Genomic DNA, 57,671 nt, shown 5'->3' with positions numbered 1-57,671 from the left:
AGGTAATTTTCATATAGTTTGGTTTTATATCTTTTGAAATTGCTTTCTCATTGTTAAAGCATGACAGGCAAATTCCAATTCCTTTATGTATAGATTAAAAAGTATAATTAACATTTAGCTGAAAAATGGTTCCGTTAAATCCAAACTGATTAACCTCCCAGGGATATCTGAACCTTCCTCCAAGATCCGTCACCACATCTCCTTTGCTGTCTATTACATCCGGGTAAATATTAAATAAATTATTTACAACTCCGGAAACTTTAAGGTCGTTCGTAATTTTATAGGTTAAAACAATGTCTGTAACTACCTTACCGGAGAATGTCTGATCTTTGGTTGGATCAGTGGCATGCTGCCATGTAACCGAACCAAAATACGTATTATTAAGGTTAAAATTAAACTTTGAAATGTCATACGAAAGACTCAGAATCGTTTTAGTTTTTGGTCTTGCAGAGATGATTCTGGATTGTTCTTTTCGATCAAAAAAGTTTTCTGAATAACCATTTTGAGCCAAAATAGGTGGAACGGCAATATTATCTACTATTTTAGTTTCGTTATAATTGAAAGCAGCAATAATTCCCAGTTTTCCTTTGCCAATAGCGGAAGTATAATAATTAGCTACAAAATCTACCCCTTCAGTCACTGTATTTACAGCATTGGTGAAAAACTTCAGGGAGGTTATTTTATTATTGTTTAATATTACTTCCACAGGGTTTGTCAGATCCGGACTTCCCGGAGCACCGGTTTTGTACCCAATATCTCCTGAGAAAAGTACGCGGTCTTTAATTTTTATTCTATAATAATCTGCTGTAATAGTAAGGTTTTTAAAAGGTTTTAAGGCAAATCCTCCTGTAATGTTAAAGGCTTTTTCAGCATTTAATTTAGGTACCCCAAGGTCAGATCTTATAATTTGAGAGTCGTTATTAAAAGTACCCTGATTAGCTACCGTATTCCCTGTAATTTTAGTTTGAACATTGGAATAATAAATCTGGTGTAATGAAGGGGCACGGAATCCTGTAGAAACAGATCCACGGAAAACCAATTTATCATCTAGCAACTTATACCTTGCATTTCCCTTCCAGGAAACATTATTTCCGAAATCACTGAAATTTTCATACCTCACCGTTCCTCCGACTAATAAGTTTTTTGTAACATCCCATTCCGCATTCAAATAAGCTCCGATATTCTGACGGTTTTTATTGACTTCATTTTGAGGCTGCAGTCCCGGAAATGATTCTGCACCACTTCCTATATAAGACGCTTCTTCTCCTGCCCTTGCCTGATAATTTTCATTACGCACTTCAGCTCCGGCTCCTAAAACAAGCGCACCAAAATCCCGGCTGATATCTACGTTTCCTATAATATTACTGAACTGGTGCCCACCTGCTTTAAAATAAGTTGGGGAATTTGCACCTAAAGAAGTATTAATGGTATTTGCTACAGCATAATCTACGGCATTAGAACCAAAGGTTGCACTCCCATCAAAATTCCATTTTCCAAACATACCTTTCCATCCGGAAGTTAAATTATAATCGTAAACATCTGTTTTAAATTCCGGTTGAAATCCGTTGTAAGCCTGTCCTTTTGGAGTTAATAAACCAAAATCTGAAGTTACCCAATACGGTGTTCTATATAAAGCAAAGCTGGTCCCACTTCTGTAGGTTGTCCCCCCAAAAGCATAAAATTTGCCCGTTTCACCTGTTGGCAACTCAAAATTGACAAACATATTGCCCACTTTGGTCTCCGGCTGCCCTATAATCATTCCTAAACCGGGATTGGCCTGAGTCCAGGCATTATCCACACCAAAAAGTTCATCTTTTGTAACAGAACCTGCGCGGTTCGTTTTATTTTGAGAGGAAAATCCGAAGGTAAGATTCAGACTTCCGGTTTTTGCTACTTTGATTCCTGTATTAAAATCTGCTCCGATATTAAAACCGTCTCCTTTTGAAGTAATACCTGAAAAAAGATTGACGGTGCTTTTTCCAACACTGTTCTTAAGAATAATATTAATAACTCCTGCAATAGCATCAGATCCGTACTGTGCAGATGCTCCATCCCTCAATACCTCTACGTTTTGCAAGGCTGCTGAAGGAATACTTTTCAGATCTGTTCCTACTTCACCTTTTCCCGGGGTATCATTTACGTAAATTAAAGCACTTTGATTTTTTCTTTTACCATTCACCAACACTAATGTTCTGGAAGGTCCTAATCCTCTTAAATCTGCAGGATCAAAGTGAGCTGTTGCATCAGAAACGGTTTGTTGTGATGAATTGAAAGAGGGAACGGCATAGGTTAAAGCTTTATCAAAAGTAACCTGCCCTGTGGATTTTAATTGTACGGCGGAAATATTATCAATAGGAATCGCTGAGGTAATGATGGTTCTGGGCTTGGTTCTACCCGTGGTAACTACCACTTCATCTATTTTATTTTGTTTTATGCTGTCCTGAGCATATCCCATTGCACCAGCTCCGCTTAATACTAATGCATAGATTTTTCCATTAAATAAACTATTTTTCATGTCAATTGTTAATTATTCAATAAATCTAATAAAAAAATCAACATTAAACATAAAAACAAAACATATAATAACAATTTGATTTCATATTTGCGAAAATTATACCATTTCACAAAAACAACAATTGTTCTACAAAACATAAATTGATTTATTAATAACATGAAAAAAAATAAATCAATAACACCAAATTTGTATAAAAAAATAAATTAGTTATTATCAGAAATAAACATGAATTTATTCGTTCCGATAAGTAGTTTTCAACGGATTGAGGTTGCTTCGCCTATGGCTCGCAATGACTGGAAATGAATGGGAATAAAAAATGGCCGGGAGAAACCGGCCATATCCAAATTATTTATTTACCTCTACGTATTGTATGATGGTCTGATTTTTTGGGTTGTAGATAATAGTACTACTGGTAGGAAATCTTTTCAGTTTATAATACTGAATATTTTTATCGGATTTAATATCTTCCAGAATACGGGTATCAAAAGTATTGTCAGGAAGAAATTTCGATATAAAACTTATTTTATCAATGATATTCTGGCCATCGATCTTGCGGGCAGTTTTATCTGATTTGCTTTCATCAGAAGTAGGCTGGCTTTCTAAAAACGGAAGCAATACGGCAATATCAGCTTTATATTTAAAAATATATCCTTCAGGTCTTCCGGGAATATTGATTTTCTTTCCTTTTTCTTCAGAAACAATAGATGCTCCAGTACCTGGGAAAACAGTATTAAACTTAACATCCTCAGAATTGGTCAAAGAATTGATAGACTCATTGACTGTCTTCTTTACTGTTTCTTCTACAACCTGTTGTGTCTTTTGCTGTACGGTTTCAGTTGTTTTCTGAACCGTCTGATCTATTTTTTCTTCTATCTTATTGCATGATACTAATAAAAAAGCAGTAATAACAGGCAAAATATACTTCTTCATAATTCTAATAATGGCGATTTTTTTATTAATATACTTTTCTTCTAACGCAAAAGTAGGGATCAATATTTTAAGAAAGAAAAAATATTTTTTTATTATCCGAAATCCTACTGACAAACTGTTGTCATAACCCTCTCTTACCTTTGTATCAACAACAAACAAAACAAATACATTATGACAACTACAGCAACAGCCACTAAACAATTCATGACTTCTGAACAGCTATTAGAAGACTGGCAGGGACACAGAAATCTTACAAGAAGAGTGATTGAATCTTTTCCTGAAAAAGAATTATTTGAATTTTCTGTAGGCGGAATGAGACCATTTGCAAAACTGGCAGTAGAACTGATCAGCATTGGCGGGCCTGCTTTAAAAGGAATTGTGGAAGGAAATATAGAAGCTTACAGTGAAGAAGCTTTTAATCCAACAACTAAAGAAGAAATTTTGAAAAAATGGGATGAAGAAACAGAAGTAATCAACCATTATTTCAATCAGATTTCTGAAGAGCGTTTCCAGGAGACATTCAATTTATTCGGACAATACGAATTTCCGGTATATCAGAACATTCTTTATTTTGTAGATAATGAAGTTCATCACCGTGGACAAGGTTATGTTTATCTGAGAGCTTTAGGTATTGAGCCTCCTTTCTTCTGGGAGAGATTTTAATTTCAATAAAAGTGAAGAGGTAAAATTGCAAAAAGGCGGAAATCATAAAAATACATCTGCAATGTCATTTTCTAACAGTGATTTTCTCCATTTCAACAACTTATATCATTTTTTGCGACTAAACAAATTTAGCTTTTTTGCGATTTTACCCTTGGCTTATTAACCATTTCATTTATTTGCCTCAATTAAGTCTTTAAACCTCAACAGCTGTCTTGTTGGGGTTTATTATTGATGTCTTTCAACCATTTTTACAAGCAGTTCATTCAAACGGACACGAAGACTTTCCGGTTCCAAAACGGTAGCATAATCTGCAAAAGTGATCAGCCAGCGGGGAAATCCGTCACTGATCCATTCTGTTTCAAAAGTAAGCTCCATACCTTGCTCGGTTTCTACTTCCTCTATCAGTCCATAGTATTTTTTAGAATTTACCAGGTGATTCATTATCTTTTTGTCGACCAGAAGTTTAGCCTTAACCTTATTTCCATTTGATTTTTTACGGTAATCATTCACTTGTCCATATTCCTGAAGGAAAGGATTCTGTGTTTTTGAGATTTCCAGAATTCTGTCAATACGAAACTGTCTGAAATCTTTTCTCAGGGTACAGTATGCCATGATGTACCAGATATTAAATTCGAAAAACATCCCGACTGTTTCAATCGTTCTGTTATTCACTCTTCCATCTACCGTCTTATATTTGATATTGAGCTGGGTTTTCTCCGCGATACTTTCCAGAATAATAGGAATTACGTTTTTCAGTGAATCTCCAGAATCTGTATGAAAGCTGAAAACATCAATCTGCTTTTCAATATTTTTAATCAGGTTTTTATCAGAATATTTCAATACTGAACGAACCTTTTCCATGGCTGCCTGATAGTGATTTCCTAAACTTTGGTGGGAAAATTTCTGCATCAGTTTTTCAGCAGTAATGAAACTTAACACTTCTTCTTTGGTAAACATAATGGGAGGAAGTTTGTAACCATCCATTAAAGAATACCCATTTCCCGCTTCTCCAACAATAGGAATACCCGCATTTTCCAGGGTTTTCACATCACGATAAATGGTTCTGATGCTTACATCGAATTTTTCAGCCAGATCCTGAGCCCGTACAATTGATTTAGACTGTAACTGGGTAAGAATGGCCGTTACCCGATCGAGTTTTTTTAGATAGTGATCGTTCATGATGGAACAAAGCTAAAATTCTTTTTTCATAATTAGCGAAACCAAAAGTAAAAAAAAATAATTGCTATGTCCGCCTATTTTCTATCGAAGAAATCACTCAATTAAAGACAATTTAAAGACCGTTTAAATGTCACTTTTTTTTGTACCCAAAATGTCAATATAATTTTACTGTATGAATCATATAGAAAAATTAATTATAGAGTACTTACAGGCAGGATTAACTCAGCAAGAAGTATCCGAACGGTTTAAAAATGACGGCATTAACCCTAACAGTTTAAGTTCAATTGAAAAGCAAATCAATAAAATCAAAGAATTTTATGAAGCAAAAACACTGTTTCACTTGACTTGCATTCTATATAATAAAAAAGTTTTAGTAAATATGGATTCCCGTAAGTGTGATTAAAAAAAATATCATATAATTGTATTGTTAATTAATTAAAACACAGAATTTTATGAAAAAAGTAATTTTATTAGCAGCTTTTGGAGTTGCAGGACTTGTAAGTGCTAAATCAGCAGACTTTAAAATTTCTTCAATTAAAACTGAGAAGGCTAAAGAAATTAAAAAAGCTTTTGATCTTTGCGGAGTCAATGTTACATTTTATGACAGTGAAGGGAATGTAACGGGTTCACAATGGTATGTTACAGATGCACCCTCACTTTCATCTTGCCAAGCTTTTCAAGCGATGGTTAAGTGGAATCTTGTAAGAGCTGGATTTAGTCTATCGGCAAATTAGATTTGTATGACTTTAAAAAAAAATTATTTTACGATATTTTTCGTAATGTTTTTTTTACATGGGCTTGCTCAGCAAGTCCATGTAAAATATTATCATGTTAGATCACCAATTGCGACCTTATATGAAGACCTATACATAAAAGATAATGATGTAATATCAGTTCAGGATTCAATAGTTAACTTTAATAGCAACGGCACTATGTCTGCGGTCAAAACAGGTGGTAGGCCTTTGACTAAAAATTATTTTATTTCAAAGCTTAAAGACAATGAAAAATCAAGAGATTTTTTCTTTACTGGCCTTGACAGAGATACAAAATATTTTATTCATGATAATGTCTCCAAACCTATTTGGAAAATTGATGAAAGTAAAACAAAAAAAATTCTTGGATATAATTGCATAAAAGCAACGACTAATTTTAGAGGTTCAGAGCTTACGGCCTATTTTACAAAAGAATTACCATATTCTGCCGGACCTTTTAAATTCTTTGGTTTGCCCGGAATAATATTAGATATCAGGGAGGATAACAAAAATTTTAATATTTGGAAAGCTGAAAAAGTAGAATTAGCTGTTGATTCAAAAATAAATTTTACTCCAAAATTAAATAACTATCCTAAAATAACAATGAAAGAATTTGTTGAGTTGAAGGATGGAACTCAAAACAATGAAATGAAGGATCTATTAAGTAGAATGCCGGCTGGTACAAGAGTTCAAAGTGAATCAAAAGGAAGAGCAGGCCTCGAAAAGAGATTTGAATTTGAACAAATGTATGCTCATTAAAATAAAAAAAAGCACCCAAAGGTGCTTTTTTTACTAAACATTTAAAGTAAATTTAACATCTTCACCTGCTATTAATTGTTTTGTAGCGTCGGTATTATTCTCGTAAATATGTACATTCTCTCCATCGCAGCCTGATAATGATTTCCCAGACTTTGGTGGGAAAATTTCTGCATCAGTTTTTCAGCAGTAATGAAACTTAACACTTCTTCTTTGGTAAACATAATGGGAGGAAGTTTGTAACCATCCATTAAAGAATACCCATTTCCCGCTTCTCCAACAATAGGAATACCCGCATTTTCCAGGGTTTTCACATCACGATAAATGGTTCTGATGCTTACATCGAATTTTTCAGCCAGATCTTGTGCCCTCACAACAGGTTTCGACTGTAATTGGGTAAGAATAGCTGTTACCCTATCGAGTTTTTTTAGATAGTGATCGTTCATGATGTAACAAAGCTAAAATTCTTTTTTGAGAAATAAGAAGGCTTTTTTTATTAATTTTATTTTTCACCAAACCGTCGCTTTTTTATGCTTCACACTCATTTTGTTCAGTCTATTGAAAAAGTTTTACAACCGGAACAGGCAGTCATAGACGGTCTTGTTTCCCACTTGGAAACCAAAATTTACAGAAAAGGAGATTTTCTGTTAAAAGCAGATGAAACCTGCAGGTATTTTTATTTTATTGAAAAAGGATTGGTAAAGCTTTTTTTTGATAATGGAGATAAAGATTTTATCATGACCTTTTTTACGGAAAACGCTTTTTTCGCAGAAATGAGCGGTTTTCTTACGGGACAGCCGTCAAAATATATGATTGTTGCTCTGGAACCGACTGAGGTTCTTCGTATACACAAAGATGTGATTGAAGGATTATGTAAAAAATACCATACTGCAGAAACCCTTTTCAGTAAACTCTATTCCAAAGCTCCTGTGAATATGATGGGAAGAATCAGTGAGATGCTGGAAGACGATGGAAAAAAGCGCTATCATAATTTCCTGAAGCAAAGACCGGATCTTATCCAACGCATCAGCCTTGGAGATATGGCAGATTATATTGGCATCACTCAGGTTTCTTTAAGCAGAATCAGAGCGCAAAAACTTTAAGGGAATGGATGATGGAGGCTGGAAGAAGGAAGTTACTGAAGGTTGGATATTTATAATCTAGTCAATAGTAACCTCCAACACCCCACTCCCATCCTCCCGCTTCAAAATTCTTTCCTTTTAAAATTTATCATTTGTAAAAAAAATCAGGAAAATTACCTTCTACATTTGTCACATAATTAATCAAAAACAAATATTATGTCACAAAGAATCAACGCATTTGCGATCGGAAACAAGGCTGTAAATGCACTTCACAACATGGGTTTTCAGGTACAGAACTCATCATTGGACAATTCATTTCTGGAACTGATGTACTTCCGTGTTTCACAGATGAACGGATGCGCTTTTTGCCTGGATATGCACTCTAAAGAATTACTAGCCAAAGGTGAAACGGAGCAGAGAATATTTCTGGTAAGTGCCTGGAGAGAATGTTCATTTTATACGGATAAAGAAAAGGCCGGACTTTTATGGGCAGAGACTTTAACTGCTTTAAACGGGAAAGAAGTGAATGATGAAATGTATTCAAAGGTAAGTCATCACTTCTCTGAAACTGAAATGGTAGATTTAACCATGGCCGTGATTGCTATCAATAGCTACAACAGAATTAATATTGCTTTCGGAGCAGATGTAGGAGTTTATCAGGTCCCTGAAAAAGCCCAGTAAATAATCATGATAAAAATGTAAAAACTCAGCCTATCCCGCTGAGTTTTTTTATTTAATTTTCTTTAAAAGTATTTACCAGTTTATCGAGATTCAGGCTGCGGGCTGAGGCATCAAAAATCTCACGGTACGTTCCTTCTTTATTGTAAAGCTCATCATGAGTTCCGTTTTCCACCACTCTTCCTTTTTTCATGACATAAATGGTATCTGAATCCAGAATCTGTGAAAGGGAATGGGAAATAATGATCACCGTTCTTCCTTCTTTAATTGCATCCAAAGAGTTCTTGATCTGCTCGGTAGCAATAGCATCCAGGCTGGCTGTCGGTTCATCCAAAAAGATGATTGGAGGATTTTTAAGAAACAGTCTTGCAATGGCAATCCTTTGTTGTTGTCCCCCTGAAAGTTGGGTAGCATCATGCTGATATTTTTCCGGAAGATCCATAATCTGTTCATGCAGATAAGCTTTTTTTGCCGCTTCTTCAATTTCCTCAAAGCTGGCATTCATATCTCCATATCTGATATTATCTTCTATACTTCCCTGAAAGATATGATTTCTCTGAAGTACCAGCCCAAGATCACTTCTCAGAAAAGTATTGTCAAATTCATTCAGATTTACTCCATCCAAAAGAATTTCTCCGGAATCCGGAAGATAAAATTTACATAAAAGATTGATAACCGTTGATTTTCCTGCTCCACTCAATCCTACCAAAGCCGTAGTTTTTCCGTTTTCAATTTTCATGGAAACATTATGTAAAGCTTTTGTACCGTTAGGATAGGTGAAATCAACATTTTTCAATTCAAAAGTTCCATTAATTTCTTTTTCTACAAAACTTCCGTTTGATTCGGTTTCATTATCTGCATTCAGAATATCGAAGTATCCTTCGGCATAAATCATAGCATCGTTCATATCATCATAAATCCTATGAAGCTGTCTGATAGGCGCTGAAACATTGTTAAAAAGCATAATATGAAGCATGATTGCTCCAATGGTCATTTGCTGATCAAGCACCAGATAAACGGTTAAAAGGATAATCAAAACAACCCCAAATTGTTCAATGAAAGTCTTTAATCCATCATAAATAAAATTGGTTCTCCTTGTGATCATCTGACTTTCCATCAACTCCATCTGAAGGTCGTATTGCTTTTTTCCTTCAAATTTTTCGCGGACAAAACTTTTAATGACCATAATTGAATTAATCAGGTTCAAAAGTCCTGATGTTTTTCTTTCTCTTTGATTCCGAAGCTGACGTCTCACTCCGCCCAGCTTTTTGGCCTGCAGGGAGCTGATGTAGAAATAAATCGGAACAATAATCGTAGAAACCAATCCCACATATACATTCTGCATATACATAATGATGAGGGCAATAATGGCATTGGAAAAAAGAGGGAGGATATCAATAAAAAAGTTCTGAACCAATCTGGTAAGACTTTCTATCCCACGATCGATCCTGATCTGTAATTTTCCGGACTCATGGTTTTCATCATTAAAATAAGCAACTCTATAAGTCAGAATTTTATCAATGGCTGATTGTGCCAGCACAGAACTCACATTGATTCTGATTTTTTCTCCATAAAATTTCTGTCCAAAGTTGATAAAGATGTTTAACAGTTCTTTTCCCAGTAAAATAATGGAAATGATAACGAGAATATGAATTCCCTCTGACATCGGATGCGGAAGATGGGTAAGTTTAGTCACCTCATCTACGGTATATTTCAAAACAATCGGGTTCACCTGTGCAGCAAGAGCTCCCAGAAAAGTAAGAAACAGTGTTCCGTAAATCATGGGACGATAAGGTCTGATAAATGGAACAAGTTGTTTATAGATTCCGAATAAGGTAACGGTTCTGTTAAAAGGTTTAGCCATAGAAATCATTTTAAATGAAAAACGTACCGCTTTCAAAAGAAAAAGGTACGTTTTTATTATTATTTTCAGCTTACATTTCCTGTTTATCTGAAATTTATTTGATTCCCAGAAATTTTTTAAGCGATGGATCTGTAGCTTTTATGTTATTTACTTCTACATTTTTATTCGAGATTAATGCCAGCCAGTATCCTTCGATATTCTTAAACAAATACAAAGTAGACGAAACCGGATTTCCCACCCCACACATAGGCCATGAACCTTCATATATGGCAAGAAGCTCTGCTTTTTCACTTTTAATAACCCTGTGGTTATTTGTATATATATAATCTTTATCTGCAAGGAAGGTATTAAATAACCTTACTGAACCGCTATCTATCCCCTCAATAGGAATTAGCCCATCTCCAAAAGAATACAGGTATACATTGTTTTTATCTCTATAATAGCCGTATGTTCCTTTAATTTTTTCAAATGTTTTAGAATCTGCAGAGGTTTCTTCATTGTTCCAGTAAATCTTATCATTTGCTTGTCCCAAAAACATACTATAAATATTTTTAAACTGCACCGTCTCATTAATTTTTATCAGATCCTTTTCCCTTTTTTTTGTCATATCAATCTGCCCCTGGGTCAGGTTTTCAAAAAGACCAGTATTTTTATTGTAAGCCTGATCTTTATAGAAAATATATTCATCCATCTTATCACTGATAAAAACATTGCTGTTATCAGGAGGAGTAGAATAATGGAATGGAATTTTTTTTAAAGAATATGTACGGGTGTTGGTATTATAGTTTCTTTCATATACTCCATTTTTATCATAATATAGTATTTGCTTATCTATAACCCCAAAGCTTGGAATATCCAATTGAGCTTCATCCAGCAAAGAATGATGTATAAAAACCTTTTTACCATCAGTAATCCAGGCTTCCTGATGACGGCCATTCCCTATTTTCAAATGATCTGCGTCTGAAATATCAATAGGAAGGACTTTTCCGCCACAATAAATGTGATTTTTATCTTTAAAATAAGGACCGTCCAAATGAACAAACGTAGCTACATCAGCATCTTTTACTACATCATTATATTCATACACATGATCTTTGTCTTTTGAAAGCCCCTCTGAAATACCAATAAACGATGATGGATCTGCCTCAGAAAAAATACTATTTTTATAATACACATGGTTTTTATCTTTGGAATAAATTGTTCCCAACTGAATAAAAGAGTCCACATCACTTTCCGGAATGGGTTATTTGAAACTACCGCTTTTCACAAGAGTATTCTTCATCTTATGGAAATGAGGGCTGAGGTACTGCAACGGTTCACCTTCAAAAAGGAGTTTTTCTCCTCTTTCATAGATTCCCTTTTCATCATAGCACTGTTCATTTTCCAGAAGCACAACCGTATGAATATCTATAGGAGTTACTTTATCATAATAATATACCTTGTTATTAAATTGATAATATCCGTTGTGAGAATAGTTTCCTTGAGAATCTTTAAGAGGTATGAATTCTGAAGCTTTAAGATGTTTAAGCTCCGTTGTATTTTTATAAATCACTTTTTGAGTCCGCCAGAAAGGACCATCGTTACTGAATCCAATATATTGATACCCTAATGTATCTGTTTTTACAAAATTACCTTTGACAAAAATTCCCTCTTTATTTTTGGCCATGAACCCCGGATCACTTCTTTGAGAAACCGAAAATGATTTTGTATCAGCCTTGATTACTTTTCTTATAGTTCTATTTTCTTGAAAAATAATAGTATTATCGTTCACCAAATAAACATCAGATGCCAGTCTGGGATTATCCTGAACAGCTAAAACCGGATTAATCACCGGGTCTTTTACAGCATTAACTTTCTGAGCATTTGCTTTTATTGAAAAGACACAACAAAAAGAGAATAGAAAATACTTCATACTGCCAACTTATGTTATGGCAATAAATATAGCAATTTCTACAGTTTCATATCTATTTGGAAATTCCAGAAAACCCAATTACCTACCCTTCATACATATAAGTAGTAAGATAATGCAGTTCTTTTCTGCTGGCTTCTTTAGATTCTGCTTCTGCCTGTTCTAAAGAATATTGAGAATTGATTTCTTTTTTCTGGAAAACAAATGAGTTATTGACATTCTTATCTATAACATCATCAAAGATATGTTTAATTTCAGGGTTGGCTAATGAAGCAAAACTTATATCTTTAAAATCATACATCAGTCTCAGATCATCAAACTGACTGAAATTTTCATTAACAAATCCCTGCAGCTGTGGTTTTGAATCAAAGTTACCTGCCCAGATATTGTAAGCATATTTCTTCTTTTTAGGTTTATCTAAAATACTTTGATACACGAAGTTTTCACCCAGATAAGCTTCTCTTACCTGCGGGTCATTGGCAAGATCTTCCGGAAGTCCTTCTTTCAGAATCTTTCCTTCAAACATGATATAGGTTTTATTGGTAATTGCTAACGTCTGCTGTACGTTGTGGTCGGTAATCAGAATTCCGATATTTTTATCTACAAGACTTCTTACAATCTTTTGAATATCTTCCACGGCAATCGGGTCTACCCCTGCGAAAGGCTCATCCAGAAGAATAAAATTCGGACTTGTTGCAAGACAGCGTGCAATTTCGGTTCTACGTCTTTCCCCTCCGGAAAGAAGATCTCCTCTGTTTTTACGGACATGCTGCAAAGAAAACTCTTCAATCAGTTCATCACATTTGATCTGCTGTTCACGCTTAGAAAGCTTAGTCAGCTGCAATACTCCCATAATATTTTCTTCCACAGACAATTTTCTGAAAACCGAAGCTTCCTGCGCCAGATACCCGATTCCTTTTTGGGCTCTTCGGTACATGGCATCGGTAGTAATCTCCTGTTTGTCTAAGAAAATTTTTCCTGAAGTAGGCTTAACCAACCCTACAATCATATAAAACGATGTGGTTTTCCCTGCTCCATTCGGACCCAGCAAACCAACAATTTCTCCCTGTTGAACCTGTACAGAAACGCCTTTTACAACTTTTTTAGGACCGTATTCCTTGATTAAGTTTTCTCCTCGTAAAATCATAGGGCAAATATATCAAAAATATAAACTTCACTTACAGGTTAATATCAACTTGTTTACGTTAAATGCAAACTTATTCATTTACAACCTATTGTAACTTTTCATCATTTTAATCTACTCATCGTAAAACATATCAATCAATTATAAATATTAAGAAATGGAAAATTACGGGTATACAAAAACAGAAAATGTACACAACCAGCAAAGCAGTGTTCCTTACCGTTCAGAAAAGAAAATCCCTGCAGCTATATTGGGAATTCTTGTGGGGTGGCTGGCTTTAAATAAATTTTATCTGGGCTATACGAAGGAGGGAGTTATTCAGCTGGTTCTGAATGTGGTTACCTTTGGTGCAGCTTCAATTATTCCTTTTATTGAGGGAATTCTCTATCTTTTTATGAGTGATAAACAATTCGATGATACGTATGTCTATGGGAAAAAAGGATGGTTGTAAAAAATTATCATCACCTCATTAGAAATAAAAAGAGACTACCGATTGAGTAGTCTCTTTTTTATATGGATGAATTTAATCATTATTTATTTAAAAGAATAGCTGCTTCTTTTGCAAAATAAGTGAAAATCATATCTGCTCCCGCTCTTTTGAAACAGGTCAAGCTTTCAATGATCGTTTTGTCATTATCCAGCCATCCGTTTTGGGCAGCTGCTTTTACCATTGCATATTCTCCGCTTACATTGTATACTGCAATTGGAAGATCGATGGCTTCACGTACTTTGGAAACGATATCCAGGTAAGGAAGTCCCGGTTTAATCATAATCACATCTGCTCCTTCATCTATATCTTTAAATACTTCATTCACGGCTTCGCGTGAGTTGTGGAAATCCATCTGATATGTTTTTTTATCTTTCGGAATTTCCATATCATCTTTCGGAGCACTGTCTAAAGCACTTCTGAAAGGACCGTAGAAAGAACTTGCATATTTGGCAGCATAGCTTACAATTCCTACATCTGTAAATCCGCTTTCTTCCAAAGCTTCACGAATGACCATTACTCTGCCATCCATCATATCACTTGGTGCTACAAGATCTGCTCCTGCTTCTGCATGAGATACTGACATTCTTGCCAGCGCATCATTGGTAGCATCATTTAAAACTTTTCCGTTTTCAATGATTCCGTCGTGTCCGTAGATTGAATAAGGATCTAAGGCTACATCCGGCATCACAATCATTCCCGGAACGGCATCTTTGATTGCTTTGATGGTGTTCTGCATCAATCCGTCTTTGTTCCAGGCTTCTTTTCCTGTATTGTCTTTCAGATGTTCTGACACTTTCATGTACAAATTGACAGCTTTTACTCCCAAAGAAAATAATTCCTTACATTCCTTCACTGTTAAATCTATACTGCGCCTAAAAATTCCCGGCATAGACGGGATTGCCTCCTGCTTGTTTTCGCCCTCCATTACGAAGATCGGCATTACAAAATCATCAGTTGTAAGCACATTTTCTCTTACCAAACTTCTGATAGATTCATTAACTCTAAGTCTTCTATTTCTTGAATGTATCATTTTGGAATACTTTTTGAATAAGTTTCTACAAATTTAATATAAGTTCTGCAAAAAACTATTGTACGAAATTGTAGAATTTATTACATTTGTTATATATATTCGAGAAATTATAAATTTGATGAAAAAACTTTTACTTTTATTTCTATTTGTAGGCACTTTTGTTGGATTTTCCAACAATTTCAAAGCTCAGCTTAGAGAGCCGGATTCCATCACTCAAAAAGCAGATGATGGTGTATTGCTTGCCTATCCAAATCCTGCAAAGGATTTCCTTATCATTAAGGCAAAAGATTCTTCTTTAAGAATCAAAAGCGTGACTTTTTATTCAATTTTGGGTATGCAGGTTGCTAGTTATACCGTAAATATGAATTCCGGAGAGATTAATATTGAAAAATTAAAGCCCGGAAAATATATGATCCGATATATTTTAAGTGACAACACACAGAAAGTTACTCAAATCGTGAAACAATAAATTAAAATCCTGATAATCATCAGGATTTTTTCTTTTTACATTAATTCTGTTTTAATATTTCCGTAACTTTCGGGACTTTTTCATACTAATAGTAAAAAGAACAACTTAATGTTAAAAGCTGAACATATTAAAAAGACCTATAATGCAGGAAAAAAGGTCGCCCTGGATGATTTCAGCATCCATGTTCCAAAAGGCAGTATTTATGGCCTTTTAGGTCCTAACGGAGCCGGAAAAACTTCTTTTATCCGTATCATTAACCAAATTACTCAGGCAGATTCTGGAGAAATCCATATCAATGGCCAAAAGCTTAATCCAAGTCATATTAAAGATATTGGCTATATGCCTGAAGAAAGAGGACTGTACAAAAACATGACTGTTGGTGACCAGATTCTATATTTCGGGGAACTGAAGGGAATGAAGAAAAGTGATGCCCTTAACGAAGCCAAAAAGTGGTTTGAAAAGCTGAACATCGATCAATGGTGGAAGAAAAAGCTTTCGGAGCTTTCTAAGGGAATGGCACAAAAAATCCAGTTTGTAGTAACCGTTCTCCACAGACCACATCTTTTAATTCTTGATGAGCCGTTTTCAGGTTTTGATCCAGTGAATGCCAACTTAATTAAAGATCAGATCATTGACCTTAAAAATAACGGAACAACCATCATTCTTTCTACCCACAGAATGGAAAGTGTAGAGGAAATGTGTGATTATGTTGCTTTGATCAACAATTCAAAGAAAATTATTGACGGAAGGGTTTTTGATGTAAGAGAAAAATTTAAGAAAAATATTTTTGGGATTACGCTTTCTGAAGTAAGCAATGATCAGTTTGAAAATTTCAAAAACAAATATGAGATCTTCAACCTATCCCATGAAAATAATCTTGTTTCTTTTGACCTGAAAAATGAGGAGAGCCAGAATAATGTTCTTCTTGATCTGGTACAGGTAGGTAAAGTGAGATCATTCGACGAAAGAATTCCTAGTATGAATGAAGTGTTTATTAATGCTGTAAGTAACCATTCTTAATTTTATGAATAATATTTTTTTAATTACCAAAAGAGAGTTTCTTACACAGGTTAAGAAAAAGTCTTTCATCATATTGACCCTGCTTGCCCCTGTCATGATTATTGCTTTCGGAGCTGTCATCGGACTCATGTTTAAAGCGAATGAATCACATAGTATTATAGAAGTGGTTGATAAGAGCGGATTGTTTACCAATCAGCTTAAATCTAATGATAAATTAAATTACGTTTTTGTTTCTGCGGCTGATGAAAAGTCCAAGATTAACAATTTAAAAGGAAATGAATCTCTGGACGGCATTCTGATTCTTCCGCCGTTGAAAAATGAGAATTTTGATGGCCTTGAAAAGGAAACCCGACTCATTATCAACAGTAAAATAGGGTTTGATACCAAACAACAAATTGTATCTGATATCAGCAATGTTGTTCGAAAAGAAAAAATAAAGCAACTGGGTATTCAGGAAACTCAATTGAATGATCTTGATAAAAACTTTACCCTAAAAACCATTAACGTTACGGATAATAATAAAGAAGATTCTGATCTTGCTTTTGGGGTGAAATCCGGATTAAGTATGGTCCTGATGTATGTTACTTTTATGTTCATTATTATTTATGGGGTAAGAGTAATGAGAAGTGTGCTTGAAGAGAAAAATAACCGTGTAGTAGAGATCATTATTTCTTCCGTAAAACCTTTTGAACTGATGATGGGTAAAATTCTGGGAGTAACCATGGTTGCACTGACCCAGTTTCTGATCTGGATTACCATGTCTGTTATCGGTGCATTGGTACTTAATACAGGGTTCTCTCCTCTTCAGAAGAATATTCCTGGTGGAAATGAAGAGATTGCAAGCAAACTGGATATGGGACAGCTTGCGACTCAGATTTCACACAGTTTACTGGAGCTGAATTTTCCGTTAATCATTTTTGTATTCATCGTATTTTTCCTTTTAGGATATATTTTCTATAGTTCTATTTATGCAGCCATTGGTTCTGCGGTGGATAACGAAACAGAGACCCAGCAATTTACTTTATTTGCTATTTTACCATTAACATTAGGAATGTATGGGAGTTTCACATTGATGAATAATCCGGAAGGTCCTTTAGGCTTCTGGCTATCCATCATCCCGTTTACTTCACCGGTTGCTATGATTGCCCGAATTCCGTTTGGAGTTCCTGCATGGCAGATTGCATTGTCGATTACATTATTACTGGTAACTACCATTTTTATGATCTTCCTAGCCGGAAAAATCTACCGTGTAGGTATTTTGATGTACGGAAATAAAGCTACGTTAAAAGAGCTTTGGAAATGGATAAGAGGATAAGAAATAAAAAACTATTAATAAAAAAATCCCGGAAACTGAGTTTCCGGGATTTTTTATATTCTGAAATATTCTATTTGAATATATAGCTTAAAGTAAGTGCGATTACCTGTTCTGATTTTTTCTTATCAGTACCCTTAGTTTCTTTAGCGAGACCAGGATAGGTATCACTTAGACCTAAGTCGTATTTTAATGCTACTTCAAGTTGTCTTTTGTAGCTATATCCTACTCCCAGTCCAAGTCCCCAGTTAAAGCTCTTCGCCTTACCATTAACGCCTGCCGGCTGGTTAGGATCGGTAACATCCGGGTCATAATAAGGTCTGCTTACCGGAGCGTCTTTTACGTTCTGATTCAGCAAGAAATTAAATCTAGGTCCTATTAATCCAAAGAATTCTGATTCTGCTTCAGAAAAATATCCTTTGAAATAAAGAGGCACACTCAGGTAGTTATTAGCATATAATGCGTCATAACCGTTTACCCCTTTAGCATCTTTATCTTTTCCTGTTTCTCCTGCACCATAGTACAGTACTTCAGGTTGAATAAAGAATTGGTTTGCCTTTCCTACGGGAATCAATGCCAAAGCTCCAGCTTGGAAAGTATATCTTGGGCCTGAAGGGTTGTGGGCGTTAGATACTCTGGAGTAGTTTAAACCTCCTGTTACTCCAAATCTTGTGCTTTTCCATTGCACCTGTGCAAAGGACAAAGCAGAAAGAGTCAAAGCTGAGGCTAATAAAAGTTTTTTCATATGTTGGGTTTTATATTATCCTAGAATCTTAGCTACAGTAGCACCAATATCAGCAGGAGAGTCAACAACGTTGATACCGTTTTCTCTCATGATTTCCATTTTAGCCTGAGCTGTATCTTCAGCACCACCTACGATAGCACCTGCGTGTCCCATTGTTCTTCCTTTTGGAGCAGTCTGTCCAGCGATGAAACCTACAACTGGTTTAGTAGATCCGCTAGCTTTGTACCATCTTGCAGCTTCAGCCTCAAGACCTCCACCGATTTCACCGATCATTACAACAGCTTCAGTTTCAGGATCGTTAATGAATAGCTCTAAAGCTTCTCTTGTAGTTGTTCCGATGATTGGGTCACCACCGATACCGATTGCTGTAGAAATACCGTAACCTGCTCTTACTACCTGGTCAGCAGCTTCGTAAGTAAGGGTACCTGATTTTGAAACGATACCTACTTTTCCTTTTTTGAAAACGAAACCTGGCATAATACCAATTTTAGCTTCTTCAGAAGTAATGATTCCAGGGCAGTTTGGTCCGATTAATCTGCAGTCTCTGTCAGCGATGTAAGATTTTACTTTTACCATATCAGCTACAGGAATACCTTCAGTAATACATACAATTACTTTGATTCCTGCTTCAGCAGCTTCCATGATAGCGTCTGCTGCGAATGCCGGTGGTACGAAAATAATACTTACGTTTGCTCCTGCTTTTGAAACAGCGTCAGCTACAGTATTAAATACAGGCTTTCCTAAGTGCTCGCTACCTCCTTTTCCTGGAGTAACACCACCTACTACGTTTGTTCCGTATTCAATCATCTGACCAGCGTGGAAAGTTCCTTCGTTCCCTGTAAATCCTTGTACAATTACTTTAGAATCTTTGTTTACTAAAATTGACATTTTATTGTTGTTTTAATTTATTTATTATTTTATTAATGCTCACAAATTTACTCAAATTTCTTTGATTTTAGATAAAACCTTTGGAATTGTTTATTTGAGATTTCTCAGTTTTACTTCTTTTTTCAGATAAGTTTTAAAATCTTCTGCAAACATCCCGATATAGGTTCCTTTTTCAAGATCTCTGTTCACACCTGTTTTTCCCAGAAGCACTGATCCTGACTCAATTTTGTTACCGGAAGCGATTCCTACCTGTCCCCATAAAGTCACCTCATCTCCGATGATACAGCATCCTGCAATTCCTACCTGAGAGGCAATCAGACATTTTTTTCCGATCACGGTATCATGTCCGATCTGAATCTGGTTGTCTAAAACAGAACCTTCTCCAATGATGGTAGAGTCTGTAACTCCTCTGTCTATGGTACAGCCGTTTCCGATCTCCACATTGTTTTCAATAACAACATTTCCAACAGAAATCAGACGGTCAAAATTTCCGTTTAATTTTCTGTAATAAAATGCATCACCTCCTAAAACTGTATTGGACTGGATGATGACGTTATCTCCGATTTCCGTACGGTCACCAATGACAACATTAGGAAAGATTAAGGTATTTTTTCCGATTTTCACATTGTTTCCGATCACTGCAGAAGAATGGATTTTTGTTCCCTCTCCTATTTCAACATCGTGAAGTTCTTCCGTGAAATTATAGATTCTGGTAAAATGGGTATTGATTTTATTAAAGTCTCTGAAAGGATCATCAGAAACTAAAAGTGCTTTACCTTCCGGGCAATCTACTTCTTTATCAATTAAAATAATAGTTGCTGCAGAGTTTAATGCTTTGTCATAATATTTAGGATGATTCACAAAAACGATATCACCTGGCTTTACCATGTGAATTTCATTAGTTCCCAATACTTCAAAATCTTCCGGCCCTACAAATGCTGAGCCTATTAAATCTGCAATCGTTTTAAGCTTTTGCGGAGAATGGAATCTCATAACAATAGATTTTCTTATAAAACAAAATTCGGAGTGCTGATGCAAACCGAATTTATGTAAATTTTATTTATTATTTCACTCTTTCTAAGTAGCTACCGTCTTCAGTGCTTACTTTAATTTTGTCTCCTGGTTCAATGAACAAAGGAACCATTACTCTTGCTCCTGTTTCAACGATTGCGTTTTTAAGGGCATTTGTTGCAGTGTTTCCTTTTACACCCGGATCAGCTTCGATAACATCAAGGTATACTGACTGTGGAAGTTCAGCAGAAAGTGGAGTTTCATCAACTTCTTTCAGGATGATTGTTACTTCCTCACCAGCTTTCATAAACTGAGCGTTCTCAATCATTTCTTTATTGATATATAATTGAGAGAAGTCATCATTGTTCATGAAGTGGAATCCATTCTCATCATCATAAAGATACTGGAATTTTCTAGTGATTACTTTTACTTCATCAATTTTGTGTCCAGCAGAGAAAGTATTATCAATTACTTTACCGTTAGTCACAGATTTTAATTTTGTTCTTACGAAAGCAGGTCCTTTCCCTGGTTTTACGTGAAGAAACTCGATTACTTTAAAAATATCGTTGCTATACTCGATGCAAAGACCTTTTCTGATATCGTTACTTGTTGCCATTAATATATATTATCTTTTTTTACTTAAATTTTATTGGCTGGCAAGCAAACAGGCAGATTTGCAAATTTGCTTTTTAGCATTTCTCTTAATTACTTTCTTTACCGGTTCCGTATCCTTTTACGATACCTCTTGGTGAGTTTTGAATAAACTGTAAGATTTCATCTCTTTCAGCCGTTGGAAGCATTTCTTTTTCAATATGGGAAATAGCCTGAGAAACGTTCATCTTCATTTGGAAGATTGCTCTGTAGATTTTCTGAATTTCAAAGATCTTTTCATTCGTAAATCCTCTTCTTCTTAAACCAACAGAATTGATACCAGCATAAGACATAGGTTCTCTTGCTACTTTTACGTAAGGTGGAATATCTTTTCTTACCAAAGTACCTCCGGAAATCATTACATGTTTTCCGATTTTACCAAATTGGTGAACCGCTGATAAACCTCCCATTACTGTATAATCACCAATCTCCACGTGCCCTGCAATACCACAACCGTTTACAATGATAACGTGATCTCCGATAACGCAATCATGTGCAATGTGTGAAGTAGCCATAATAAGACAGTGAGCACCTATTTTAGTATATCCTAACGCCTTTGTACCTCTGTTTACGGTAACGCACTCTCTGATTGTCGTTTCGTCACCGATAATTACCTGGGTATCTTCACCATCAAATTTCAGATCCTGGGGAATTGCAGAGATTACAGTCCCAGGGAAAATCCTACAGTTCTTCCCTATTCTTGCTCCGTCCATAATGGTTACATTAGGACCAATCCATGTTCCTTCTCCGATTTCTACGTCCCCTGCAATAGTAGTGAAAGGTTCTACGATTACATTTTTGCTGATTTTCGCACGTTTATCTACGGCTGCTAATTGATGAATCATTTAATCAACTTTATTTTTTGCAACTTGAGCCATAAGCTCTGCTTCTACTGCTACAGTGTCTCCTACATATCCATACCCCTGCATATGAACAATTCCTCTTCTGATAGGCTCTATCAATTCAATTTTGAATATAAGCGTATCTCCTGGAATTACTTTTCTTTTGAATTTCACCTTATCAATTTTGATGAAATACGTAGAATAGTTTTCAGGATCCGGCACGCTGGCCAATACAAGAATTCCTCCTGTCTGTGCTAATGCTTCTACCTGAAGAACTCCAGGCATTACAGGTTCTTTAGGGAAGTGTCCAACGAAGAAAGGTTCGTTCATTGTTACATTTTTCAACCCTACAACATGAGAGTCTGAAAGTTCAAGAACTTTATCAATTAATAAGAACGGAGGCCTGTGAGGCATAAGCTTCATAATTCCGTTGATATCGAATACCGGTTCTTTTGTAAGATCAAAATCCGGAACGTTTTTCTTTTTCTGCAATTTCCACTGGCGGTTTAGTTTTTTCGCAAACTGAGTATTCACAAAGTGTCCCGGTTTGTTAGCAATAACTTTACCTTTTATTTTTACACCTGCCAAAGCAAGGTCACCGATTACATCCAGTAATTTGTGTCTCGCTGCTTCGTTAGGATAGTTTAAATTAAGATTGTCAAGAATACCATTTGGTCTGATAGATACATTATCTTTTCCAAAGGCTTTCTTTAATTTTTCTGTAGTATCAGGAGTAAGATCTTTATCCACATATACAATAGCATTGGAAATATCTCCACCTTTGATCAAACCATGATCTAAAAGCATTTCCAATTCATGCAGGAAGCTGAATGTTCTTGCTGATGAGATTTCGTCTTTAAATTCTGAAATATTTTTAAGAGTAGCATTCTGAGTACCCAATACTTTAGTCCCAAAATCTACCATAGTAGTTACTTCGTAAGTATCTGAAGGAATGATGGTGATTTCCGAACCTGTAGCCGGATCACTGTACGTAAGAACTTCTTTTACCACAAGATATTCTCTTGCAACCGTTTGTTCTGCTACTCCTACACTTTCGATAGCTTCCACAAAATATTTTGAGGATCCATCCAAAATAGGAGGTTCAGAGGCATCCATTTCTAAAATTGCGTTATCAATATCACAACCAACAAGGGCTGCTAAAAGGTGTTCGCAAGTGGTAATTTTCACCCCTAATTTTTCTAATGTAGTTCCTCTTTCAGTTGCTACAACATAATTTACATCAGCTTCTACCTGAGGATGTCCCTCCAAGTCTGTTCTTACAAATACAAAACCTGTATTTTCTTTAGCAGGTTTAATGGTAAGTTTTACTTCTTTACCAGTATGAAGGCCAATTCCAGAAAGAGTTACCTCTTGCTGAAGTGTTTTTTGCATATCACTCATTAGTATTATCTTTTGAGTTATTCTCAAGATTATTTATTCTATTTACTATTCCAGGTAAGTTCCTGAAATGAACATAACTCCTTAAGTAGTCATTGTAACTGATTGCTGGTGAACCGTACAATGTTTCTCTGTCATTAACGCTGGAATTCACGCCACTCTGAGCCTGAATTTTCACCTGGTTCCCTATTTTGATATGTCCTACGACACCTACCTGGCCACCAATCTGGTTCCAGTCACCGATAGTTGTGGAACCTGCAATTCCTGCCTGTGCAGCAATTACGTTGTTCTGACCAATTTTTACGTTGTGGGCAATCTGAATCAGGTTATCAATCTTAGTTCCTTTTCCTATTATTGTAGAGCCTATTGTAGCTCTGTCGATACTACAGTTTGAACCAATTTCTACATCGTCTTCAATAATCACATTTCCAAGCTGTGGTATTTTTTTGAAGCCATCAGCTGTTGGCTGGAAACCGAAACCGTCACCTCCGATTACCGTATTGGAATGAATTACGCAGTTATCCCCAATAATACAGTAGTCATAAATTCTGGCACCACTGTCGATCTTACAGTTTTTACCAATTTTCACACCTTTTCCTATATATACATGTGGATAGATTTGTGATCCTTCCCCGATTTTAGCTTTCTCTGAAACATATGTAAATGCTCCGATATATGCTTTATCTCCTATGACAGCGGTGTCATGAATAGACGAACCGTTTTCAACACCTTCTTTTCTTCCCTGCATCTCCTGATATAAATTCATCAGAATCTGAAAAGAAAGATAGGCATCTTTTACAACGATTAAGGTAGGGTTATAATGATTTTTCTCCAGAAGTTGTTCCGAAACGATGATAACAGAGCATTTTGAGCTATCCAAAAAATGAGAAAACCGATCCTGTGCTATAAAAGATAGATGTCCTGATTCCCCATTTTCAATTGGTGAAACTCCCGTAATAAGTGCATTCTCGTCACCTATTATTTTTCCGTCAATAAAACTTGCAATTTGCGAAGCTGTAAATTCCATATTCTGCAAAGATAAGAAATTCTATAATTTGCAAACATGTTTTAGTTTCAGATCGTAAATTTTAATATTCTTTAAGAGTCCAGTCTGGAGATATCTCTTGGAAACATAAGGATATAGCGGGTCGTCTTATTCACGATTAATCCTGATAAAAGCTGATCTTCCGACTCATGCAGCCTTGTTCTCCTGCCATTTTTATGCAGTAAATAAATCGGTTGTTTCTCTGCATGATAAGGCAATAATTTTCTTTTAATTTCATGAACCAATTCATTACCATTATTGATTCCGAAAAGTTCATTACTCTTTTTTATTTTTTCCTCAATTATTTCCTGGTCAAATGGATGTGATGAAATAATGGTTTTAGGCAAATTTCTCTGAATTACACATTTACACCAATACGACAAAACAAAGTCATCAGAATTCTGCCATTCTTTCATTGCCTGAATCACATCATTGTCATCAAGTCGGGTAAATCGCTCTATATCTTCATCCGTTGCAGCACTTTTTTCACGGTATAAGAAATATTTCAGATTATCCGTTGCAGGAAGTTCTACTCCCTGGGAAATCAGATACTTTGCTCTTTCAAGGATTTTAACTAAAAGAAACTCTGCCAACGCTGAAGTTTTATGATAGTACACCTGCCAGTACATGAACATTCTGGCTGTCAGGAAATTTTCAATGGAATAAATCCCTTTTGCATCAATCACCAGCTCGCCTTCTTCACAGACATTCATCATGGAAATAATTCTCTGGGTATTAATATTTCCTTCGGATACTCCTGTAAAAAAACTGTCTCTTTTAAGATAATCCAAACGGTCAACATCCAGTTGTGAAGATATCAATTGATTGAAAAATTTTCGGTGGTATTTCCCCTGAAACATCTCAATAGCCATTGAAAGCTGACCTTCAAATTCTTCATTTAGCTTATTCATCAATAATAAAGAAAGGTTTTCATGATGCCAGTCATCCATCAGCATACTTTCCAGCGCATGGGAAAACGGACCATGACCAATATCATGCATCAGAATAGCCAGCATCGCTCCTTTTTCTTCTTCCTCAGAAATTTTCACTCCTTTCTGCTTCAATGTTTCCAAAGCAGTGAACATCAAATGCATTGCTCCAAGAGCATGGTGAAACCTTGTATGGGTAGCCCCGGGAAATATCAGATTCAAAAGTCCGGTCTGCCCGATTCTTCTTAATCTCTGAAAGTAGGGATGCTCAATGATATCAAATAAAATTTCGTGTGGAATTTTGATAAACCCGTGAACAGGATCGTTGATGATTTTTAGCTTATTCTGCATTGAAACTTCAGTATTAGTAAACAAAGTTAGGCATTTTAAAATTTAGCCTTTTATTAAATTACTATTAAGATATTGGGGTAAGGCGATGATCTACCGAATATTTTTCATCAAAAACGTCATCGTATCAACTTCAGAAATTGTTTGGCATCTATTTATTATCAATTCAAGATTTTTTGAAAACCTTTTGCGCCTGTTATATTAAAGGATTATCTTTGAGAGAAAACACGGCAACCTTTAATGAGACGCTTCTCGCTTTTCCTCTTTTTATTTTTAAGTTTAAACTTTTCCGCACAAATGATCACTGAGACCCAAAAATTGGAATCTCTGTGCAGGGTTTGGGGATTTTTAAAATATTACCATCCTCACGTTGCAAAAGGAAATCTTAACTGGGACAAGCAACTTTTTCAAAAAATCAATGAACTTGAAGATATTCATGATAAGGAATCTCTCAATGCCATGTATTCTGAATGGATCGAAAGTCTCGGACAAGTTCCATTATGCAAAGAATGTGTAGTACAAGATCAGAAAGTTTATTTCCTTAAAAATTTTGACCTACGCTGGATAGACAATTCACAAATTTTCTCCGATGATGTATCTCAAAAACTTCGTTATATTGAAAACAACAGGAATCTTGGAGACAATCACTATTTTGGAAAAGGAGGAAGAAAAATATACTTCAGGAATGAAAAATCTTATGGTTCTCAATTTACTTCCAAAAGAAATGGTTTACTGGAGCTATTCAGATATTGGAATTATGTAGAATATTTCTTTCCTTATAAATATGAAACCGATCAGAACTGGAATGATGTCCTTACGGAAATGATTCCCAAATTTCTAACGATTGATAATGACGAGAATTTTCACCTGGCATTAGCAGAACTGGTGGCTAAAACAGATGACTCACACGCTTATATTTCGTCAAAAGAAATTCAATTTAGTTTGTATGGTCAACGAAAAGTTCCCGTAGAATACACTTATGCTGAAGGAAAACTAGTGATTACAAAAGTTAACGACACACGATCCAGACATAAAAGCCCGCTGCATCCGGGAGATGTCATCTATGATATTGAAGGAAAAACCATCCCTCAACTGATCAATAGTTTGGCAAAATATGTACCCGCTTCCAACTCATGGGGAAAGGTCAGCAAAATAAAAGATAAACTTCTCTTCAGCAAGAATGATTCTATTTCCGTAAAGATTGAAAGGGATGGACAAAATCTGGAAATAAAAACCAAGACATACTTTATTAAAGATATTATTCATGAAAAAATTCCAGCTCCCGAAAAATGGAAATTTATGGATGATGAAAAGAAAATCGGATATGTCCATATGGGAATTTTAGAAAAGGAAGATCTTGATGAAATGTACAGCAGTTTAAAATCTGCAAAATCTATTATTTTTGATCTCAGGAATTATCCGAAGCAAACGGTTATTCCTTTAAGTTATCTTCTTCTTCCCAATCCCTCAATCTATTATCAGTTTACTTTTCCTGACACCAGCTATCCCGGAAAATTTTACAGCAGAAAAAATGTCACCGGCAGAAAGAACCCTGAATACTATAAAGGAAATGTAATCGTTTTAGTAGATGAGAATACGCAAAGCCAGGCAGAAACTACAACCATGATGTTCAAACAGCATCCGAAAGCGAAAATTATCGGAAGTAAACTTCAGGAGCCAACGGAGATGTCATTATGTTTAAAATTGCCGACCTTGATACAAGGTTTACAGGTCTGGGTGCTTATTACCCGGATGGCAGAGAAACCCAAAGAATCGGGATTATTCCTGACATCTTTATAAAACCAAGTGTAGAAGGGATAAAAAACGGAAAAGACGAAGTTCTGGAAAAGGCTTTGGAGTATATAAAAACCACTGATTAAATGAAACGGAAATGTGAATTATTTCACAACATTTTCATTTAACTAATATTTAACTTTTAATCTTTCGATTTTGTGAGATTTTAAAAGGATTTGGTCAACATTTTGATACAATAACCATGTAAAAAATAAATTATGTCAGAAAAGATATTATGGATTGATGATGAAATAGATTTACTTAAACCTCATATCGTATTTTTAGAAAAGAAGGGTTACCAGGTAACTCCTGTTAATAATGTGAATGAGGCTTTGGAACTTATGGATTCAGAGAAATTCGCTTTAACCCTCATTGATGAAAATATGCCCGGCATTTCCGGATTGGAAGCCATTCCAATGATCAAGGAAAAAGATAATGCCTTAAAAATCGTAATGGTAACCAAAAGCGAAGAGGAACACATTATGGAAGAGGCTATCGGTTCCCAGATTGCCGATTATATATTAAAGCCTGTAAACCCTAATCAGATATTACTTTCCTTAAAGAAAAACCTTCAGCAGGATAATCTTGTTGAACAAAAAACAATTCTCCAATACCAGCAGGAATTCAGAAACCTTTCCATGGAACTTTCTTACCTGAGAACGTATCAGGAATGGGCTGAATATTATAAAAAGATCCTTAGCTGGGAAATCAAATTTGATAAAGTAGCAGACAATGAGTTTGCCGATCTTCTGCAATCTCAGAAAGAGGAAGCTAATATTCAATTTGCTAAGTTTATTGAGAAAAATTATGCAGACTGGCTTATTGATACAGACAAGCCTCTAATGAGCCACACCCTTTTCAAAGAAAAAGTAAAGCCGGAAGTAGAAAAAGAAAAAGTTCTTTTACTGATGGTGGATAATCTTCGTTACGATCAGTGGAAAGTGATTGAACCTTTATTTACAAAATATTACAATAAAGTTTCAGAAGATTATTACTACAGTATTCTTCCTACGGCAACACAGTATGCAAGAAACTCTTTCTTTGCAGGATTAATGCCGTCTGAGATTGAGAAACGTTTTCCTGATAAATGGTTCAATGATAATGAAGAGGGAAATAAAAATGAATTTGAACGTGACTTCCTGGAAGATCAGATGAAGAGAATTGGTCTGGGATCAAAATCTATGAAGTACCTTAAAGTACTGAACGCTGATTTTGAAAGAAAGATCTATGATGACTTCAACCAGCATAAAAATAATGATCTGTTGGTAATTGTCTATAACTTTATCGATATCCTGTCACACGCGAAAACAGACAACCATATTGTAGATCAGTTGATTCGTGATGATAAAACCTTCCGTTCCCTTACTTTCAACTGGTTTGAAAATTCTTCCTTACTGAAGATTATTAAATCAGCTGCAGAAAACGGGTATAAGCTGGTTATCACTACAGATCACGGAACGGTATACGTGAAAAAACCAAGTAAAGTGGTAGGAGACAGAGAAACTTCTACGAATATCAGATATAAAACAGGTAAAAGCTTAACGTATGATGACAGTGATGTATGGGCCATTACCAACCCGGAAAAGCTTTTCCTTCCAAAAGGAAACCTAAGCTCGAAATATATTTTTGCGAAAAACAATATATTCCTGGCTTATCCTAAAAATTACAATCATTTTGTTAATTACTATAAAGAAACTTACCAGCATGGAGGGATTTCACTTGAAGAGTGTATTATTCCTATCAGCGTATTAGAACCCAAGTAGTTTTTTTCATAGTTTATTTAATTTTGGGTTAAAGGCGGAAAAAATCGAATGATTTTTTCCGCCTCTTTTTTAAGGCATTCATTTTGCATACTAGAAGACAACCTTAAATAAATATAATCTTATGAAAAAGCACATTTTTATTGCAGCAGCATTTGCAACATTATTTTTAACTTCATGTAATAAAGAAAAGAAAGCAACAGATTCCACTCCTACTCCTGTAGACAGTGTTGCTTCTAAGCCGTCTGATTCAGCAGTTGTTTCAGGAACTCAGGATGAAATTGTAAAAAGTACTTCGAAAGACAGCAGTGGAAAAACGTTGGATATGACTTTCAATAATACCAAAAATACAGCTACGGTGGTTTTCAACAATGAAACAATTGAACTTCAGGGGCAAAAGCCTGCATCAGGAATATGGTATAAGAATGATCATTATGAGCTGAGAGGCAAAGGCGAGGAAATAGAACTTACAAAAGACGGTAAAACCGTTTTTAAAAAATAAGATCCCTTACTAAAAATATAAAAAGTCGGCTTTGAAATTCAAAACCGGCTTTTTTATTTCCACTTCTTTTTTATAGTTCATATCTTCGTAAAAAATAAATCATGTTTATTATTTCGCTTACCTATAAGAGTTCTATTGAAAATGTAGAACAGCTTATTCCGCAGCACAATATTTTTCTCAACAAACATTACGAATCCGGGAATTTCATTGCTTCAGGAAGAAAAGAACCAAGGACTGGAGGAATTATTATTGCCAAAGCAGAATCTAAAAAGGAAGTTGAAAAGATAATCTATGAAGATCCGTTTTATATTCATGAAGTTGCAGACTATACTATCACGGAATTTATCCCATCCAAATACAACGAAAACTTTAAAATTTTTATAGAAGACTAATGAGATTAATTACATACAATGTCAACGGAATCAGAGCGGCCTTTACAAAAGATTTTCTGGGCTGGCTGAAGACTGCCGATCCGGATATCATCTGTATTCAGGAGAGCAAAGCAGGAAACGATCAGATAGATATCGAAAGTCTTGAAAAATTAGGATATCACAGTTATTGGCACTCTGCAGTAAGAAAAGGCTATAGCGGGGTTGGAATTGCCTCAAAAATAAAACCCAATCATGTAGAGTATGGTTGTGGTATTGAAAGCTATGATAATGAAGGAAGAATCATCCGTGCAGATTTTGATGGATTTTCAGCTATTTCAGTATATGTTCCTTCTGCTTCTAATATTGAGAGACTGGATTTTAAAATGCAGTTCTGCCATGACTTCCTTGAGTATATCAAGAATTTAAAAAAAGAAATTCCTAACCTTATTATATCCGGTGATTTTAATATCTGCCACGAGGCTATCGATATCCACAATCCTGTAGGTCTAAAGAATGTTTCAGGGTTTCTTCCCATGGAAAGAGAATGGATGACCAGTTTCATTAATGAGTGTGAACTGATTGACAGTTTCAGATTCTTTAATAATGAACCGGATAATTATACATGGTGGAGCTACCGACAAAATTCAAGGGAAAGAAATAAAGGCTGGAGGTTAGATTATAACTTCACTTCCTATAGTTTAAAAGATAAGCTTACAAGGGCTGTTATTTTAAAGGAAGCTGTACATTCTGACCATTGTCCTGCTTTATTGGAATTGGATGTATAATCAACGCTATATTTATCCATACAAAAAGCCAGCTGAATCAGCTGGCTTTTTTTTAATTTAAATCATAAAATTAATCGACAATTTCATATTCGACCGGAATAGTACCATGGTTGATATCTCCGATCTCATCGAACGCAGCTTTAGACATGTCTAAAGATCTTGATGAATGGTAAGGCCCTCTGTCATTAATTCTCACTATTACCTCTTTACCATTTTTAAGGTTTGTTACCTTAACGTTTGTTCCAAATGGAAGCGTTCTGTTTGCTGCAGTGAACTTTGAATTATCAAAGATTTCTCCGCTGGCAGTTTTTCTACCGTTAAATTTATCGTGGTAGTACGATGCATAACTTGTTTTTTTCGCATCTAAGGCATTACTTGTAAAAGAGTAAACACCTAAGGTTGAAATCATCATTATGATTACGAGAATGAATCTTTTCATCATTTTGAACTTTTATTGGTTTTGACGGAGCAAATGTATCAGGAATCTTTATAAAACCCTATTCAATATGTTAAAAACAGTTAATAAAACACTAACAAAATGTTAAACAAAGCTGCAACCTCCTATGAATAGGGCTTTTACGCTACACTGTTAAAAAGTGTTAAAAAAACACTTAAAAAGTTAACATAATTAACTAATTTATAAATAATTTAAAAACTTCAAAAACAAAACAAACTGATAATCAATAAATTAAAAAATACATATTGTTAAGATTTTAATCAAAAAAAATAATTCCAAAATTAAAATTCTTAAATCCAAGATGTGAGCAAAATGACTACCAGAATATGCTGAGCCTTATAATATCAAATTTCAGAACCAGATTTTAACATCTCAATACAGTGTTAAAATTTTCTTACCATTCTTATTTCAAAAATAATAAGATAGAAATTTTAAAATTGAATGAATATTATTTACTACCACCGAAAAATAAAAGAACATCTGATCTCTTTAAAAGTAAAAAACCAATGACTTCTCATTGGTTTTTATTATGTAATTAAATAAATTTCTTTATTTTAAATATTCTAAAACATAATCATATGTTCCGTTCGGATATACCACAGACATACTAGGAGATCCTGTAACAGCAGATCCATTAGTTATATCATATGAGTACAATTCTCTAGAATATACTGTGTTAGTACCCGCTCTATAAATAGTAATTCCGTACATAGCAGTAATTCCAGCAGGAGCAGGAATTGTTACTGCAGTAGTAGTACCGTTTGCAGCAAAAGTTCCTTTTATACCATAAATTTGTGCGTTATTTACTTGTCTGTTTGTAACAGTTTCAGTAGTAAGGATATTTTCTTTACCTCCTCCACCTAGTGGTAACCATTGCCCAGAAGCAGAAGAGAACGCTGGTGTTGGAGTAGGGTTGCTAAAATAGTAAAAACCTACAGCTACAGTTTGACCTCCGATACCTGATCCTGTAGCAGGAGTAGTACCAGCAGTAGAGTTATATACAATCATCCCATCATAAGCAGTTGGGAAATTAAGCGCACTAGTCACTGGTGTTACAAAAGTGAACGTTGTCAAATTTGTTCTAGGAAATGCTAATCCTTTACCATTACTAGTTGATGTTGTAAAGCCGTTGGCAGAAGCATCTAAGAATACGGACTGTGTAGCTACTGTAGCACTGACAGTACCATTTGATCTCAATTGAGCGAAAAAAGTGCTTGATGCCGCAACAATGGCAAACAATGCTGATGTTAAATATACTTTCATAATGTGTTTTTGTTATTAGAATGAACTATAGCTATACCAATTTGTCCCATCACAAATATAAGACAAAGATCCACCTGATTGAAGAGGTGTCGTTGAAGCAGTAGTATGAACTCCCGTTACACTAAAGAAATTACCTGCAGTAGCATCAATAAATGTAATGGTTTTACCATTGGTTTTCGTTAATGTAGCCAGGTTAAAAGTAACATTAGACGTAACAAGGATTGCATTATTCAAGTCTGCATCTGAGATCGTAGCAGCTGTTTGTGCTCTTACAGTCATTCCTGCCGGAGCAGCTCCACCGCCAAAAGGCTTCCATTCTGGAACAGTATTATCAAAATAATAGAAACCTGGACCAGTAATTTTAGCTTTTCTAGCTCCTGTACCGGTTCCTGCAGTAATGTAAACAATGGCTCCGTTTTGAGGTGCAGCATATGTTCCACTAGTATCATCCTTAGCGGATAATTCTCCTGCTGTCATACGAGGGACTAATAAGGCATCAGGTCTTGCATTATCCGTAGTGTTTGCTACCACGTCTAATGTTGCGGCAGGTGTGGTTGTGTTAATCCCCACTCGCCCCTGTTGAGCCTTAGAAACGGCCGAAAGGCCAACAAGCATAATTGCTGTTAATAAAAATTTTTTCATAAGTTTTTAAAGATTTTTAATTACATTTTTTTCATCAATATTTTCAAAAGCTAAGTGAATCTCAACTTGTGAATTTTAAATTAAAACTAAAATAATCAAATAAGAATTTCAATTAATTTTCAGCCTTATTTTAATGATTAACTTGCTGAAAGCACATGATTTAAAAATATTGCTCTTTGCGCAAATTTAAGACATAATTTTCGATTTTAAATACATTATAATGGAAAATTAGAAAATCTTAATTGCGCAAAATATTAACAAATTGATTATCAATTAAATAAAAACCAGCTACCGAGAAAATTCTATGTTAATTTTCGTTAATAAGTCAACTTTACAAATGTTATTTTTAGCTGATTAATAAGTGTTTAGCTAAACCAATTCTCCGTATAAGTCAAATTCTTCAGCAGAGGTAATTTTAACATCTGCAAATTCACCAATAGAAATATAAGTATCTTCTGCAGATACCAAAACAGTGTTATCCACATCCGGCGAATCATACTCTGTTCTTCCGATGAAATAGTTCCCTTCTTTACGGTCAAAAATACATCTGAATACTTTCCCTATTTTTTCCTGATTTTTTTCCCATGAAATCTGAGACTGCAGCTCCATTATTTCTTCTACTCTTGCCTCTTTTACTTCCTGTGGAATATTATCTTCCAAAACATGGGCAGTCGTATTCTCTTCGTGAGAATAGGTAAAGCATCCTAGTCTGTCAAACTTCTGCTCTCTTACCCAGTCTTTAAGCTCCTGAAAGATCTCTTCTGTTTCTCCAGGATATCCAACGATAAGCGTTGTTCTGATTGCCATATCAGGAACTTTCTCTCTGAATTTTCCTAAAAGGGCATCTGTTTTCTCATGGGTAGTTCCTCTCTTCATAGATTTCAGTAAATCTGAATTGATATGCTGAAGAGGAATATCGATATAGTTACATACTTTAGGTTCTTCACGGATAATATCAAGAACATCTTCTGGGAAACCGCTTGGGAAAGCATAGTGAAGACGAATCCATTCTACTCCTTCTACTTTTACCAACTCTTTTAAAAGATCACCCAATGCTCTCTTTTTATAAAGATCAAGGCCATAGTAAGTAAGATCCTGAGCAATAAGAATTAATTCTTTTGTTCCTTTTTTGGCCAGTTTCTGAGCTTCTAAAACCAGTTTCTCGATTGGAGTTGAAATATGTCCACCTCTCATCAATGGGATTGCACAGAAAGAACATGGTCTGTCACAGCCTTCAGAAATTTTAAGGTATGCGTAATGCTTTGGAGTTGTTGTTAATCTTTCTCCTACCAGTTCATGTTTATAATCTGCTCCAAGATGCTTTAAAAGTATCGGAAGGTCTCTTGTTCCGAAATATTGGTCTACATCCGGAATCTCTTTGATCAAATCCGGTTTATATCTCTCAGATAAACATCCTGTAACGAATACTTTCTCGACCTCACCTCTGTTTTTAGCATCAACATAATCAAGGATGGTATTGATAGACTCTTCTTTAGCATTATCAATAAATCCGCAGGTATTGATGACCACAATGTCCCCACGGTCTTCGTGAACCACTTCTTTGCCATTGGCCTTCAGCTGGCTCATTAATACTTCAGAATCATATACATTCTTGGAACATCCAAGAGTGACTACATTGATTTTCTTCTTCCCTACAGATTTTGTACGCATCGTTTTGATTTTGAGTCTGCAAAGATACAAAATATTGGAGAGTTAGGATTAAAAAATAAAAACCACTTTACAAAAGTGGTTTTCAGGGATATACTTTAAAAGTTTTTTTCTTTAAATCCGGGAGCATTCTGGTCTTTATCTGAAAGTATGGCATCTTTTTCATCTACCTTCCAATCAATATCAAGATCGGGATCATTGAATTTCACACTGCCTTCTGATTCTTTGTTATAAAAATTATCACATTTGTAAGAAAAGACAGCATGGGTACTCAATACAGAAAAACCGTGTCCGAAACCTCTCGGTACATAAAGCTGTAATTTATTTTCAGCAGTAAGTTCTATTCCGAACCATTGTCCGAATGTAGGAGAATCCTCTCGAAGGTCTACAGCCACATCCCAAACGCTTCCTTCAAGGCAGGAAACCAATTTTGCCTGGGCATGTTCACCTTTCTGAAGATGCAGTCCTCTCAATACTCCATAGGAAGATTTAGAAATATTATCCTGCACAAAGTGCCCGTTCATTCCGGTAAGTTCCTCGAATTTTTTTTCGTTGAACTTTTCAAAGAAGTAGCCTCTTTCGTCTTCAAAAATAGTAGGCTCTATGATGTAGCAGTCTTTAAGCGGGGTTTCTTTAATTTTCATAATAGTTAAAAACTCTATTTCAATGTGGTTATTAATGTTTTAAACAAGATCTTTATATCGTTTCTGAAAGACATATTTTCAAAATATTCCAGATTCATTTTTACTTTGTTTGGAAATAATATTTCATCATTATAAGCTAAAGGGTCTTCCTGATTTTTCAGAAGATATTCTTCATTTCTGTATTGAATACTTGCTTCACAGGTAAGCCCGGGCTTGAGCTCCAAAACTTTTCTGTCTGCTCCGGTAAGCTTATCATAATAGCCTTCGATATCAGGTCTGGGACCTACAAAACTCATCTCACCTTTTAAAATATTAAACAATTGTGGAAATTCATCCAGTTTAAATTTTCTGAGCGTCTGCCCTATTTTTGAACATGTTCTCTTCTGTTCATGAATTGTTTTAATCTTAAAAATGGTAAATGGTTTTCCATATTGCCCTATTCGGGTCTGAAAAAAAATCCCATTGGAAGATGTATCCAAACTTGCAATCACAAATAAAATGATCAGTACCGGCATAAGAAAGATGATCAATATTGCCGCTAAGACAAAATCAAAAATCGATTTCCAATATTTATACTGATTCATTCAATTCAATGGTATTAAATTCCAAAGAAAGTATGCACTACTTTCGCTATTCTCTCTCTGTCATCATCTGACAGATTAGAACCCGAAGGAAGACATAATCCGTTATCAAAAAGTTTTTCAGAAACATTTCCTCCGTAATAAGGAGAAGTTTCAAAAACCGGCTGTAAATGCATCGGTTTCCAAAGCGGTCTTGATTCTATATTATCTTCTAAGAACGCAAGTCTTAAACTTTCTCTGTCTTTACCTGTAATTTCAGGATCAATGATTATCGCAGATAACCAGTGATTTGAATAGAAATCATCTCCAGACTCTGAAAACACGGTTACTCCTTCAATATTTTTAAAAAGATCAACATAGAAGCTGTGCATTCCTCTACGGGCAGCAATTCTATCGTTAAGAACTTCCATCTGTCCTCGTCCTATTCCTGCTACAATATTACTCATTCTATAGTTGAAGCCAATCTGTGAATGCTGATAATGAGGAGCATTATCTCTGGCCTGTGTAGAAAGGAAAACAGTTTTATCTTTATCTTCCTGAGTATGACAAACCATTGCTCCACCTCCTGAAGTGGTAATAATTTTATTTCCGTTAAAACTTAAGATTCCAAAACGTCCGAATGTTCCGCATGCCTGTCCTTTATAAGTTGAACCAAGTGCTTCTGCTGCGTCTTCAATCACAGGAATCTGGAATTCCTCAGCAATAGCCATAATTTCGTCCATTTTTGCAGGCATACCGTAAAGGTGAACAACAATGATAGCTTTAGGTTTTGTTCCTTTCTGGATTCTGTCTTCGATAGCTTCTCTTAATGCTTTCGGGCACATATTCCATGTAACCGGCTCACTATCCACAAAAACAGGAATTGCTCCACAATATGCAATTGGATTCGCTGAAGCAGAGAAAGTCATTGACTGGCAGATCACCTCATCACCATGTACAATTCCACATTCAATAAGAGCAAGGTGTAATGCCGCCGTACCTGCAGAAAGCGCAGCCACTTTTGCATTTCCTCCTAAAAACTGTTCCAGATCACTTTCAAATCCGTTAACATTAGGTCCCAATGGAGCTACCCAGTTTTCTTCAAATGCTTCGTTGATATATTTTTGTTCATTCCCTCCCATATGTGGTGAGGACAACCAGATTTTAGTATTCATATTTTTGATTAGTAACTTGTTTATATAATATTTTTCTTGATAATTTTACCTGGATTTCCTACAACCACTGAATAATCAGGAACATCCTTAATAATTACCGCACCGGCACCTATTATGCACCATTTTCCTATTTTGATTCCCTGGATTACTGAAGCTCCTATTCCAATCTGAGAGCCTTCTCCTACTTCTACTCCTCCGGCAAGTGCTGAATTGGGTGAAATATGAACAAAGTCTTCCACCACACAATCATGATCTACCGATGCATTGGTATTGATGATACAGTGTTTTCCAATGGCAGTATCAGCATTAATTACGACTCCTCCCATGATTACTGTTCCCTCTTCTATTTTCACAGAACCAGAAATTATTGATTTTGGATGTATTAAAGTACCCATCTCACTCTTCATCTGTTCTGCAATCTTTTTACGGATAAGATTATTTCCAATTGAAATAATAAGTTTTTCTTTATCGTCCGGTAAATTATTCAAGACTGGAAATCCGTAGCATTCCTTTTTAGTAACATCCTGATCTATGAATGCCTTAATTTTTATGTCATTAGCAGCAGCAATATCTGCAATTACCTTTCCATGTCCACTTGCTCCAAATAAATACATAGCTATCAATTAATTTCCTTGAAATGGTTCTATGGTAACGTGTCCATCAGCAGACACTCCTTCTCTGATAAATACTTTCTTCGCGGTAAGAAAAAATATTTTGAAATCTAAAATAAAAGAGATGTTTTCTACATACCATACGTCATAGTCAAATTTCTGATTCCATGATATTGCATTTCTTCCATTGACCTGTGCCCATCCTGTAATTCCGGGTCTCACTTCATGTCTTCGTGCCTGATGCTCGTTATAAAGCGGCAGATATTGTACAAGAAGAGGTCTGGGACCAATAAGAGACATATCTCCTTTCAAGACATTGATCAACTGTGGAATTTCATCCAAAGATGTTTTACGAACGAATGAGCCTATAGCTGTTAGTCTTTCTGCATCTGATAAAAGGTTTCCATTGGAATCCTTTTTATCATTCATTGTTTTAAACTTTATAATTTTAAATACTTTCCCATTTTTTCCAGGTCTTAACTGGAAGAAAAAGGGTTTCCCATCATTAGCCAGGAATAATCCTATCATCACAACAAGGAAAATCGGAAGCAATAAGGTAATTCCCATCAGAGAAAATACAAAGTCAAAAATCCTCTTTAAATAATTTTTATACATTCTTAAAAGTTAGATCTGTTCGTCATAATACTTGGTGAGCTTTTACTCAATTCTTTTGTTTTTTGCGCTATAACTAATACCAATAATTATTGAACTAAAGTACAAAAATTCCGGTATATTAAAAAGATTACAAGATGTCTGTACGAGCGTAAAATATTGCAAAAATAAAGCAAAAATAACTTTATAGTATATATTACTTTTGTTTATATTCCAGAAAATAGAGGCATTTTGGAATACTGGCAAAAACTTTAGAAAATAAATAATTAACCCTAGAATACCGGTTGCCATTAAAAGTTCTAAAAAGATGTTATGGGGGTGAACTCCATCTTCAAATAAAATTCTTCCTCCTAAGACAGGATTTGAATTAAAAATTTCAAGGGCTCCTCTATATAATGGTTCTCGGCTTGAGGTATCTCCCTGTCCAAGCCATTTATACATTCTGTTGAAACTTGTTATTAGCCCATCTCCATAGTGTTCATGAAGAAAAATAAGTCCTATCAATAACAAAAGTAATGTAATGGCATATAACAGATATTTTTTATTTCCCTTTAAAAGAACCATATACAAAGAGCTTAGAGCAATAGCAATTAAAGGACTCCTCGCCATAGATTGTATTACATTAAAAAGCCCTAAAAAAAGACAGAAGAATAAAAAATATGATTTATAATCTTTTTTACAAAATAAAATCAGAAATAAAGAGATAATAAACAATGATGCTCCTATATGACCATACATAATGTAGTATGTACTAAAAATATGATCTAAGTTAATATATCCATATATATAATTGACAACAAGAAGACTACATAAAATAAAGAGACAGTATTTTGTAATACTTTTGAAATCTACTTTATTGTAATTAATACATAATAATGCTGCACTAGGAAGCAGATTCATAAATAAGATTCTGAAAATATCCTCATTCTCTAATGCTATTACATCCTTGTTAAACGAATAATTATTAAATGAATAGGTAAGTTTGATAATATAGAAAATCCAAAATCCAACAAGGCTTATCAATGAAATATTTTTAAAACTAATATTTCTCCTTTCTCTATAAATTATGAATACAGAAAATACAATAATAAAAATCCGATAAGGTATAGAAAAGTTCCTTGGATCCATTTCCAAAGGCTTTGCAAAAGAAATAGCAATGGTATTTCCTACCATAACAGATAACAGAAATAGTTTATAAATGAAATTATTATTAATTGTAATTTTCAAGATAAATCCTAATATTTATATTTCAACTTATGCAAAATTATTTCTTTTGCTTTACAGAATGAAATACAATTGCATCCATATATTTTTTTCCTAACACCGGATACGTTCTGTTTTCAAAAATCCATTTTCTTCCTTTATCACCTATCTCAATCCTTTCTTCCTTGCTCATATTGGCATAATATAAGATAGCATCTTTAATATCTTCTGCAGAGGTACTGTTGATAAACTTACCACAATCAGCTTCATTAATCATAGAAGGATATCCGGTATACGAAGCAATAATAGGTTTCGCAGCCAGCATATATTCTACCACTTTATTCATAGATTGTCCGTAGTCCCACACTTTTGAATCTTTAGTAGACAGGTACAGAATATCACAAGCATCAAGAAAATATTTAACTTCACTTTGCTGAATTCTTTGTAAAAATGTCACATTGGAACAATTTTTTAGTTGTTCTTCGTAAGACTCTCTGAGATCACCGCTTCCAACAAGTAAAAAATGGATATTACTATTATCCTTCATCCTTTGTATTGTTTCAATAAAAGGCTCCAATGCATTGGTAACTCCCATACTGCCGGCATAACCAATAATGACTTTGCCTGATGGTACTACCTCTGAAAACGGATTTGTATCTTTTAAAAAGTCTTCAGAATAGTTTTCTGGATCAAATCCTAATGGTGAGCAATGAAAAGGTCTTTTATATCCCAGTAATTGTTCTACATGTAGATCTAATCTTGGCATTGTTCCTGCAACCAGATCCGCTTTTTTATACCCAAATTTTTCTATAAACCCTATCAGTAAGACAAGTGGATGCCATTTGGAAAAACCGGCTTCTTCTGTCATAGTTAAAGGCCATATATCCCGGATTTCAAAGACTAAAAAACTACCAAATTTCTTTTTCAGATAATAACCATAGATAATGGTAAAAATCGAAAGAGACGAAACAATAACCACATCAGGTTTTGTCATGTTGGAAAGTTTCATGGAGAAAAGCTTTCTTTCAAAATCAAACCAGGACAATATTCTGTCTATTGATGCCGTTCTGATATATTTTTTCGTTTTAATCCATCTTATGGCAACGCCATCCTGTTCTTCATCATTATAAATTTTGTCAGTTTCAGGACAATTGGTAAAATGATTTGAATCTGAGGTTATCATGAGGGTATTATTTCCCTGCCTTTTAAATTCTCTTGCCAAATAAAACAAACGTGAAGGAACTTTTGCATATTGAGGAGGTGAGGCATATTTGGAAATCAGCCAGGTGTTTTTATTCATTTTCATCACTGAAGTGTTGGTTTTTTAATAGGATCTATCAGGAAATCAAGCATGATTGCTTCATTCAAAATATTACTGTTATTAAGATTCTTGATTGTAAGGGAATCTTCAAGTCTACTGATGTCAGAGACAAAATCTTTTACTTTATTTTTATTTTCTAAAATATTTGATTGTATTCTTTCTCCCACACCATCATTTACCCAATTCTGGGTAACGTCAAAGCCTCTTTTTAAACGGTTTTTAAGAATATAGCCTGGTACATCTTTTTTCATCATTTCACGTAGTATCCATTTTCCATATCCATGTTTAATCTTAAGCAGATCCGGCAATGCCAGAGCAAACTCTACCAATCTATAGTCCATAAAAGGGAGTCTGCTTTCAATAGAAAAATACATTGAATTTCTATCTTCATATCTTAACAGTGAGGGAATACTGTATTTCTGAATATCTGAAATCTGTCTGTTTGATAAAGATGTGTTTTCAAAGAGATTTAAGGAAATATTTGGTAGGCAATCCAGGAATGAAGTATCTTTTCCTGTTGTTTTCAGATACCTGTTTTTCTCATTCCAATATGTTTTTATTTGCTTGGTTTCGAATATCAGCATAAGTGCCAGGGAATGAAAATATTGCAACCCCGGAAGGATTTCTTTTTTTTCTATTGCCTTTTTCAGTGCTACTACAAAAAATTTTCTGTATCCTGCGAAAATTTCATCGCCACCCTGACCTCCCAGTAAAACTTTAATATTTCTTTCTTTTACCTGTTTATAGACTTCATGTTGTGCAATAATACTTAATCCAAGAAACGGAGATTCCTGTGCCTCCATGGTTTGATCATAGATATTCCCCATTTCTTGTGCGGTGTAAGAATGATGAATATACTCAACGTTGATATTTTTATCTTTTGCAAATTTATTGATGATAGGACCCTCCGATTTTGGGTGATCCGGAGCTCCATAGCTGAAAGCCATTAAATGATCTACTTCTTTCGCTGTAATTGCTGCTATAGACGATGAGTCTACTCCACCACTTAAAGAAATTGCCAGAGGAACATCACTTCTGAGACGTATTTTGGTTGAACTTTCCAACAGAGCTTTCCCTTGGGAAATTAGTTCATCTGAGCTTAAAGACTCAAGTTCTTTTCTTTTTTTGGCCACCTGCTCTTCCAGGGAATACCATGACTTTGTTTCTATTTTCAGTTCTCCATCCAAAGTACATTTCATCAATGATCCTGGTAAAAGGTATTTTACATTTTTAAAAGGAGTTCTGTCTTCATATCCTTCAAAAAAACCAAATCTTATTCCACTGGAACAATATTCCAGATCTATCTCCTGATTTACTTGTTTTGCTACAGAGGCTATGGAAGAGGAGAACAATAGCTGGCCATCAAAAAAAGTATATATTAATGGTTTAACACCAAATCTGTCTCTTACCAGATAGAACTCTCCTTTAATTTTATCAAATAAACCAAAAACGAACATCCCATTTAGTTTATCCAAACAGCCTTCACCCCAGCATTCCCATGCTCTTAAAAGAACTTCAGTATCTCCTGTTGTTCTGAATGTAAAACCATTTGATATCAATTCTTCACGGATTTCCTGATAGTTATATATTTCACCATTAAAAGTAATAGTATATCTATCATCATGAGAAATCATAGGTTGGTTAGAAGCTCCTGAAAGATCAATAATTGCTAACCTGGAGTGAGCTAAAGTTACTGACCATTTTTCATATTCTGTTTTTTCAACTCCATAGTAATCCGGTCCTCTTCTTCGTATGTAATTATGCAAATCACTTCCTTCTTCAAAATTGAGGTTTTGTGATCTTTTAAACTCTATTGCTCCTGTTATTCCGCACATATTAGTTTGATAAAACTTTTTGATAAAACGTTAATAATTTTTCAGACTGGCTTTCCCATGAAAAATTTTCATAAACTAGCTTTTGTCCCAGTTCGCCCATTTGTTTAGCTCTTTCTTTGTTAAGAATGAAATAATCGATAGCATCGGCTATTTCCTGAGGTTTTTGAGGGTTTACGAAAATACAACAATCACTCCCTTTCAATAAACTTCTCCAGTAAGGAAAGTCTGAGGCAATAAACGGAATTCCCGCGACCATGTATTCAAACATTTTTATTGGCAGACTCACTAAAAATGTTGGAATGGGATGCAAAGTAACCACACCTACTAACGAACGGTTATAAATATTATCTACTTCTTCAGAATTTATATATCCAAAATCATTAACAAGGTGATAGTCTTTATGTTCCTTTATCTCTTTTTCCAGAGCAGGAGAAGAGTACATTCCTGCCAGATTCAGTTTGACCTTTGATTTTGTAAGCTCCAATGAATTCATCAAATCTTTAATTCCTCTTGTACCATCAATGGATCCCACATAACAAACTTCATTCTTTTTTTCATCCCAGGAAATGCTCTCCTGTTTCTTATCAGATAAGATGGGATAGTTATTGATATTTTCAGTTTGTTTGGCAAATTTTTTAAAATAACTTTCAATATGAGGTGTTGCTCCAACCACTCCATCTATTTTTTTACAGATATAGCGTTCGAAATTCTCATATAATAGAGAAATTATATTTGAAAAAGGGGATTTTAAATAAGGTGAAACTAAAATTGTATTTACTGTATCTTCGTGAGAATCAAAGATAACCTTCTTATTTAGTTTTTTAAGTTTGTTTGCTACTAAAAGAAGTTCAGGATCATGAAGATGAAATACATCTGCATTAAGCTCCTTAGCTTTATTAAAAACTTTGGATGTAGTTTTTGTAATTCTTTTTAATCTGCCATCAGGTGCACCTATATCTATAATTTCCACATTGTCTATCACCTCATTACCTTTACCGTCAGCAACTACCAATGACACCCTGATATCATTGGATGCCAGACTTTTGCACATCTTATGAAATATTCTGGAATCATTCCTTGGATGAACACTTGTCAGATGGCATATGTGGAATCTATATTTTTTACTCATTAATTGGTCTTTGGACTTAAAATTATTGTTCAGTATACAATTTTGGAATTTTATTTACGATTTTAATTACTCTTTCAAAATCGAGTCCTAAAGTATCCAGATACCATCTGATATTCTGATAACGTGGAGTATTTTCTATTTCAACAAGTTCTAAAGCTCTTTCTCTTGTTATTTGTCCTTCTCTAATCTGATTACTTCTGAACGTATCATGCTCTGTAAAACCAGCTACAGTATAATATACATAATTATAAAAAGCTGCGGTACCATCACCAATTCTCCAGGTAGTGGTAGTATCAATTGCTTTTTCCCAATTATAATCATTTAAAAGAGTATTATCTACCTGCTCCTCATCCCATCTCCAATAATCAAAAATATGATAATAGTCCTGTTTTTCTGTAAAGCTGCGATAGTATTCACCGGACAAAGTATCCCAAAGTGAACTATTGAAATATCCAGGGCTCTCCATCATTGCTCTGAATCTTTTGGAGTGATATCTCAACTGTTTCATAGCACCATGACTGTATACTCTTTTTTCTTCAAAATCAGGTTCAATATCTAAAAATCCTGTTTTAAAGTGAGTTACTTCCAATGGATTTACTCCCCAAAGATTAAGATTGATCCCAGTTTGTTTTTTGATATCTTCCACATGTCTGAAGAAATGTTTATCTCCGGCAGTAAGCATTGCCATCATTCCTAAATGAGGTGACTTCAGCCATGCTTCAAGGTTCATTCTGATGTTTTTTCTTTTCAATGAAATATCTGCGGCAACAATAATATTTTCTACTCCAAGATCGGCACACATACGGCTGATATTTCGTCTACCGAGGTCCGTTACCATTCCCCAGTCATAGGTATAGGTAACAGGTTTCATCTCCAGTTCCTTTACAATAAGATGTAATCCATAGCAGCTATCCCGACCTCCTGAAAAAGGAACAATACAATCCAGCTCCTTACCTTTTCTTCTGTACGGCTCAACCAGCTTAAATAATTCTTCTTTCGGTTTTGGATTATTTCTTGGTTTGTAGTTTTTACAGTAGTTACATACGCCTTCTTCATCAAATTTTATGAAAGGCATTGTCTCTGGGAGAATACATTTAGTACACCTTTTGATGGTAAGCTTTTTATATTCAAGCAGCCCTTCTTCAATAGTATTAAATTTAAACTCAGGGATTAAGTTTTCTACTCTGCTTTTTTCATCCGTAACGGTAAGATTTTCTTTTGAGACTGGAATATCTAAAATCAAAGACTCTTCTTTTATCTGGGTGATATTTTCGCAACCTATGATTCTAAGTCCGTAGCTTTCTGATGCAAAATAAGTTTTGTCCTCGTTATAACCTACATATAAGCTACCATTATTAGAAAAAAGAAGAAGTTTTCCTTTTTCTGGCAGAGCAAGAGCACAGGCAATAACTCCCTGGCATAAAGAAAATATCTCTTTGGGAAGGTTTTCTAATTTGTTTTCGTCGTTATTAAGAAACTCTTCTGCAATAGCCACAATAGCTTCGGAATCAATTTTTAATTGTCTTCTTACCGATAGCTTACTCCAGACTTCTTCTTCGTTTACTATAATCCCATTATGTATTGCACATATATTTCCTCTGATTACTGGCTGATTATCCCCCAGTCCATTAGTAATCAATCTACTATGTCCTAAAACAATATTGTTATTATATGGTTTTACCTTATTCAGTAATTTTTCAATGCTGTAATCAGCTCTGTTTACTTTATATTGGTTATTTTGATAATAAATCAAACCACTAGAATCTACTCCTCTTTGTTCGGAATGCTTTACCAGAGTTTGAAACTTTTGTTTATTAATGCTGGTGTTCGATACGACACCAAAAATTCCACACATTTGTTTTATTTTTTAAATCATTTTATTTTTTTATTAATCAGCTTTTTCTACAAATTCTAACTAATATATTTTTTGCATATTTAAATAATATTTTTGATATCTGTAAGTCTAATTACAAAATATATCATTTCAAAAAAAATATATTTAAATAACATTTCTGATAAAGAATATCAACACCTTCGTTTTAAAGATTATTTTGGCTTGGCAGCAATAAAGTCAACTATTCTTTTACTAGCATTGCCATCGCCATAAGGGTTATGTATTTCACTCATTTTTTTATAAAGGTCCTGATCTTTGAGTAATTTATTACATTCTTTAATAATCTTATCTTTATTTGTTCCCACAAGAATTACGGTACCTTGTTTTACAGCTTCAGGTCTTTCCGTAGTCTCCCTCATTACTAAAACTGGTTTACCCAAACTGGGTGCTTCTTCCTGTACTCCACCACTATCCGTAATGATAATATAAGATTTTTTCATTAGCCATACAAAACTTGGGTAAGAGAGAGGATTTATAAGTACAATATTTGAAATCCCAGACAATATTTTATTAACAGGATCTTGTACATTTGGGTTAAGGTGAACCGGATAAACTATCTGCACATCATCATTTTGAAGGGCTATTTCTTTTATTGCATTACATATTCTGACAAACCCATCCCCATGATTTTCTCTACGGTGCCCTGTTATTAATATTAGCTTTTTGGTATTATCAATAACCTTTTTTAAATCATTTATTTCATCATTTTCAATTGCCTCTACCTTATCAGCACTGTAAAGTAAAGCATCAATTACGGTATTTCCTGTTACTAAAATTTTGTCTTTAGCAATATTTTCACTGAGTAGGTTCTTTTCTGATTCCGACGTAGGTGCAAAGTGATACTCTGCTAATCGGGAAGTAACCTGTCTGTTCATCTCTTCGGGAAAAGGTGTATATATATTGTGAGTTCTTAATCCTGCTTCTACATGACATACTTTTGCATTTGAATAAAAACCTGCAATACTGGCAGCAAGGGTTGTAGTGGTATCACCATGAACAAATACATAATCTGGCTGAAAATCCTCCATTACAGGCTTTAAACTTTCAATAATATTTGCCGTTAAGGAGTATAAGTTTTGATTCGGAACCATTAAATTCAGATCATATTCAGGCTGAATTGAAAAAAATTGTAGAACCTGATCCAACATTTCCCTATGTTGAGCTGTAATACAAACTCTAGTCTCAAATTCTGAGTTCTTAAATGCCTGATATAATGGAGCCATTTTAATCGCTTCAGGTCGCGTTCCGAAAATTATTAATATTTTTTTCACTTCAGATTTTTATTTGATTTATTATTTATTCACTTGGAATATATTCTGGAGGAGCTTCACCTGTTCTTTTAAAATATTCGTTCTTATTATATTGTATTCTATACTCATAAGGTAAATCTATTTTAAAGAGATGAATAAAATAGCTTGAATAAGGAATATAAACATAAGTTGAGTATATATTTTTAACATTTGCTAATATCATATATAATACGAAAAACAGCTTAATAAGAATATTTTTTGCAAACAAATCATCTAAACTTACGGCTAATGCGATATATAAAAAGACTGCAAAATATATAGGAACTCTAAAGAAAGTTGGAATTAATCCCACTGTAGCTACTAAAAAGAAATAGAGTATACTCATATTGAAAACGGTTACTCCAAATGAAGATGATGAGATAATCTTTTTTCTATTAAAAAGGATAAATAAAAAAAGGAAATGGGTAAAAAACCAACCAATGCTAAAATAACTATTATTTTGTTCCTCTATAAATCTTCTATAATAAGAACCTATAAGAAAATTAAGCCATGCAGGAAATGTATCAATTATATTGATTATATTTTTTGGAGTCCAAGCTATTGTAAGAATGAGATATATAAAAAATATTTTAAGATTTGATAGTTTTTGTATTCTGAAAAAATAAGCTATAATAACAATTATACTACTAATGTGGAACATAGAAGCTAGGAGCACTAGCGTTATAAAATAAGCCAACTTTCTCCTAATTAAAAAATCTAATGCCAGAACAACAATACCTAAGGCTATCATATACCTCAATGGGTTGTCTACAAATATAAAAAGAGCATTAGTGCATAGAAAGACAGAAAAAGAAAGTAAAAAACGATCCTTACTATATTTCTTTAAAAACCTGACTATTATAAAAAAAACTAAAATTTTCATAATGATCAGGAAAAAGAAAAAAGAAAATCCTAAGAACTTAAATAAAAGAACTAAAAGATAGAAAGCAGGTTCTTTATCTATTTTGCTAAAAGCATCAATATTGAAATCGTTATAGATTAATTCATAACTTACCCAGTCACTACCTGTCATATAGCCACCACAAAAAATAAAAACAGAGAAATAGATACAAAATTTCTCTATAATGTTTTTTACTTTATCATCTATTTTAAAACGTTTCCTATTGAAGCTGTAAAAAAAGCCAAACAAAATAGGAAATAGGTAATACATCATTTTTATAAAATTTATACAATTCAGGAATCATTTCTTTATGCTCATAATTATTCTTCATAATTTCAGCATTTTTTTTGAAATTAGAGTAATTACTGAAAAACATCTTCAAATCATTAATACCTGAAAAACATACGCCATTTTTAAATTTTCTTACAAATGTACTTAACGTAAAGTTATCTTCATTAACAATAATCGGTACACCATTATTCGCTGCTGAATAAAGACGGTTAGGGGCACAATACTTATTATTAAAATTAAAGGAATCATAAAATAAAACTGCTCCATCTACATAATTATAAAAATCACTTAATTCATTATAGTCAACAAATCCAAAATTTTTGATTTTATCCTTTTGCTCCTCTTTTAAATCTGATATAAACTTTTCATAATCATTTTGTGAAACACCAATAAAACATAATTTCCAATCAGAAGGAAGCGTTTCTATAACATCAAATAATTTTTTGGCTCCTCTTTCCTTACTAATTACACCTTGATGTAATAAAATCTTTTTATTCTCGTTTTTTACTAGATTTAATTCGTTTAGCAAATTATTGTTAATTTTTCTGGAAAACTGATTTTTGAATTCATAATTATCAACTATAATATGCTTTTTTATTCCATTCTTATTCAGTTTGAAAACAGCTTTTCTTCTATACTCATTTGTAATGATCAGTAATTCACTCCATCGGATTATAGATTTTTCAATAAAATAAAAAAACGGAGAAATATTTTTATTTTTATAATGATAAAATTCTTTATCGTCATAAACAACTTTAACCTTTCTAACAAAAAGTTTGTACAGCAATGGAGCAATTAAGGTAACTTCATGATGCAATTGAATTGATTGGGGTCTGTAATATAACAGCTTAAAAAAAGAACTTATACTATATTCTACCAATCGTAAAGCCCTAAATATTTTAAATTTATTAAATTTTTCAAAAAATGATTTAAAAAATATAATTCTTGTATTAGGTGGTAATTTGATTGTTTCATCTACATTTACATCATAATTATATACAATAATCTCATCATCATTATATGCAGATGATAATGTATTTATTAATGAAAAAACCCTCCCATCAAAATTTAGATTAGTCTTCAAAAAAACCAAATGTATTCTTTTTTTCTTTTTCATAATAAATTAAGATTTTTGACGAAGGTGATACCTAAAAAACAGAAGCTGAATAACAGAATGAATAGCATAAGAAAATAAATAAGCTTTTGCAAATCCCATTGCTCCTTCACTGGATAAGTTATAATAATAAGCAAATCCTAATAGTGCAAATGCCCAAATAAAATTCATCAAAAATCCTGACCACATTAATCCTTTACCTACTATTGCCTGACCAAAAACACTGTTTATAGAACTTAGAATAGCTGAGATTGACAAAATAATCAATACATTACTCCCTCCTATAAAACCTTTTCCATAAAAATTCATAAGAAATTCAGAGAGAAAAAATACTAATAAAGCTACGGTAATTGTTACTACTGCAACTATTGAAACATTCATTTTCAGAATTTTATGAAATGCAGAGCTTTTATTATTTTTTGAAAACATCGGTATTGCTATTTGAGAAAAGACTCCTGGCAAAAATAAAATTGCTGTTCTATACTGATTGGCAGCATCAAAAATTGCAAGTTCTTTATATCCATTTACCTGATGGACTATTAACATATTACAAACCCATAAGACAGGGGTAATCATTATTCCTGATAAAAATGCAGGTAGAGTAAATTTATATAGAATAGGAAGCTGATCAAGGCAGTTAAAATAATCAACCTTAATTCCAAATTCTTTTATTTTCTTTTTAACTTCAAAAAGCCCAACCAGGAAATTGAATAAATAAAATACAGCCAGTCCAATTAATGCAGCATATAAATTTGAATAAACTTTAAACAATATCAGCTGTAAAGGGAAGAAGAGAATCGCAGAAATAATACTGACTTTAGCTACTGATTTATAAGCTTCAAATCCAATTAAACTCCCATTATATAAACCATTCAAAGCACAGAGAAAAATTATTAAACTGCTAAGCCTTATTTCTCCATCCAAATGTGGGGCATTTAAATATTCTGCAGAGATGTATGGGGCAAAAAGACATATAAGTGCAACAACCAGCATTGCTGATAAGTAAGTGAAAACTATAGCAAGTGCTATAATTTTTCCTGCTTTTACTTTATCGTTATTTTTATATTGTGATATAAATTTAGTTGTTGTAAGCCCAATACCTAATCCTGCAAATAATGTAAATGTACTGATGGTTGATTTAAGCATAGCAAATTCTCCATATTGCTTAAGTCCTAAATATCTTGCCGTTATAAACATTGAACACAGCATTATTCCCTGACTAACCACAGAAGCTAAAGTCGCCCAAAAAATACCTTGTCCAATCTGCTTAGGAATATTAGAGAGTAAAAAGGTTTTTAAATTATTAAAAAATTTTATCATGTATAATTGGTTCTACTTAATATCCTATAATATTAAAAATTAATTATCTTAACATTTTCCAAACATGGTATTTTTTTGCTGGCAAAAGACATAATAACATTTAAATAGGGAGTGAAGGCTTCTAAAAACAAATATCAACAATATCAGATAACAACATCTAAATTATTAATATTATTTAGTTGCATATATCCTCTCAATAATATCCACCACTTTCAATCCTTCCAAAGCATTCGTAGTAATGGTATTTCTTCCTTTTAATACATCTACAACGTTTTCAATGATAAAATGGTGATTGGCTGCAGATCCTTTATAAGCACCATAATCATTTCCAGGGTTAGTTGGAGCCAATTCCGGCATTACATAGTCTTTTATATTACAAACTTCTACTTTGTCCATATATTGTCCTCCAATCTTCACAGATCCATTTTCTGCAATAATGGTCATAGAACTTTCAAGATTCTGATTCCAAACTGAGGTAGAATAATTCAATGAACCCATTCCTCCATCTACAAAATCAAAGCTAACGAATCCTGAATCTTCAAAATCCGTAAGAGTTGCATGATTAAAATCTGCAAATTTTGCCTGAATATTGGTAATATCACCAAACAGCCAGTACATGATATCGATAAAGTGAGAAAACTGTGTAAATAAGGTTCCTCCGTCAAGATCTTTTTTCCCGTGCCATGATTCTGTCTTGTAATATCTGTCATCACGGTTCCAGTAGCAATTAAGCTGAACCATATATATATTCCCTAGTTTTCCGCTTTCTACCATTTCTTTCACCCATGCAGAAGGAGGAGAATATCTGTTTTGCATAACAGCAAAAACTTGTTTATGCTTATGCAAAGCCTGAAAAATAAGTTTTTCAGCGTGCTGTTTTTTCAGAGCCATTGGCTTTTCTACTACAACGTGCTTACCTGCATCTATCACTTTATAAGATTGCTCAAAATGGAATCCGTTGGGAGAAGCAATGTTAATAACATCTACTTCAATCCCGGAAGCTAAAAACTCATCCAGTGATGCAAAAAAAGGAACGTCATAACTTTCAATTCCCAGCACAGATTTATCTTTAACATCAATCAGTCCTACTAATTCACATTCTTCATTTCTTGTGATCATTTCGGCGTGTCTTTTTCCGATATGTCCGCAGCCAACGACTGCAAATTTTATTTTTTCACTCATTTGTATGTTTTTAAATCTTTGAAACTTTATTATTTTCTAATTTGTATTTTTCTCCACTTTCTTCACAAACAGCTATATTTTCTGCATCAAATTCAAGTCTTTGCCCGAATTCACTCATCCATCCCATTTGTCTTGCAGGGTTTCCTACTACCAATGCATAATCCGGAACTTCTTTTGTAACCACGGCTCCTGCTCCAATAAAGGCATACTGACCGATATTATGTCCACAAACAATGGTTGCATTAGCGCCTATAGATGCACCTTTTCCTACATGGGTCTTTAGATATTCATTTTTTCTGTTTACTGCACTTCTCGGATTTATCACATTGGTAAAAACCATAGAAGGGCCTAAAAAAACATCATCATCACATGTTACTCCTTCATAGATGGATACATTATTCTGAACTTTCACATTCTGTCCTAAAACTACTTTAGGTGAGATGACAACATTCTGACCTATATTACATTTTTCACCTAAAATGCAACCTGTCATAAGGTGTGAAAAATGCCAAATTTTGGTTCCTTCACCTATTTGACATCCTTCGTCAATAACGGCTGTTTCGTGCGCAAAAAAATCCGACATATATGCTTTATATTAATTAAAATAGTTCTTAATTTCTGTAATAATAACATCCAGTACTTCCTGATCAAATTCTGTATGTATAGGAAGGGAAATAACTTCTTTGCAAAGCTGCTCTGTGACCGGAAGACTAAAACCTTCTTCTACATATTGAAGAAAAGCTTCTTGTTTGTAAAGAGGCAAAGGATAATATACCATACTTGGAATATTCTTTTCTGCCAAATATTTTTGTAATTCGTCTCTTTTTCCATTTTTTACTCTAAGGGTATACTGATGGAATACATGGGTAGAATTTACAGCTCTCTTAGGAGTTTGAATTTCAGCTATCCCTGCAAGGTTTGTATCATAATAATCTGCCATTCTATTTCGGGAAGCTGAATACTCATCCAAATGCTTAAGCTTAACTTTTAACACGGCTGCCTGAATGGTATCCAATCTTGAATTACAACCTAAAACTTTATGATAATATTTCTTTTCCTGACCGTGGTTGGCAATCATTCTGATTTTAAAAGCTAATTCATCGTCATTTGTCATCAATGCACCACCATCACCATAGCATCCAAGATTTTTTGAAGGGAAAAATGAAGTACATCCGATATGTCCGATCGTTCCTGTCTTTTTCAGAGTTCCATCAGAGAAGGTGTAATCTGAACCTATTGCCTGAGCATTATCTTCTATAACAAAGAGGTTGTATTTTTCTGCAAATTCAAGAATTTTTTCCATTTCAGCACTTTGTCCGTATAAATGAACGGGAACAATGGCTTTGGTTTTGGGTGTCAGATATTTTTCAAGACCATTTAACTCTATATCGAAAGTATCTTTATCTACATCTACCATTACCGGTTTTAATCCTAAAAGACCAATAACTTCAGCAGTAGCTACATATGTGAAAGCAGGGCAGATTATTTCGTCACCAGGCTTAAGATCAAGTGCCATCATGGCAATTTGAAGAGCATCTGTTCCGTTAGCACATGGAATAACATGTTTTACTCCAAGATATTTTTCAAAATCCTGTTGAAATTCTTTTACTGCAGGACCATTAATAAATGCGGTACTATCGATACATTCCTGAATACTGATATCTACGTCTTCTTTTATTTTCAGGTATTGACCTTTAAGGTCAACCATTTGAATTTTCATATTCTTAGTTTTTTGAGTGCACAGAGTGCATTTCTAATTCATGATCAGCTCACTTATTTTATTTCCTATAGAAAGGCAGGACGTCGCAGCTGGAGAAGGGGCATTTCTAACGTGAATAATGTTTCCGTTTTTCACGATATCAAAATCATCAATCAATCCTCCATTTCTGTCGCAAGCTTGAGCTCTTACTCCTGAGCCTCCTGTAACAAGGTCATTTTCCTGTATTTCCGGTAAAAGCTTTTGAAGGGCTTTTGTAAATGCAGATTTGGAAAGTGAACGGTGCATTTCTCCCATTCCGGTTTTTCCATATTTTGCTACAATTTTTCTAAACCCTGGCCATAGCATGGTTTGCATGGTTTCGTTAAAATTAAAATCAAAAAAGTTATATCCTTCTTTTTTGAAAGCCAAAACAGCATTAGGGCCAGCTTCTATATTACCATCAATCATTCTGGTAAAGTGAACTCCAAGAAACGGAAAGCTAGGATCAGGTACCGGATAAATAAGATGTTTTACCAGATATTTTTTTTCATCCTTAATTTTATAATATTCTCCTCTAAAAGGAATAATGACCACATCGTTTTTTTCGTTGGTCATTCTGGTTATCTTATCGGAATACAATCCTGCGCAGGAAATTAACTTTTTGGTTTTAAATTCGGAAATATTGGTATTGACAATAATTTCAGATCCTTTATCAATGATGTTTTTTACTTCATGATTAAATCTTACTTCTCCTCCTAATGCTTCAAAAAGTTCTTTTATTTTTTTTGCAATTCCCGGATAGTCTATAATTCCGGTTTGTGGCACTTTAATTGCTCTTACTCCTTCACAATGCGGTTCGATTTCACGGAACTCTTCTCTTGAAAGGTATTTTAAGTCTTGTAGTCCGTTTTCTACTCCTCTTTTATAGATATTATCTAGAAGGGGTAATTCTTCCTGCGAAGTAGCTACAATAATCTTTCCGCAAAGGTCATATCGTATACCGTGTTTCTCAGCAAAGTTAATGACCGAGTTATAGCCTTCAATACAATTTTTAGCTTTAAGGCTTCCCGGTTTATAATAAATCCCGCTATGGATTACTCCACTGTTATGTCCTGACTGGTGCAATGCCACGTCATTTTCTTTTTCTAAAATAAGAATCTTAGAATCAGGATTTTTAAGTTGAGTCTGGTAGGCTGTAGCCAAACCTACCAAACCTGCACCAATGATTATGATATCATAGTTCATGATCTGTTATAATCTTGCATCTACCAGATTTCTGTCTAAACATGCTTTGGTATCGAAAACCACAGCATTTTCTTTTTTAAGTTGATCCAGGTCCATTTCCAGGAACTCATTGTGGGATACTGCAATTACTAAAGAATCATACTTTTTCCCTTCCTCAAGAGCGTCCAGAATATCAATTCCATATTCGTGCTTTACTTCTTCTTTGCTTGCCCATGGATCATAAATATCAACGTTTACTCCGTAATCTGCAAGTTCTCTGTAAATATCTACAACTTTAGTATTTCTGACATCCGGACAGTTTTCTTTGAATGTAACTCCTAAAATCAAGGCATTTGAGTTTTTAATCACTCCCCCTTTGGCAATAAGAAGTTTCACTACTTTAGCAGCAACAAACTTTGCAATAGAGTCGTTTACTCTTCTACCAGATAAGATAACATCAGGATGATATCCCAGCTGTTCTGCTTTGTGTGCAAGGTAATAAGGATCTACTGAAATACAGTGTCCTCCTACCAATCCAGGTTTATATTTTAGGAAGTTATATTTTGTTCCTGCCGCTTCTAATACGTCATTGGTATCGATACCTACTCTATCGAAAATTAAAGCCAATTCGTTAACAAAAGAGATATTAACGTCTCTTTGTGCATTTTCAATCGCTTTTGAAGCTTCTGCCACTTTAATGCTAGGCGCTTTATGAGTACCTGCAGTAATAATTTTCTTATACAGATGATCTACTTCCTCAGCAATCTTGTCAGTAGAACCTGAGGTTACTTTTTTAACACTTGTAAGGGTATTTACTTTATCACCCGGATTAATTCTTTCCGGAGAGTACCCCACAAAAAAGTCTTCGTTAAAAGTAAGCCCTGAATATTTTTCAAGAACTGGTACGCACTCCTCTTCTGTACATCCAGGAAAAACTGTAGATTCATAAATAACAATATCTCCTTTTTTGATAATTTCTCCTAACATTTTTGAAGCAGAAATTAAAGGATTCAAATCCGGAGCATTATATTTATCAATAGGGGTAGGAACTGTTACAATGAATACATTAGCTTCAGAAATATCAGATAACAGACTTGTTGCTTTATAACCTAAAGAACCATTGGATTCGTTATATTTTTTCAGTCCGTTATTTAATTTATCAACATCAGCTTCAAGCGTTATGTCCTTTCCGTTATTAAGCTGATCTACGCGTTGTGTATTGATATCAAATCCAAAAACAGGATAGTGATCTGCAAATTCAAGAGAGAGAGGAAGACCTACATAACCCTGGCCTATAACCGCTATTTTATATGTTGTTATCATTAACTAAGTTTATTTTTTATTTTTTGAAACCAAGATTGTTCTGTATGCTGATTATAACCATAACCATATTTGTTACTGTACCCTAAATTTTCCCTGTTTACATCATTAAGTACAAATCCTACATTTCTAATTTTTTTCTGATCAATATTACTATTCGCAAATTGTAATAATGATTTTTCTGTGTATTTAGATCTGGATACATAAATCGTAATGTCAGAAAGTTCAGCAATAAGGAAAGTATCTGTAACAAGAAGCAACGGAGCGGTATCCAGGATAATATATTCATATTTATCTTTAAGCTCACTTAAAAGGAACTCATAACGACCGTTGGATAATAATTCTGTTGGGTTTGGAGGAATCATTCCTGAATAAATTACATCCAGATAAGGATTAAAAGATGATACATGAATAATATCTGCAAGTTTAGTGTCGTCATTGTAAAGATACTCCGTAAGCCCGGCAAGTCCTTTTCTTGCAGGATTATACCTTTGAAGCTGGGGGTTTCTGATATCAGAACCTATGATAATTGCTTTTTTCTTAGGATTTGCCAATGTTAAAGCTAAGTTTACGGATGTAAATGTTTTCCCTTCTCCTTTTACTGTAGAAGTTACAAATACGACCTTTCCTTTTTTCTCTTTTGAAAGCATGAAATTCATATTGGTAATAAGAATTCTGAATGCTTCCGCCATAGGCGTAATATCATTCATTTTAACAATCTCAGAATCTCCTTTTTCAAGACTTGGCAATTCTGCAATAATAGGGGCATGCACTAACTTTTCTAAATCATGTTTTGTAACAACCTTATTATTAAACAACTGGGTAAAATAAATAAAAGCGAAAGGAATTAATAATCCAAAAACAAAAGAAGCTCCTAAAATCATCTCTCTCTTAGGCGAAACTGGTCCACCAGAGGAGTAAGCTGAATCTACAATTTTTGCTTTAGGAGCACTAATTGATTGGGCAATAGCAGTTTCTTCTCTTTTCTGAAGCAATAACAAATACAGATTTTCTTTAATTTGTTGCTGTCTTTCGATACTTCTGAACATTTTCTCAATGGAAGGCAGCTTTGATATCTTTCCGGAAACTACATTTTGTTCTCCTAAATATTCATTTCTTGCCAACTCAAGTCCTGTTTTGTTTTTCTGGAGGCTCTGCATAATAGAGCTACGCATAGCGTTAATTTGTTTCGTAATATCTACAACCGTCGGGTTTTCTGATGTAGCTGACTCTAAGAACCTGTTTCTTTGCAGTACTAATTGATTATAGGAAGAAATTCCATTGGTAGCATCTGCATTACTCAACCCAACATTAGCTGGAAGAACCTGATATTGACCTTGATTTGAAACATAATTAATCAATGAGTTTGTAAGTTCCAATTGGGCATCTATTTCCAATTGCTTAGCTCTTGCAGCAGCAGAGCTTTCTAGACCTATCTTAGCTTCAGTTTCTATA

At 34.3% G+C, this 57,671-nt stretch carries 55 protein-coding genes and 1 pseudogene (1 of these 56 only partly in view); 15 read left to right on the top strand and 41 right to left on the bottom strand.

From position 1 onward, the window contains the following. Positions 1–94: 94 nt before the first annotated feature. A complete protein-coding gene (locus tag ACMA47_RS06665) occupies positions 95–2,515 on the bottom strand; it encodes a TonB-dependent receptor plug domain-containing protein (RefSeq protein WP_413929169.1) in 2,421 nt (806 codons plus the stop codon). 345 nt (positions 2,516–2,860) lie between these two features. Then, positions 2,861–3,445, bottom strand: a complete 585-nt coding sequence (locus ACMA47_RS06660; RefSeq protein WP_413929168.1) for a hypothetical protein — start codon at positions 3,443–3,445, stop codon at positions 2,861–2,863. 171 nt (positions 3,446–3,616) lie between these two features. Between ACMA47_RS06660 and ACMA47_RS06655 the strand changes: the two genes are divergently transcribed. Next, a complete protein-coding gene (locus ACMA47_RS06655) occupies positions 3,617–4,108 on the top strand; it encodes a DinB family protein (protein WP_079242893.1) in 492 nt (163 codons plus the stop codon). A 225-nt stretch (positions 4,109–4,333) separates the two neighbouring features. Here the strand turns inward: ACMA47_RS06655 and ACMA47_RS06650 are convergent, their stop codons facing one another. Further along, a complete protein-coding gene (locus ACMA47_RS06650; protein ID WP_413929167.1) occupies positions 4,334–5,287 on the bottom strand; it encodes a helix-turn-helix transcriptional regulator in 954 nt (317 codons plus the stop codon). Positions 5,288–5,459: 172 nt separating this feature from the next. On the opposite strand from ACMA47_RS06650, the gene ACMA47_RS06645 reads away from it, so the two are divergent. The 3 genes from ACMA47_RS06645 to ACMA47_RS06635 are packed head-to-tail and all read left to right on the top strand — an operon-like array spanning position 5,460 to position 6,798. Then, the gene (locus ACMA47_RS06645) at positions 5,460–5,690 is read left to right on the top strand and encodes a hypothetical protein (protein ID WP_413929166.1); all 231 of its coding nucleotides are present in this window, start codon (positions 5,460–5,462) and stop codon (positions 5,688–5,690) included. Positions 5,691–5,739: 49 nt separating this feature from the next. Beyond that, positions 5,740–6,021: a hypothetical protein gene (locus tag ACMA47_RS06640; RefSeq protein WP_413929165.1), complete on the top strand. Its 282-nt coding sequence runs from the start codon at positions 5,740–5,742 to the stop codon at positions 6,019–6,021. A gap of 6 nt (positions 6,022–6,027) precedes the next feature. After that, the gene (locus ACMA47_RS06635) at positions 6,028–6,798 is read left to right on the top strand and encodes a GLPGLI family protein (RefSeq protein ID WP_413929164.1); all 771 of its coding nucleotides are present in this window, start codon (positions 6,028–6,030) and stop codon (positions 6,796–6,798) included. 71 nt (positions 6,799–6,869) lie between these two features. Here ACMA47_RS06635 and ACMA47_RS06630 read toward each other — a convergent pair whose 3' ends face one another. Next, positions 6,870–7,241, bottom strand: coding sequence for a helix-turn-helix transcriptional regulator (locus ACMA47_RS06630; RefSeq protein ID WP_413929163.1), 372 nt, complete (start codon positions 7,239–7,241; stop codon positions 6,870–6,872). A gap of 84 nt (positions 7,242–7,325) precedes the next feature. On the opposite strand from ACMA47_RS06630, the gene ACMA47_RS06625 reads away from it, so the two are divergent. Both ACMA47_RS06625 and ACMA47_RS06620 read left to right on the top strand, forming a co-directional pair. Next, a complete protein-coding gene (locus tag ACMA47_RS06625; protein WP_413929162.1) occupies positions 7,326–7,898 on the top strand; it encodes a Crp/Fnr family transcriptional regulator in 573 nt (190 codons plus the stop codon). 195 nt (positions 7,899–8,093) lie between these two features. Next, entirely contained in the window at positions 8,094–8,558 is a 465-nt protein-coding gene (locus ACMA47_RS06620) for a carboxymuconolactone decarboxylase family protein (protein ID WP_413929161.1), read from the top strand. 52 nt (positions 8,559–8,610) lie between these two features. On the opposite strand, the gene ACMA47_RS06615 is transcribed toward ACMA47_RS06620, so the two are convergent. From ACMA47_RS06615 to lptB, 4 genes and pseudogenes are all read right to left on the bottom strand, one after another. Then, on the bottom strand, positions 8,611–10,338 hold the full coding sequence (locus ACMA47_RS06615; protein WP_413929456.1) for an ABC transporter ATP-binding protein: 1,728 nt from the start codon (positions 10,336–10,338) through the stop codon (positions 8,611–8,613). Positions 10,339–10,513: 175 nt separating this feature from the next. After that, positions 10,514–11,644, bottom strand: coding sequence for a DKNYY domain-containing protein (locus ACMA47_RS06610; RefSeq protein ID WP_413929160.1), 1,131 nt, complete (start codon positions 11,642–11,644; stop codon positions 10,514–10,516). 18 nt (positions 11,645–11,662) lie between these two features. Beyond that, positions 11,663–12,331 (bottom strand): hypothetical protein, encoded by a 669-nt coding sequence (locus tag ACMA47_RS06605; RefSeq protein WP_413929159.1) that lies wholly within the window; start codon positions 12,329–12,331, stop codon positions 11,663–11,665. 418 nt (positions 12,332–12,749) lie between these two features. Then, positions 12,750–13,475 (bottom strand): annotated as a pseudogene (gene lptB, locus ACMA47_RS06600) (LPS export ABC transporter ATP-binding protein); the annotation flags it as partial. 154 nt (positions 13,476–13,629) lie between these two features. Here lptB and ACMA47_RS06595 point away from each other — a divergent pair. Continuing rightward, positions 13,630–13,923, top strand: coding sequence for a TM2 domain-containing protein (locus ACMA47_RS06595; protein WP_413929158.1), 294 nt, complete (start codon positions 13,630–13,632; stop codon positions 13,921–13,923). A gap of 79 nt (positions 13,924–14,002) precedes the next feature. Here the strand turns inward: ACMA47_RS06595 and hemB are convergent, their stop codons facing one another. After that, positions 14,003–14,992: a porphobilinogen synthase gene (gene hemB / locus ACMA47_RS06590; protein ID WP_413929157.1), complete on the bottom strand. Its 990-nt coding sequence runs from the start codon at positions 14,990–14,992 to the stop codon at positions 14,003–14,005. A 118-nt stretch (positions 14,993–15,110) separates the two neighbouring features. Here hemB and ACMA47_RS06585 point away from each other — a divergent pair, with 118 nt between their 5' ends. The 3 genes from ACMA47_RS06585 to ACMA47_RS06575 all read left to right on the top strand — a co-directional run bounded on the left by ACMA47_RS06585 (position 15,111) and on the right by ACMA47_RS06575 (position 17,796). Beyond that, positions 15,111–15,461 carry a T9SS type A sorting domain-containing protein gene (locus tag ACMA47_RS06585; RefSeq protein ID WP_413929156.1) on the top strand — a complete coding sequence of 117 codons (351 nt, stop codon included), beginning with the start codon at positions 15,111–15,113 and terminating at the stop codon, positions 15,459–15,461. 108 nt (positions 15,462–15,569) lie between these two features. Next, positions 15,570–16,481 (top strand): ABC transporter ATP-binding protein, encoded by a 912-nt coding sequence (locus ACMA47_RS06580; protein WP_413929155.1) that lies wholly within the window; start codon positions 15,570–15,572, stop codon positions 16,479–16,481. Positions 16,482–16,485: 4 nt separating this feature from the next. Then, the gene (locus ACMA47_RS06575; RefSeq protein WP_413929154.1) at positions 16,486–17,796 is read left to right on the top strand and encodes an ABC transporter permease; all 1,311 of its coding nucleotides are present in this window, start codon (positions 16,486–16,488) and stop codon (positions 17,794–17,796) included. A gap of 70 nt (positions 17,797–17,866) precedes the next feature. On the opposite strand, the gene ACMA47_RS06570 is transcribed toward ACMA47_RS06575, so the two are convergent. The 8 genes from ACMA47_RS06570 to ACMA47_RS06535 all read right to left on the bottom strand — a co-directional run bounded on the left by ACMA47_RS06570 (position 17,867) and on the right by ACMA47_RS06535 (position 25,653). Further along, complete coding sequence (locus ACMA47_RS06570; protein WP_079242902.1) at positions 17,867–18,538, bottom strand: porin family protein; 672 nt, start codon at positions 18,536–18,538, stop codon at positions 17,867–17,869. 15 nt (positions 18,539–18,553) lie between these two features. Continuing rightward, positions 18,554–19,426 (bottom strand): succinate--CoA ligase subunit alpha, encoded by an 873-nt coding sequence (gene sucD, locus ACMA47_RS06565; protein ID WP_034699171.1) that lies wholly within the window; start codon positions 19,424–19,426, stop codon positions 18,554–18,556. A 90-nt stretch (positions 19,427–19,516) separates the two neighbouring features. Further along, a complete protein-coding gene (locus tag ACMA47_RS06560; protein WP_062674061.1) occupies positions 19,517–20,419 on the bottom strand; it encodes an LpxD N-terminal domain-containing protein in 903 nt (300 codons plus the stop codon). Positions 20,420–20,489: 70 nt separating this feature from the next. Further along, on the bottom strand, positions 20,490–21,053 hold the full coding sequence (gene efp, locus ACMA47_RS06555; RefSeq protein ID WP_034699164.1) for an elongation factor P: 564 nt from the start codon (positions 21,051–21,053) through the stop codon (positions 20,490–20,492). An 85-nt stretch (positions 21,054–21,138) separates the two neighbouring features. Further along, positions 21,139–21,933 carry an acyl-ACP--UDP-N-acetylglucosamine O-acyltransferase gene (gene lpxA, locus ACMA47_RS06550; protein WP_062674059.1) on the bottom strand — a complete coding sequence of 265 codons (795 nt, stop codon included), beginning with the start codon at positions 21,931–21,933 and terminating at the stop codon, positions 21,139–21,141. Then, on the bottom strand, positions 21,934–23,331 hold the full coding sequence (locus ACMA47_RS06545) for a bifunctional UDP-3-O-[3-hydroxymyristoyl] N-acetylglucosamine deacetylase/3-hydroxyacyl-ACP dehydratase (RefSeq protein ID WP_034699159.1): 1,398 nt from the start codon (positions 23,329–23,331) through the stop codon (positions 21,934–21,936). Further along, positions 23,324–24,355: a UDP-3-O-(3-hydroxymyristoyl)glucosamine N-acyltransferase gene (gene lpxD, locus ACMA47_RS06540; RefSeq protein ID WP_413929153.1), complete on the bottom strand. Its 1,032-nt coding sequence runs from the start codon at positions 24,353–24,355 to the stop codon at positions 23,324–23,326. The genes ACMA47_RS06545 and lpxD overlap by 8 nt, the downstream gene beginning before the upstream one ends. A gap of 71 nt (positions 24,356–24,426) precedes the next feature. Then, the gene (locus ACMA47_RS06535) at positions 24,427–25,653 is read right to left on the bottom strand and encodes an HD domain-containing protein (protein ID WP_413929151.1); all 1,227 of its coding nucleotides are present in this window, start codon (positions 25,651–25,653) and stop codon (positions 24,427–24,429) included. Positions 25,654–25,947: 294 nt separating this feature from the next. Here ACMA47_RS06535 and ACMA47_RS06530 point away from each other — a divergent pair, with 294 nt between their 5' ends. The 5 genes from ACMA47_RS06530 to ACMA47_RS06510 all read left to right on the top strand — a co-directional run bounded on the left by ACMA47_RS06530 (position 25,948) and on the right by ACMA47_RS06510 (position 30,862). Beyond that, complete coding sequence (locus ACMA47_RS06530; RefSeq protein WP_413929150.1) at positions 25,948–27,450, top strand: S41 family peptidase; 1,503 nt, start codon at positions 25,948–25,950, stop codon at positions 27,448–27,450. 212 nt (positions 27,451–27,662) lie between these two features. After that, positions 27,663–29,207, top strand: a complete 1,545-nt coding sequence (locus tag ACMA47_RS06525) for a bifunctional response regulator/alkaline phosphatase family protein (protein WP_034699150.1) — start codon at positions 27,663–27,665, stop codon at positions 29,205–29,207. A gap of 121 nt (positions 29,208–29,328) precedes the next feature. Then, positions 29,329–29,706, top strand: a complete 378-nt coding sequence (locus ACMA47_RS06520) for an MliC family protein (protein ID WP_413929149.1) — start codon at positions 29,329–29,331, stop codon at positions 29,704–29,706. A 101-nt stretch (positions 29,707–29,807) separates the two neighbouring features. Then, positions 29,808–30,098, top strand: coding sequence for a YciI family protein (locus ACMA47_RS06515; RefSeq protein ID WP_413929148.1), 291 nt, complete (start codon positions 29,808–29,810; stop codon positions 30,096–30,098). Further along, positions 30,098–30,862 (top strand): exodeoxyribonuclease III, encoded by a 765-nt coding sequence (locus ACMA47_RS06510; RefSeq protein ID WP_413929147.1) that lies wholly within the window; start codon positions 30,098–30,100, stop codon positions 30,860–30,862. Before ACMA47_RS06515 ends, ACMA47_RS06510 begins: the two co-directional genes overlap by 1 nt. Positions 30,863–30,932: 70 nt before the next feature. On the opposite strand, the gene ACMA47_RS06505 is transcribed toward ACMA47_RS06510, so the two are convergent. The 24 genes from ACMA47_RS06505 to ACMA47_RS06390 all read right to left on the bottom strand — a co-directional run. After that, positions 30,933–31,304: a septal ring lytic transglycosylase RlpA family protein gene (locus ACMA47_RS06505; protein ID WP_062674044.1), complete on the bottom strand. Its 372-nt coding sequence runs from the start codon at positions 31,302–31,304 to the stop codon at positions 30,933–30,935. Between the two features lie 564 nt (positions 31,305–31,868). Next, positions 31,869–32,558: a hypothetical protein gene (locus ACMA47_RS06500; RefSeq protein ID WP_413929146.1), complete on the bottom strand. Its 690-nt coding sequence runs from the start codon at positions 32,556–32,558 to the stop codon at positions 31,869–31,871. 39 nt (positions 32,559–32,597) lie between these two features. Then, on the bottom strand, positions 32,598–33,197 hold the full coding sequence (locus ACMA47_RS06495; protein ID WP_413929145.1) for a hypothetical protein: 600 nt from the start codon (positions 33,195–33,197) through the stop codon (positions 32,598–32,600). A 396-nt stretch (positions 33,198–33,593) separates the two neighbouring features. After that, positions 33,594–34,895: a 30S ribosomal protein S12 methylthiotransferase RimO gene (gene rimO, locus ACMA47_RS06490; RefSeq protein ID WP_413929144.1), complete on the bottom strand. Its 1,302-nt coding sequence runs from the start codon at positions 34,893–34,895 to the stop codon at positions 33,594–33,596. Positions 34,896–34,990: 95 nt separating this feature from the next. Next, positions 34,991–35,536 (bottom strand): dTDP-4-dehydrorhamnose 3,5-epimerase, encoded by a 546-nt coding sequence (gene rfbC / locus ACMA47_RS06485; protein WP_413929143.1) that lies wholly within the window; start codon positions 35,534–35,536, stop codon positions 34,991–34,993. 14 nt (positions 35,537–35,550) lie between these two features. Beyond that, positions 35,551–36,120 carry a sugar transferase gene (locus ACMA47_RS06480; RefSeq protein WP_413929142.1) on the bottom strand — a complete coding sequence of 190 codons (570 nt, stop codon included), beginning with the start codon at positions 36,118–36,120 and terminating at the stop codon, positions 35,551–35,553. A 14-nt stretch (positions 36,121–36,134) separates the two neighbouring features. After that, positions 36,135–37,271, bottom strand: coding sequence for a DegT/DnrJ/EryC1/StrS family aminotransferase (locus ACMA47_RS06475; RefSeq protein ID WP_413929141.1), 1,137 nt, complete (start codon positions 37,269–37,271; stop codon positions 36,135–36,137). Positions 37,272–37,291: 20 nt separating this feature from the next. Further along, positions 37,292–37,885 (bottom strand): acetyltransferase, encoded by a 594-nt coding sequence (locus ACMA47_RS06470; protein ID WP_413929140.1) that lies wholly within the window; start codon positions 37,883–37,885, stop codon positions 37,292–37,294. Positions 37,886–37,894: 9 nt separating this feature from the next. Then, positions 37,895–38,497 (bottom strand): sugar transferase, encoded by a 603-nt coding sequence (locus ACMA47_RS06465; RefSeq protein WP_413929139.1) that lies wholly within the window; start codon positions 38,495–38,497, stop codon positions 37,895–37,897. A 42-nt stretch (positions 38,498–38,539) separates the two neighbouring features. After that, positions 38,540–39,721 carry an O-antigen ligase family protein gene (locus tag ACMA47_RS06460; protein ID WP_413929138.1) on the bottom strand — a complete coding sequence of 394 codons (1,182 nt, stop codon included), beginning with the start codon at positions 39,719–39,721 and terminating at the stop codon, positions 38,540–38,542. A 37-nt stretch (positions 39,722–39,758) separates the two neighbouring features. Continuing rightward, positions 39,759–41,003 carry a glycosyltransferase family 4 protein gene (locus ACMA47_RS06455; protein WP_413929137.1) on the bottom strand — a complete coding sequence of 415 codons (1,245 nt, stop codon included), beginning with the start codon at positions 41,001–41,003 and terminating at the stop codon, positions 39,759–39,761. Further along, on the bottom strand, positions 41,003–42,853 hold the full coding sequence (gene asnB / locus ACMA47_RS06450; protein ID WP_413929136.1) for an asparagine synthase (glutamine-hydrolyzing): 1,851 nt from the start codon (positions 42,851–42,853) through the stop codon (positions 41,003–41,005). The genes ACMA47_RS06455 and asnB overlap by 1 nt, the downstream gene beginning before the upstream one ends. Before the next feature lies 1 nt (position 42,854). Further along, positions 42,855–43,982 carry a glycosyltransferase gene (locus ACMA47_RS06445; RefSeq protein ID WP_413929135.1) on the bottom strand — a complete coding sequence of 376 codons (1,128 nt, stop codon included), beginning with the start codon at positions 43,980–43,982 and terminating at the stop codon, positions 42,855–42,857. A gap of 22 nt (positions 43,983–44,004) precedes the next feature. Further along, positions 44,005–45,837 (bottom strand): hypothetical protein, encoded by a 1,833-nt coding sequence (locus ACMA47_RS06440; protein ID WP_413929134.1) that lies wholly within the window; start codon positions 45,835–45,837, stop codon positions 44,005–44,007. 191 nt (positions 45,838–46,028) lie between these two features. After that, positions 46,029–47,147 carry a non-hydrolyzing UDP-N-acetylglucosamine 2-epimerase gene (gene wecB, locus ACMA47_RS06435; RefSeq protein ID WP_413929133.1) on the bottom strand — a complete coding sequence of 373 codons (1,119 nt, stop codon included), beginning with the start codon at positions 47,145–47,147 and terminating at the stop codon, positions 46,029–46,031. A 25-nt stretch (positions 47,148–47,172) separates the two neighbouring features. Beyond that, entirely contained in the window at positions 47,173–48,339 is a 1,167-nt protein-coding gene (locus ACMA47_RS06430; protein ID WP_413929132.1) for an EpsG family protein, read from the bottom strand. Continuing rightward, a complete protein-coding gene (locus ACMA47_RS06425) occupies positions 48,287–49,474 on the bottom strand; it encodes a glycosyltransferase (RefSeq protein WP_413929131.1) in 1,188 nt (395 codons plus the stop codon). The genes ACMA47_RS06430 and ACMA47_RS06425 overlap by 53 nt, the downstream gene beginning before the upstream one ends. A gap of 6 nt (positions 49,475–49,480) precedes the next feature. Continuing rightward, positions 49,481–50,791, bottom strand: a complete 1,311-nt coding sequence (locus ACMA47_RS06420; RefSeq protein ID WP_413929130.1) for an oligosaccharide flippase family protein — start codon at positions 50,789–50,791, stop codon at positions 49,481–49,483. Between the two features lie 171 nt (positions 50,792–50,962). Then, positions 50,963–51,973, bottom strand: a complete 1,011-nt coding sequence (locus ACMA47_RS06415) for a Gfo/Idh/MocA family protein (RefSeq protein ID WP_413929129.1) — start codon at positions 51,971–51,973, stop codon at positions 50,963–50,965. Between the two features lie 10 nt (positions 51,974–51,983). Continuing rightward, positions 51,984–52,556 carry an acyltransferase gene (locus ACMA47_RS06410; RefSeq protein WP_034699094.1) on the bottom strand — a complete coding sequence of 191 codons (573 nt, stop codon included), beginning with the start codon at positions 52,554–52,556 and terminating at the stop codon, positions 51,984–51,986. Positions 52,557–52,568: 12 nt separating this feature from the next. Then, on the bottom strand, positions 52,569–53,693 hold the full coding sequence (locus tag ACMA47_RS06405) for a DegT/DnrJ/EryC1/StrS family aminotransferase (protein ID WP_413929128.1): 1,125 nt from the start codon (positions 53,691–53,693) through the stop codon (positions 52,569–52,571). A 33-nt stretch (positions 53,694–53,726) separates the two neighbouring features. After that, positions 53,727–54,917, bottom strand: a complete 1,191-nt coding sequence (gene lhgO / locus ACMA47_RS06400) for an L-2-hydroxyglutarate oxidase (protein WP_413929127.1) — start codon at positions 54,915–54,917, stop codon at positions 53,727–53,729. Between the two features lie 6 nt (positions 54,918–54,923). Further along, entirely contained in the window at positions 54,924–56,219 is a 1,296-nt protein-coding gene (locus ACMA47_RS06395) for a nucleotide sugar dehydrogenase (RefSeq protein ID WP_413929126.1), read from the bottom strand. Further along, a protein-coding gene (locus tag ACMA47_RS06390) for a GumC family protein (protein ID WP_413929125.1) crosses the window boundary here: on the bottom strand, positions 56,219–57,671 show its 3' portion. Its footprint extends 938 nt past the window's final position; 1,453 of the gene's 2,391 nt are visible here — the last part of the coding sequence; its start codon lies beyond the right edge, outside the window; its stop codon occupies positions 56,219–56,221. The genes ACMA47_RS06395 and ACMA47_RS06390 overlap by 1 nt, the downstream gene beginning before the upstream one ends.

It is taken from the genome of Chryseobacterium sp. T20, from assembly GCF_047345655.1.
Lineage (GTDB): Bacteria > Bacteroidota > Bacteroidia > Flavobacteriales > Weeksellaceae > Chryseobacterium.
The sequence above is the reverse complement of the archived record's forward strand: the minus strand, read 5'-3'. Positions and strand labels throughout refer to the sequence as shown.

Excerpts from the sequence above, each read along its gene's own strand:
- ACMA47_RS06665 (WP_413929169.1), bottom strand. The coding sequence starts at position 2,515 with ATGAAAAATAGTTTATTTAATGGAAAAATCTATGCATTAGTATTAAGC.
- ACMA47_RS06660 (WP_413929168.1), bottom strand. The coding sequence starts at position 3,445 with ATGAAGAAGTATATTTTGCCTGTTATTACTGCTTTTTTATTAGTATCA.
- ACMA47_RS06655 (WP_079242893.1), top strand. The coding sequence starts at position 3,617 with ATGACAACTACAGCAACAGCCACTAAACAATTCATGACTTCTGAACAG.
- ACMA47_RS06650 (WP_413929167.1), bottom strand. The coding sequence starts at position 5,287 with ATGAACGATCACTATCTAAAAAAACTCGATCGGGTAACGGCCATTCTT.
- ACMA47_RS06645 (WP_413929166.1), top strand. The coding sequence starts at position 5,460 with ATGAATCATATAGAAAAATTAATTATAGAGTACTTACAGGCAGGATTA.
- ACMA47_RS06640 (WP_413929165.1), top strand. The coding sequence starts at position 5,740 with ATGAAAAAAGTAATTTTATTAGCAGCTTTTGGAGTTGCAGGACTTGTA.
- ACMA47_RS06635 (WP_413929164.1), top strand. The coding sequence starts at position 6,028 with ATGACTTTAAAAAAAAATTATTTTACGATATTTTTCGTAATGTTTTTT.
- ACMA47_RS06630 (WP_413929163.1), bottom strand. The coding sequence starts at position 7,241 with ATGAACGATCACTATCTAAAAAAACTCGATAGGGTAACAGCTATTCTT.
- ACMA47_RS06625 (WP_413929162.1), top strand. The coding sequence starts at position 7,326 with ATGCTTCACACTCATTTTGTTCAGTCTATTGAAAAAGTTTTACAACCG.
- ACMA47_RS06620 (WP_413929161.1), top strand. The coding sequence starts at position 8,094 with ATGTCACAAAGAATCAACGCATTTGCGATCGGAAACAAGGCTGTAAAT.
- ACMA47_RS06615 (WP_413929456.1), bottom strand. The coding sequence starts at position 10,338 with ATGATTTACGGAACACTGTTTCTTACTTTTCTGGGAGCTCTTGCTGCA.
- ACMA47_RS06605 (WP_413929159.1), bottom strand. The coding sequence starts at position 12,331 with ATGAAGTATTTTCTATTCTCTTTTTGTTGTGTCTTTTCAATAAAAGCA.
- ACMA47_RS06595 (WP_413929158.1), top strand. The coding sequence starts at position 13,630 with ATGGAAAATTACGGGTATACAAAAACAGAAAATGTACACAACCAGCAA.
- hemB (WP_413929157.1), bottom strand. The coding sequence starts at position 14,992 with ATGATACATTCAAGAAATAGAAGACTTAGAGTTAATGAATCTATCAGA.
- ACMA47_RS06585 (WP_413929156.1), top strand. The coding sequence starts at position 15,111 with ATGAAAAAACTTTTACTTTTATTTCTATTTGTAGGCACTTTTGTTGGA.
- ACMA47_RS06580 (WP_413929155.1), top strand. The coding sequence starts at position 15,570 with ATGTTAAAAGCTGAACATATTAAAAAGACCTATAATGCAGGAAAAAAG.
- ACMA47_RS06575 (WP_413929154.1), top strand. The coding sequence starts at position 16,486 with ATGAATAATATTTTTTTAATTACCAAAAGAGAGTTTCTTACACAGGTT.
- ACMA47_RS06570 (WP_079242902.1), bottom strand. The coding sequence starts at position 18,538 with ATGAAAAAACTTTTATTAGCCTCAGCTTTGACTCTTTCTGCTTTGTCC.
- sucD (WP_034699171.1), bottom strand. The coding sequence starts at position 19,426 with ATGTCAATTTTAGTAAACAAAGATTCTAAAGTAATTGTACAAGGATTT.
- ACMA47_RS06560 (WP_062674061.1), bottom strand. The coding sequence starts at position 20,419 with ATGAGATTCCATTCTCCGCAAAAGCTTAAAACGATTGCAGATTTAATA.
- efp (WP_034699164.1), bottom strand. The coding sequence starts at position 21,053 with ATGGCAACAAGTAACGATATCAGAAAAGGTCTTTGCATCGAGTATAGC.
- lpxA (WP_062674059.1), bottom strand. The coding sequence starts at position 21,933 with ATGATTCATCAATTAGCAGCCGTAGATAAACGTGCGAAAATCAGCAAA.
- ACMA47_RS06545 (WP_034699159.1), bottom strand. The coding sequence starts at position 23,331 with ATGAGTGATATGCAAAAAACACTTCAGCAAGAGGTAACTCTTTCTGGA.
- lpxD (WP_413929153.1), bottom strand. The coding sequence starts at position 24,355 with ATGGAATTTACAGCTTCGCAAATTGCAAGTTTTATTGACGGAAAAATA.
- ACMA47_RS06535 (WP_413929151.1), bottom strand. The coding sequence starts at position 25,653 with ATGCAGAATAAGCTAAAAATCATCAACGATCCTGTTCACGGGTTTATC.
- ACMA47_RS06530 (WP_413929150.1), top strand. The coding sequence starts at position 25,948 with ATGATCACTGAGACCCAAAAATTGGAATCTCTGTGCAGGGTTTGGGGA.
- ACMA47_RS06525 (WP_034699150.1), top strand. The coding sequence starts at position 27,663 with ATGTCAGAAAAGATATTATGGATTGATGATGAAATAGATTTACTTAAA.
- ACMA47_RS06520 (WP_413929149.1), top strand. The coding sequence starts at position 29,329 with ATGAAAAAGCACATTTTTATTGCAGCAGCATTTGCAACATTATTTTTA.
- ACMA47_RS06515 (WP_413929148.1), top strand. The coding sequence starts at position 29,808 with ATGTTTATTATTTCGCTTACCTATAAGAGTTCTATTGAAAATGTAGAA.
- ACMA47_RS06510 (WP_413929147.1), top strand. The coding sequence starts at position 30,098 with ATGAGATTAATTACATACAATGTCAACGGAATCAGAGCGGCCTTTACA.
- ACMA47_RS06505 (WP_062674044.1), bottom strand. The coding sequence starts at position 31,304 with ATGATGAAAAGATTCATTCTCGTAATCATAATGATGATTTCAACCTTA.
- ACMA47_RS06495 (WP_413929145.1), bottom strand. The coding sequence starts at position 33,197 with ATGCTTGTTGGCCTTTCGGCCGTTTCTAAGGCTCAACAGGGGCGAGTG.
- rimO (WP_413929144.1), bottom strand. The coding sequence starts at position 34,895 with ATGCGTACAAAATCTGTAGGGAAGAAGAAAATCAATGTAGTCACTCTT.
- rfbC (WP_413929143.1), bottom strand. The coding sequence starts at position 35,536 with ATGAAAATTAAAGAAACCCCGCTTAAAGACTGCTACATCATAGAGCCT.
- ACMA47_RS06480 (WP_413929142.1), bottom strand. The coding sequence starts at position 36,120 with ATGAATCAGTATAAATATTGGAAATCGATTTTTGATTTTGTCTTAGCG.
- ACMA47_RS06475 (WP_413929141.1), bottom strand. The coding sequence starts at position 37,271 with ATGAATACTAAAATCTGGTTGTCCTCACCACATATGGGAGGGAATGAA.
- ACMA47_RS06470 (WP_413929140.1), bottom strand. The coding sequence starts at position 37,885 with ATGTATTTATTTGGAGCAAGTGGACATGGAAAGGTAATTGCAGATATT.
- ACMA47_RS06465 (WP_413929139.1), bottom strand. The coding sequence starts at position 38,497 with ATGTATAAAAATTATTTAAAGAGGATTTTTGACTTTGTATTTTCTCTG.
- ACMA47_RS06455 (WP_413929137.1), bottom strand. The coding sequence starts at position 41,003 with ATGAAAATGAATAAAAACACCTGGCTGATTTCCAAATATGCCTCACCT.
- asnB (WP_413929136.1), bottom strand. The coding sequence starts at position 42,853 with ATGTGCGGAATAACAGGAGCAATAGAGTTTAAAAGATCACAAAACCTC.
- ACMA47_RS06445 (WP_413929135.1), bottom strand. The coding sequence starts at position 43,982 with ATGAGTAAAAAATATAGATTCCACATATGCCATCTGACAAGTGTTCAT.
- ACMA47_RS06440 (WP_413929134.1), bottom strand. The coding sequence starts at position 45,837 with ATGTGTGGAATTTTTGGTGTCGTATCGAACACCAGCATTAATAAACAA.
- ACMA47_RS06430 (WP_413929132.1), bottom strand. The coding sequence starts at position 48,339 with ATGATGTATTACCTATTTCCTATTTTGTTTGGCTTTTTTTACAGCTTC.
- ACMA47_RS06425 (WP_413929131.1), bottom strand. The coding sequence starts at position 49,474 with ATGAAAAAGAAAAAAAGAATACATTTGGTTTTTTTGAAGACTAATCTA.
- ACMA47_RS06420 (WP_413929130.1), bottom strand. The coding sequence starts at position 50,791 with ATGATAAAATTTTTTAATAATTTAAAAACCTTTTTACTCTCTAATATT.
- ACMA47_RS06415 (WP_413929129.1), bottom strand. The coding sequence starts at position 51,973 with ATGAGTGAAAAAATAAAATTTGCAGTCGTTGGCTGCGGACATATCGGA.
- ACMA47_RS06410 (WP_034699094.1), bottom strand. The coding sequence starts at position 52,556 with ATGTCGGATTTTTTTGCGCACGAAACAGCCGTTATTGACGAAGGATGT.
- ACMA47_RS06405 (WP_413929128.1), bottom strand. The coding sequence starts at position 53,693 with ATGAAAATTCAAATGGTTGACCTTAAAGGTCAATACCTGAAAATAAAA.
- lhgO (WP_413929127.1), bottom strand. The coding sequence starts at position 54,917 with ATGAACTATGATATCATAATCATTGGTGCAGGTTTGGTAGGTTTGGCT.
- ACMA47_RS06395 (WP_413929126.1), bottom strand. The coding sequence starts at position 56,219 with ATGATAACAACATATAAAATAGCGGTTATAGGCCAGGGTTATGTAGGT.